This window comes from Arthrobacter sp. P1_C12_2, from assembly GCF_056406415.1.
In genome coordinates this window covers 115,344-169,437 of record NZ_JBFUAF010000007.1, presented here as the reverse complement: position 1 = coordinate 169,437, position 54,094 = coordinate 115,344, and the positions used below count along the sequence as shown (strand labels likewise).

The following is a 54,094-nucleotide window of genomic DNA, read 5'->3' as shown; positions in this document are numbered from 1 at the left end:
GGGTAGTCCTGGCCCCGGTAGGTGTCGACGGAAATCTGCACCCCGAAGGTGTCCATGGGGCAGGCAGGGCAGCTGCCGGAGCCCTAGCGGGCTCCGGGCCAGCCGGTGTAGGCCTCCGCGAGGTAGGCGCGGCCGTGGCGGGAGGACACCACGGACTGCAGCTCGCCAAGCTGGCGGGCGCGGGAGAAGTCATCGGCGTCGGCCGGGGTGTGCAGCATGGAGGTCATCCAGTAGGAGAACTGCTGGGCCTTCCACACCCTGTTCAGGGCGCGGTCGCTGTAGGCATCCAGGAGCGCGGCGGAGCCGGTGGAGTAGAAGCTGTCGAATCCCTCGAAGAGGACCTTGACGTCGTGCAGCGCCAGGTTCAGGCCCTTGGCCCCGGTGGGCGGCACCGTGTGCGCGGCGTCTCCGGCGAGGAACAGGTTGCCGTGCCGCATGGGGGCGTGGACAAAGCTGCGGAACTTCAGGACCGTCTTGTCGATCACGGGCCCTTCCTTGACCTCGAAGCCGTTGCCGTTGACGCGGCTGCGGAAGGCGTCCCAGATGCGGTCCTCATCCCAGTTGTTGACGTCCTCGTTGGGGTCGCACTGGAAGTACATCCGCTGGACCGTCTCGGTGCGTTGGCTGATCAGGGCGAAGCCGTTCTCCGAGTTGGCGTAGATCAGCTCGTCGGAGCTGCGTGGCGCCTCGGCCAGGATGCCGAACCAGGCGAAGGGGTATTCGTGGAAGTACCACTTGCGCTGCGCCTCGGGAATCTGGAAGCGGCAGTGGCTGCGCGAACCGTCCGCGCCGGCGATGAAGTCGGCCTGGAGTTCGTATTCGACGCCGTCCGCATCCGTAAACCAGACCTTGGGCCTGGCCTCGATGTCGTGGATGGTGGTGTCCGTGAGGCTGTACCGGACGTCTCCGCCGTCGGCCTTCCGGCGTGCGGAAAGGTCCAGGAACACGTCAGTCTGTGGGTAGAGCCAGACCGATTCCCCGACGAGGTCCTGGAAGTCGATCCGGTGGCTTTCGCCGTTGAAGCGCAGTTCGATTCCGTCATGGCGGTCGCCGTCGCGCAGCACGCGGTCGGAGACGCCGCTGTCGACCAGCATGTTGACCGAGCCGTGCTCCAGGATGCCGGCGCGGACCGTCTCGGAGATCTCCTGGTGGCTGCGGATCTCGAGGACGGTGGATTCGATGCCGGCCTTGGCCAGCAGGTGGGACAGCATGAGCCCGGCCGGGCCGGCACCCATGATCGCTACCTGGGTGGTGATGACTTTTCGCTGTGCCATGTACGTCTCGCTTCGTTGCGGGGTCCGGGCGGTCAGGCCGGGCCGTTTTCGTCTTCCGGCTAACAGTGTGCTCCCCAGCGCGTGACGCGCGTTACATGGATTCCGCTGAATGGAATACGAGGCTTTCGCGGGGCTCGCCGAGCCGCCGTCCGATTCCGCGGGCCGCGGTCTGGAGGGCGGGAACGAGCGCCTGCAGGCGCACTTCGCGAAGGGGGACGACGACGCCGAGGGCCGCCACGGCGTGCTTCCGGCGGTCCAGCACGGGCACGGCGATCCCCCAGGTGTCCGGGTCCACGACGCCGGCCAGCTGCGCATAGCCCTCATGGGCGGCCTCGGCAAGGAGGGCGCGGAGGTCCTCCGGGGCCAGCCGGCCGGTCGGATCGCTGAATCCTTCGAGATACTCGGCCTGGACGGCGCGGGGTTGGTTGGCCATGAGCACCAGTCCGGCGGAGGACACGTGCACGGGCATCCGGCCGGCCACCTGGGCCCGGTTGGCGACGGAGCCGCGGCGGGACAGTCGCTCCACAAAGAGCGCTTCCTCACCGTCCAGCACGGCGAGGTTCACGTTTTGGTGCAGCACCTGCTGGATGTCCTCCATGAACGGCAGGGCGGCCTGGCGGAGCTCGAGCGTGGGGGAATTGCGGTTGGCGAGCTCCCAGAGCCGCAGGCCCAGGCTGACGGAACCGCCGGGGCCGACGTCGAGCAGTCCGTGTCCGGCAAGCTGCCGGACGAGCCTGTGCGCGGTGGTCAGGGGGAGCTCCGCCCTCGCGGCAAGCTCCGAGAGCTGCAGCGCCGTGACACCTTCCGGGAAGGCGGCAATCAACCGCAGGACCCGGTCCACCACCGAGTCGCCGGAGTTCGAATTTGCCACCATACCTCTTCCGTTGAATGGTTTCTAGTGTCCCATGCAACACGGTCCAGTGATAGAACTCTCACAATACAAAGAGGCCCGCCAACACCGGCCGGGCACGGAATCATCTAAACACTAGCGCTGAGGTAACAATGTCAACGTCGTCATTGGACAAGTCGTCATCGGGGGAGAAATCACGGTGGCCCGTGTGGCTCTGCTGGCTGGCCATGGTGCTGGACGGCTTTGACCTGGTGGTGCTCGGCACGGTCATCCCGACCCTCATCAAGTCGGAGGAACTTGGCTTCGACGCGGTCGGGGCGACGTTCGCGGCAACCGTCTCCCTGGTGGGTGTGGGGCTGGGCGCGCTCTTCATCGCCCCGCTCTCGGACCGCCTCGGCCGGCGGAACCTGCTGGTGGCCTGCGTGGCGTGGTTCTCCCTCTTTACGATCGCCGTCGTCTTCGCGCCCAGCGTGGCGTGGTTCAGCACGTTCCGACTGCTGGCCGGCCTCGGCCTGGGCGCCTGCCTCCCCGCCGCGCTGGCGTACATGAACGACTACGCACCCGCCGGAACGGCCGGGAAGTCCACCACCCGGACCATGACCGGCTACCACGTCGGCGCCGTGGCCACCGCGTTCCTGGCCCTCATGGTGATTCCGAGCTGGCGGACCATGTTCGTGGTGGGCGGCCTGGCCGGCTTTGCCCTGGTCCCCTTCCTGTGGTTCAAGCTTCCGGAGACCCTGCCGCCGGTCCACCACATCCCCGCAGTCGCCACCTCCCCGGCCGGCAGCTCTCTGGCCGGACACCCGGCGGCCACCCCGGACAGCTCAGTGGCCGCGGCCGCGCCCGAGGAACAACGCGCCAGCTTCCGCGATTTGGGCCGCAAGCCGTATCCGCTGATCGCAGCCGGCGTGGCCGTGGCGTCCTTCATGGGGCTGCTGCTGGTCTATGGCCTGAACACGTGGCTGCCGCAGCTCATGGCCTCCGCCGGCTACAGCCTGAACGCCGGCCTCGCCTTGCTCCTGGTCCTGAACGTGGGCGCCGTGGTGGGCCTGCTGATCGCCGGGGTCCTGGCGGACCGGCACGGCACCAAGAAGATTGTCCTGCTCTGGTTTGGCCTCTCCGCCGTGTTCCTCGCCGCGCTCAGCATCCAGATCCAGAACGAAGTGGTGCTCTATGCCGCCGTCTTTGTCACGGGCGTGTTCGTCTTCAGCTCCCAGGTGCTGGTCTACGCCTGGGTCAGCCAGCTTTTCCCGGTCCGGCTCCGCGGCACCGCCCTGGGCTTCGCCGCCGGTGTGGGCCGTCTGGGAGCTATTTTGGGCCCGGCCGTCACCGGGGCGCTGGTCGCCGCCGGCATCGCGTACCCGTGGGGTTTCTACGTTTTCGCCGCCGCCGCGGTCCTGGCGGTCCTCGCCCTCGCCTTCGTCCCGCAGACCGTCCCGGCAGTGTCCCGCACCGGCGCAAGCGTCGGGCACCCGTAGGCGTCAGGAACTAGGAGATGCGCCCGGGGGTCCTTGTTTCGCGGCGGCCCCTGAGGCGGCGCCACGCGCCGGGCGCCAGCACGACGGCGATGCCGACGGCGGCGCCGATGACGGTCTCCACGATTCTGTCGCGGAGCAGGAGGCCGGGCGGCACGGGCGCAACGAGAAGCGTGGAGGTCAGGGCCAGCGGAGTGACGAAGACCTGCGCCAGCATGTACTGGCGCGCGATGAACATCTCGGCGCCGAACTGGCACGCGGCAATCACCAGCACCGTCTGCCAAGGCGTCGGCTGCAGGAGCAGGATTCCGGCGAGCAGCACCAGCCCCAGAGCGGTGCCCGCGATGCGTTGCAGGCCGCGGCTGACGCGGTGCCGGGTGGTGTGGCCCACGAGCGGAACGACGGCGGCCACCATCGCCCAGTAATTGTGGCCAATGCCCAGCCATTCGCCAGCCAGGGTACCCAGCGTTCCCGCCACGCCTGCCGCCACGAGGTAACCCCAGCTTTCGTGCCACGCAGTGCGCTTCTCCTCCGGAGTGAGGGCCGCCGGCCTCGGATTCACCCACGGGGTCCGGCGGCTCCGCGCCACCCGAGAGGACTGGCCGAGCAGCAGGGAGAAAGCCACCGTGAGCACCGCAACGAGCATGCACTGCCACAGCGGCGGCTGGTTGGGGATCGACGCGATGGCCGCGAACGCAAAGATATGGAACAGCGAACCGGAGGGACGCAGGCGCCACCACGCGACCACCAGGGAGCAGCCCCACGCGATCACGGTGGTGGCCACCACCAGGACCCAGGTGGTGCCGGCCGCCGACAGCCCGGCCAGGGCGTCCACCCGCGCGGTGAGGGCGGCCAGGAACATCACCAGCAGCATCAGCCCGCCGCCCCGCACCTGCAGGGTCAGCCGCCTGGCGTGCGGCTCATTGCGGCCGTAGATCCCGGTGAAGGCGCCGAAGGAAGCGAAGATTGCCAGATCCAGGCGGTCCAGCAGCACCAGCGTGATCAGCGGAACAAAGACTCCCACGGCGCAGCGGAGGGCAACCTGGTGGTCCTTGTTGCCCGGCGCGATGGTGAACATTTCGGCGAACACTTTCACAGCGCCGGCCTCACAGCGAAGAAGCTTTCATGGGCGGTTCTCACGGGCGTTTGTTCATGGGTTCGGGCGCCTTTCCTTGCAGCCGGAGGATTACGACGGCGGCACTGGCATCCACGACGGAGTTTACGCCGGAACGGCGCGGCGGCGGCATCGGAATCCGTTGATCGGGATCGGCCGGCGCCCCGCGAAGTGGTAGCGTCTATCGGTTGAATCAAGCCAGCAACGCACACCGGAGGTTCCCCATGCTCAAAGGATTCAAGGATTTCATCCTGCGCGGCAACGTGATCGAACTGTCCATTGCCGTCGTGGTCGGCACCGCCTTCACGGCCCTGGTCAGTGCCTTCACCGCAAACGTCGTCAACCCGATCCTGGCTGCCGCCGGCGGGGTCGAGACCCACGGCCTGGGCTTCTACGTCTGGCCGGGCAACGACAAGACCTTCGTGAACATCGGGGCCGTGGTGACGGCCTTCCTGACCTTCCTCATCACCGCCGCGGTGGTGTACTTCATCTTCGTGGCCCCCATGAACCGGATCAACCGAATGGTCAAGAACCGGATCAAGGCAGCCGAGCCCGAGGAGAAACCGATCCCGGCCGACACCGCGCTGCTGGCCGAGATCCGCGACCTGCTGGCCAATCTGGCCGGCCCGGAATCCGATGCCGACCGCGCCGGCGCCGGGGAGCACCCGAACGGGAACGCGCCGTCGGCCGAACCTGCCGGCCTTTCAGGCCGCCGTTAGGCTTCAAATTCTTGGACGCCTTGATCCTCGGGTGGGGTAAAGATGGACTCAATGGGTTGACCGAAAAGCCGGGCGATACGGAACGCCAGGGGCAAGGCGGGGTCGTAGCGGCCTGTTTCCAGGGCGTTTACGGTCTGCCGTGAGACCCCGAGCCGGTCAGCGAGTGCACCCTGGGTCCAGCCGCGGTCCTCCCGCAGTGTCTTGAGCTCGTTTTTCATCGTCTTCCAACGACCGCGCCGGCGATAATCCAACCGAGCATGCCCGCACCGTAGATGATCCACCCGACGCCCGAAATGCTGAGCCCGGCAATCTCCAGGAAGGCCAGCGTCACGGAAGCAATCATGGCGACGGCAAACCCTCCCCCGAGCGCCTGCAGCAGGAGCAGCCGCTGATAGTCGTCAATCCGGCGCACATGGCGCAGAACGGCCCGCACAATCCACAGCGCCGGAACCACCGGCAGGACCGCCCAGAGGAATCGCCACGGACTATCGCCGTCCAGGTCCCCCCACACCAGCACGACGACGAGCACCACCGCGTAGGCGAGTATGCCCGGCCAAAATTCACGTTGATACGCGCGGGACTTCTCGCGGTCGCCCTCGCTACGATCCTTGCTGTCAAGTTTGTTTGTCATGGCTCCATCTTGGAGTCACACGTCCTCCCTGTCAAGGACACTTGTCATTGACATTTGAGCGCTCTATGGCAGCCGCAGGGTCCGGAGTACTTTGATGTAGACGCCCGCCGCCCGGGCCTGGATGCCGAGGAGGAACCCCATGCCGGATGTTCATTGGAACCACGAGCTGGTTGACCAATTGGACTGGCATTTCGCCAATCAGGCCCGCCCGAGGCTGGACGGGTTGACTGACCACGAGTACTTTTGGGAGCCGGTTCCGGGCTGGAATGTCCGCCGCAAGGACGCCGCAACGTCCCCGGCCGCGCCGGGTAAGGGTGATTTCACCATTGATTTCAGCTACCCGGAGCCCGTGCCGGCTCCGGTGACGAGCATTGCTTGGCGGCTGTGCCACATTCTGGTCGGCGTGCTGGGCGCGCGCACAGCATCGCACTTTGGCGGTCCAGCAGTGGATTACCAGAACTTCGCCTACCCAGGCACGGCCGCGCTGGCGCTGGCTCAGCTGGACGAGTATTACGCCCGGTGGATCCAGGGCGTGAAGGGCCTCGACGACGCGGGATTGGGGGCACCGTGCGGTCCGGCCGAAGGCCCGTACGCCGATGCCCCCATGGCGGCACTGGTCCTGCACATCAACCGCGAGATGATCCATCACTTGGCTGAGGTCGCCCTGCTCCGCGACCTCTACGCGCACCGCCACCTGCTGCAACGCGGCTCCGGGGACGGAACGGGCCTGTAGCGAGCCGCTCTCCTCACGGTCTCCGTCTCCGTCTTGTCCCGGTCCCGGTCTCGGTCCGAAACCGTCATCCGGCGGCAACCCGGCCGAAACAGCCGGCCGGAATCATGGGAGCATGACGCGTAACGCTACAGGCAAAACCCCAGGCAAAGCCCAGTCCCCTGCCGCCTCCGAGTTGAGCTGCGAAGTGTGCGGCCGGATGCCTGAACCGACCAAGGCGCGGCTGACCCTGGCCAATGTCGCCGTGATGCTTCCGATCGAGTTGCTGGTGCACGCGGCGGTGGTGGAAACACACCTGCCGTACGTTGCCAAGGTCCTGGTTCTGACCATGACTGCGACCATTCTGGTGATCTGGGTGGCCGAACCCTCGGCGGCCCGGATGCTCAGGGGCTGGCTGCATGCTCCGGCCCTGCGCCACCGCAAGCGGCTTGTTGCCGCGCCTGCCCTGTGGCGGGCGCGGACCGTGCTGAAAGACAAGCCCGGGTCGCTGCAGAATCTGACGCAGGCGCTGGCCGGGCTGAACACGAACATCCTCAGCATTCATGTTCACCCCGTGGGCGGCGGTGTGCTGGACGAGTTCGTGCTCTCGGCACCGGGTGAAGTCCGCGAAGCCCAGTTGTTCCGGGCGCTGCGGGCGGGCGGCGGAGCGGATCCGCACGTCTGGCCGACCACCGCGCTGGCCATGGCCGACGGGCAGACCGGCGCGCTGAGCCTGGCCGCGCGGATCGCCGCCAGCCCGGAGGAGCTGCCGCTGGCCGTCGCGGAACTGCTGCGGGCACGGATCATCCCGGGACCGGACGCCGGGAACGCCGAGGCGCCGGCCCCGGCGGGCGGTGACGGGACGGTCCTGAAAATCCCTACGGCGTGGCACGGGCCCCTTACGTTTGCCCGGCCCGGCGAGCCGTTCACGCCTGCGGAATCCGCCCGCGCGCACCGTTTGGCCGAACTGGCGGAGATCCTGGCGCACCGGCCGGCGGCACTCTAGCCGGCCCGCTAGCCGGCCCCGGCCGGCCCGAGGTCAGATACCTGTCATCCGGATGGTCAGGGCATCCTGCTCGACCGTGACCTTGAGGTGCTTGGCCTTGCCGAGGGGGTCACCGTCGAGCTGGAATTCCTGCTCGTGGGCGAGTTCGATCTCGGCTGACTTTCCGGCGAAATATTCCACCGACGCGTTCTTGGGGTTCCTCCGGCCGAAGACGCCGGAGAGCACATCCAGCCAGCCGAACCGGCCAATGGGGGCCAAAATCACGACGTCCAGGATGCCGTCGTCGACCTTGGCATCGGGGAAGATCTCCACGCCCCCCATGATCTTGCCGCAGTTGCCCACCATCACGCTGCGGATCCGGCGCCGGACGGGGTGCTCGCCGTCGATGCTGATTTTCGCCCTGATGGGCTTGCCCGGCAGGTGCCGGATGCCCGCTTCAACATAGGCCAGCCAGCCCACCCGGTCCTTGAGCTCGTCCACGGTGTTCGCCATGATGGCGGCGTCATAGCCGAGACCGGCCATCACCAGGAAGGTGGACTCCGTCTCGGCATGATCCAGCGTGGCCTTCACGACGTCCACCTTGGTGTCCGTGCCGCTCAGGGCGTCGTAGCTGGCGGCCACGGGGTCGGTGATGTCGATGCCGAGATTGCGGGCCAGCAGGTTGCCGGTCCCCAGAGGCACCAGGCCCATCGGCGTTCCGGTGCCCGCGAGGACCTCCGCCACACAGCGGACCGTTCCGTCCCCGCCCGCGGCGATCACGACGTCGACTCCGGCCTCCAGTGCCTCGCGGGTCTGGCCCAGCCCGGTGTCCTCTTTCGTGGTCTCCAGCCACAGCGGCTCGGCCCAGCCCTGGGTCTCGCACAGGCGGAAGAAGGAGGCACGGAAGCTCTCGCCGGGGGACTTCATGGGGTTGATAACCACGGCGGCGCGCCGGGACGCTGCGTTGTCCGGAGTCTCCGGCGTCGCGGTGTTGTTCTCTGTCATGGCGTCCTTAGGGGCAATTGGGCGAAGAGTACCCGAACTAAAATCCTAGCCGGAGTGCCCGCGTAACCTGCGCAGGGCCAGCGCAAACCGTGGACGTGCGCTCCGCGGCCTCACTAGACTGGACTTCGTGATGTGCCGGAGGCTGCGCTCCGGACGCCGAAAGCAGGGGCAGATGACTGAACCAGAGAATTACTCAGCGACAGCTGAATCATCCAGCATCGATCCCCACGACTGGGGCCGGGCGATGGCACTGGCGCTCACTCGGCTGGCCGAGCAGATCGCGCCCGGAGGCAGCGAAGACATCCATGCCTTGCTGGTGGGCAGGGACCTGCACCTGAAAATCGGTGACGAACCAGGGGGCGTCACGATCACGGTTTCAACAGGGCCCATCCCGGATCCCGCTGCCTGACGGTTCTCTTCCCAGACGTACCGTCTGAGACGCGTTTCACCGCCCCGAGGTCAGGTCCTCGGAGATGATTTCCGCCGTGGCCAACGTCGCCTCACGCACGGCCTTGAGGTAGGCATCGGGATCGGGCTGCGCGGACACCGTCTGGGCCTGCAGCGAGACGTTGATCGCCGCCACTACCTTGGGCCCGTCATGGACGGGCGCCGCAACGGACATCAGCCCCAGCTCCAGCTCCTGGTCCAGCAGGCACCATCCCTGGGTGCGAACGGTATCCAGCTCCGCCAGGAGCGCGGCCCGCGTTCCGATGGCTCCCGGAGTGAGGGGCCGGATCTCGGCGACCGCGAGGTACTCTTCCAGCTTCGCCGGCGGGAGTGCCGCGAGCAGCACCCTGCCCATGGACGTTGCGTAGGCGGGGAAACGGGTTCCCACCGTGATGCCGACCGTCATGATCCGCCGGGTGGACACCCGGGCGATATAGGCGATGTCGGTGCCCTCGAGCACCGCGGCCGACGTCGACTCCCCCAGTTCGAGCGAGAGCTCCTCCAGGTGCGGCTGGGCGAGCTGCGGCAGGGACAGCCCGGACAAGTAGGCGTAGCCGAGCTGCAGTACTTTGGCGGTCAGGGCGAAGATCTTGCCGTCCGTGCGGACATAGCCCAACTCCGCGAGCGTGTGCAGGAACCGCCGGGCCGTGGCCCGGGTCAGCTCGGTCCGGGCCGCCACCTCGGTCAGCGTCATCTTGGGGTGTTCCGTGTCGAAGGCACGGATCACGGCGAGCCCGCGCGCCAGCGACTGCACGTACTGGTCGCTGGCCGCGGGCGCGCCGCCGCTCTTGGCTGGCTCAATCATTTCTCGCCTCTCGGTCCCGCATCACTTTAGCGGTGCCCGGCTTGTCCGGCCGCAGGAGTGTCAGCTTGGGTCCGCCGCCCGGAGCGGGACCGGGACCATGGCCTGGAGTTCCTCGAGCGTGCAGCCGAACGTCTCGCGGACCTGGACGCCGTCGGGTCCGGTCAGAAAAACGGCCTTGTCGGTGTAGACGCGGGTCACGCAGCCGATCCCGGTGAGAGGGTACGTGCAGGTCTCCACGAGTTTGGACACGCCATCGCGGGTCAGGAGCGTCATCATGACGAAGACGTCCTTGGCGCCGGTGGCGAGGTCCATGGCGCCGCCGACGGCGGGGATCGCGTCCGGTGCCCCGGTGTGCCAGTTGGCGAGGTCACCCGTGGCGGACACCTGGAAGGCGCCCAGCACGCAGATGTCCAGATGGCCGCCGCGCATGATCGCGAAGGAGTCCGCGTGGTGGAAGTAGGACGCCCCGGGCAGCTCTGTCACCGGGATCTTGCCGGCGTTGATGAGGTCGCCGTCGATCTGGTCCCCGGCGGCTTCCGGGCCCATGCCGAGCATCCCGTTCTCGGTGTGGAGCGTGATGTTCTGCTCCGGTTCGAGGTAGTTCGAGACCAGGGTGGGTTGTCCGATGCCGAGGTTCACGAAGGATCCGGGCTGGATGTCGCGGGCCACGAGGCGGGCGAGATCGTCACGGCCCAGCGGCGTCTCGGACGCCTGGAGGCCGGTACGGACACTCTGGTCGTTGGTTGGGATGCTCATCTCAGGCCACGCTTTCTGTCTTGCCTGCGGCTGCGGCCACGCGGACGATGCTGTTGACGTAGATTCCGGGGGTCACGATGATTTCCGGGTCCAGGCCGCCCGTGGGGACGATCTCGGAGACCTGGACGATGGTGTGTTTCGCCGCGGCGGCCATGATGGGGCCGAAGTTCCGCGCGGTCTTGCGGTAGACGAGGTTGCCCCTGCCGTCCGCCGTGAGGGCCTTGATCAGGGCGACGTCGGCGTGGATGGGGGTCTCGAACACCTGCCACTTGCCGTCCAGGAAGCGGGTTTCCTTGCCCTCGGCGAGCATGGTGCCGTAGCCGGTGGGCGTGAAGAAGCCGCCGATCCCGGCGCCGGCGGCACGGATCCGTTCGGCGAGGTTCCCCTGCGGGACGAGTTCGAGCTCGACCTCGCCCGCGCGGTACCTGGCGTCGAAATGCCAGGAATCGGACTGCCGCGGGAATGAGCAGATCATCTTCTTCACCCGGCCTTCCTTGATCAGCAGGGCCAGGCCCTGATCGCCCTGGCCGGCGTTGTTGTTCACCACGGTCAGGCCGGTGGCGCCGCACTCCAGCAGCGCGTCGATCAGTTCGAAGGGCTGCCCGGCGTTGCCGAAGCCGCCGATCATCACGGTGGAGCCGTCCTGGATGCCGGCGACGGCCTCGCCGACGGTGTCAATGAAATTCAGCATGGCCTAGCCCTTCACTGGTGTGGCCGACGGTGCGGCGGTGACGTTTTCGAGCACCACAGCGAGGCCCTGGCCGACGCCGATGCAGATCGCGGCGACGCCCCAGCGTTCACCGGAGGCCTGCAGGCTGCGGGCCAGGGTGCCCAGGATGCGTCCGCCGGAGGCGCCGAGCGGGTGGCCCATGGCGATGGCGCCGCCGTGCCGGTTCACGATTGACGCATCGATGCCCCAGGCGTTGATGCACGCCAGGGACTGCGCAGCGAACGCCTCGTTCAGTTCGACGGCGCCCACCTGGTCCCAGCCGATCCCGGCCTTCGCGAGGGCCTTGTTGGCGGCCTCGACCGGGGCGTAGCCGAAGTACTGGGGGTCGTTGGCGTGCGCGCCGCGACCGGCGATGCGGGCCAGCGGGTCCAGGCCCAGGATCCCGGCGGCGGTCTCGCTGCCGAGCCAGGCCGCGGAGGCGCCGTCGGAGAGCGGGGAGGCGTTCCCGGCAGTGACGGTGCCGTTCTCGGTCCGGAACACGGTCTTGAGCCCGGCGAGCTTCTCGGCCGAGGAGCCGGCCCGGATCCCTTCGTCGCGGACAAGGTCCGTGCCAGGGACCGGGGCGACGAGGTTGTCGTAGAAGCCCTCGTCCCAGGCCGCGGCGGCGAGGTTGTGGGAGTTGGCGGAGAATTCGTCCTGCGCCTGGCGGGTCACGCCGTACTTCTCGCGGAGCCGTTCGGTGGCCTCGCCCAGGGAGATGGTCCAGTCCGTGGGCATGGCCTGGTTCACCAGGCGCCAGCCCAGCGTGGTGGAGGCCAGGGTCAGGTCTCCGGCCGGGTAGGGCTTCTCGGTCTTGGGCAGCACCCAGGGCGCCCGGGACATCGATTCGGCGCCGCCGATCAGCATGAGCTCGGCGTCGCCGGTGTTGATCTGCCGGGAGGCGATGATCGCCGCGTCCAGGGAGGAGCCGCAGAGCCGGTTGACCGTGGTGCCGGGGATCGAGACCGGCAGCCCGGCCAGCAGGGTGCCCATCCGGGCGATGTTGCGGTTTTCCTCGCCGGCGCCGTTGGCGTTGCCGAAGACCACCTCATCGATCCGCTCGACGTCGAGGGCCGGGGCGCGCCTGACCATCTCACCGATCACGTGGGCGGCAAGGTCGTCCGGGCGGACCCCGGCGAGGCCGGAACCGAACTTGCCGAACGGGGTCCGGACGGCGTCGTAGATGAAAGCCTGGTTCATGATTCTTTTTCCCTTTCTGCCTCGTCCATGGAATGGAACACTTGCTGGGCGGTCTTGAAGGCGGTGTTGGCGGAGGGGACCCCGCAGTAGATGGCGGTCTGGAGCAGGATTTCCTTGATCTCGTCCCGGCTCAGTCCGTTGGTGAGGGCCGCGCGGATGTGCATGGCCAGTTCTTCCCAGTGCCCGTGGGCCACCATGGCGGTCAGGGTGACGGCGGAGCGCATCTGGCGGCTGATCCCGGGCCGGGTCCAGATGCCGCCCCAGGCGATCCGGGTGATCATGTCCTGGAAGTCCTCGGTGAAGGAATCCTTGTTGGCGTTGGCGCGGTCCACGTGCGCGGTGCCCAGGACCTCGCGGCGGACTTGCATGCCGCCGTCGTAAATTTCCTGGCTGGTCGCGCCGGGCTGGACTACCCCATTGCGTTCGGGGCCGGTCAGTTCGGGGCCGGTCATGCGCCCGCTCCCTGCGTCTCGGTCCAGGTGATGAGGCCCTTCAGCAGTTCGGCGATGTGGCCCGGCGCCTCGAAGGGCGCCAGGTGTGCCACGCCCTCCAGGCTGACGGCCGTGGCTGTGCCGCCGCCGGAGGTGATGCCCGCGGCGACTTCCCCGGCCATCGACGGCGGGGCGACGGCGTCCAGGGCGCCGGCAACAACCTGGGTGGGGACGCGGATGGTGCCGAGCTGGTCCCGCACGTCGAAGCCGGCCAGGGCCTCGCAGCAGAAGGCGTAGCTGAAACGGTCGGCGTCCCGGAGGCCGTGCAGGAGCCGGCTGCTGAGCTCCGGCTGGCTCTCCATGAATCCCGGGGCGAACCAGCGCTGCGCCGAGCCCTGGATCATCACCGCGGTGCCCTGCGTGCGCACGGTTTCGGCGCGTTCCAGCCAGCCCTCGGGAGTGCCGAGCTTCGCGCCGGAGCACTGCACGGAGAGGCTCTTGAGCCGGTCGCCGTGCTTGATGCCGAGCTGCAGTCCGGTGGCGCCGCCCAGGGACACCCCGGCGTAGTGGAAGCGCGCACCGGGGGCGATCGAGTCGACCAGGCCGATCACGGCATCCGCGAGGTCGGCGACCGTGAAGGTCTCCGCCGCCGCGGGCGAGACGCCGTGCCCGGGCAGGTCCCAGGCGATGACGTCGACGTCGGCGCCCAGCAAGGTGCCGGCCTGGCTCCACAGCAGGGAAGATGTTCCGAGCGAGGGTCCGACGATGAGGAGGGGTTTGTCGCCCAGCTCGCGCTGGGGCGAAAGCAGGACTGCTTTGACGGTGGGTCTAGCCACGGGAGGCTCCGTTCTGGAGTTGGTGGGCAATGGCGCCGGCCGGGCCGGCGTATTCCGGATACGCCGCGAGGATCCGGCGGGAGATCTCAACGGCCTGGCCGAGGTAGTTGGCCGGGTTCAAAAGCTCCTCCAGCCGGGCGTCGGTGAGCAGCTCCTCAGGGACAGCCGCGCGGAGCAGTGCCCGGTAGGTGTCCGCCTGCTCCGCGGCCGGGGCCTGGAGTGTTTCGTCCACGACGGCCTGCAGCCGCCGTTTCCCGGTCCGGCCCGCTCCGGTTCCGGCGCCACGCCCGTCCAAAAGAGGAGCGACGGCGGCATTGACGGCTTCGGAGAGCAGCAGCGGGCCGGCGAGCTCGAGGTTGCGGCGCATCGCTCCCGGGAAGACCGTCATCCCTTCGGCCAGTTCGCGGAGCTGCGCCGCGGCGCCGAGGGCCAGGCGCAGCAGCTGGCGCAGGGCCACCCATTCGCTGTGCCAGGCGCCGTCGGGGCGTTCATCGTTGAAATTGGCGGCCGCGAGGTGCAGCTGGGCGGCCAGGGCCGGGGCCTGCAGGGCGGCGCTGCGGACCAGCACGGAGAGCACGGGGTTCTGCTTCTGCGGCATGGCCGAGGACACGCCCCGCCCGGCGACGCGCGGTTCCGCAACCTCGGCCACTTCCGGCCGGCTCAGGAACAGGACGTCGGCGGCCATCTTTCCGGCCGCGTCCGTCACGGCCGCCAGCGCGTCGCCGAGCGAGGTCACTGCCAGCCGGTTGGTGTGCCAGGGGGCAGGAACGGTGGCGAGCCCCAGGCGGGCGGCCAGCCGGTCGGCGAGGTCAAACGGGGACAGCGGCCCGGCAGTCAGCGCCGTGTCATCGTTCAACCCAGCGCCAGCCAATCCAATGCCGTCAGTCAGTACCGTGCCGGAGGCCAGGGTCCCGGCGGCGCCGCCGGTCTGGACGGGCAGTTCGAGGGCCTCGAGCCGGCTGGCCGCGGCGGCCAGCCCGTTGAACCACTGCGCGGCCCGCAGCCCGAAGGTGTAGGGCAGCGAGTGCTGGGTCAGGCTGCGGGCAACACACAGTGTGTGGGCATGGGCTTCGGCGAGGCCGGCGAGGGCGGCCGTTGCCGCCCTCAGCTCGGCGAGCAGTTCCCGGATGGCCCCGGCGGCCAGCACCATCAGGGCCGAGTCGAGTACGTCCTGGCTGGTCAGCGACGTGTGAACGGCCTGTGCCGCGCCGAGTCCCGCGTGGTCGAGGGCCTTGACCTGCTCGCGGAGGTCGGCGAGCAGCGGGATGACGGGGTTGCCGCCGCCCTGGGCGCGGACGGCGATGCCCGCGACGTCGTAGCGCTGCACGTCCGCGGCGGCAGCCACCACCGCGGCGGACCCGGCCGGGGCGAGGCCAGCATCGTCCAGGACCGCCGCCCAGGCAGCCTCGACCTTGAGGATGGCGGCGAGCACGGCCCCGTCCCCGGTCAGCGCCGCCACAAGCGGCGACGCCGACACCGGGCTCAGCAGGCCAACGTCGCCGTGCAGGCCGGCGTCGCCGTCGGCTTCGAAGAAGGTCACTTGGAGGGACCCTCTGCGCCGCTGAAATCCAGGAACACGGTTTCGCCGTCGCCCTGGAGCCGGATGTCCCAGGTCAGTCCGCCGTCGGGATCCCGGCGCGCGATCAAGGTCCGGCGCCGGTCCGGGTCCAGCGAGCTGAGCAGCCGGTCCCCGGCCAGTGCGGCCTCGTCATCGGGCAGGTAGACCCGGGTGAAGAGGCGGTTCATGAGGCCGCGGGCAAACACGGCCACCGCGATGAACGGTGCAGCCCCGGCTTCGGTGGGGCCGGGGTTGACAGTGGTGAACGTGAACGTGCCGGTGTTTCCAACGGCCGTGCGGCCGAAGCCGGTGAACGTGTAGCCGTTCCGGACCAGGGAACCCGGGTGGTGCGGGACGTTGCCGTCCGCGTCCGCCTGCCAGATTTCCAGGATCGCGTCCGGGATGGGGTGGCCGGCGCCGTCATACACGGTGCCCTGGAGCCGGATGGAACCCGGGGAACCGGGGGCCAGGAGCTCGCGGTCCTTGGCGTAGGGCAGGGCGTAGCCGAAGAACGGCCCGACAGTCTGGCCCGGCGTCGGAATTAGTTGGGTGGGCCTATTCATGGCGCTCCTATTCATTTTCGTCGCCTCCTGCGCCCAATGCCTCATTTTCAGTCCAGGTCCGCTTGGACCCGGTCAGGACGATGTCCCAGTTGTAGGCCATGGCCCATTCGGGTTTGGTCTGCTCATGGTTGTAGGTGGCAACGAGCCGGTCGCGGGCGTCCTGGTCCACGATCGACTGGTAGATCGGGTCCAGGGGGAACAGCTGGTCACCGGGGAAGTACATCTGGGTGATGATCCGCTGGGTGAATTCGGAGCCGAACAGGGAGAAATGGATGTGGGCCGGCCGCCAGGCGTTGAGGTGGTTCTTCCACGGGTAGGCGCCGGGTTTGATGGTGGTGAAGCTGTAGGTGCCGTCCGGGCCCGTGATGCAGCGGCCGACGCCGGTGAAGTTGGGGTCGATCGGCGCCGGGTGCTGGTCGCGCTTATGGATATAGCGGCCGGCGGAGTTGGCCTGCCAGATTTCGACGAGCTGGCCGGTGACGGGGCGTCCGTCGCCGTCGAGCACCCGGCCGGAGACCACGATGCGTTCGCCGAGCGGTTCGCCGTTGTGCGCGATGGTGAGGTCCGACTCGAGCGCGTGGACGTCCATGTGCCCGAACGCCGGCGAGTACAGTTCAATGGTTTCCGGGTCCGCGTGGTGCAGGCTCTTTGTGGGGTGGCGCAGGACGCTGCTGCGGTACGGCGCGTAGTCGAGCCGCGGCTGGATCTCGGCCGGGGCCCCGTCTTTGAGGGCCCGCGCGTAGGACTCGCCGATCGCCTTCATCTCGGCGCTGAGGTCCGCCTGGGACTCCGCGGCGGCGTCCAGCGGGTACGTCTTTGGTGCGGCCTCCGTGGTCCCGTTGGCCAAGTCCTCGGTGATCGGGTCGGCGTTGAATATCTCGAGGTTGATTTCTTCAGGCACAGCAGCCTCCTTTCGATGGTGTGATTGTTGTTCGGACGGGGATCAGGGACGGCGGCTCGGCTGGTGCAGGTGGTCGTATTGGACGGCATGCCGCACGGGCGCGTTCGGAGCGCCGTAGCCGTCGTAGTCCCCGCGGCGTTCCACCATTTCGAAAAAGACGCTGCCCACGGTGGCGGTGTAGAAATGCAGGAATTCACCGTCGRCATCACGGTCATAGAGCAGGTTGAGTTCGCGGAGGGTGGCCAGGAACTCCGGCTCCAGCGCGAACCGGGCATCGAGGTCCTCGTAGTAATTCGCCGGGATCTGCAGGAAGTCCAGGCCACGGTCCCGTGCGGCCCGGGCCGTCGCCACCAGGTCATCCACCGCGAACGCCACATGTTCCTGGTAGCCGGGGCGATGGCCGGTGCCGGCGGTCCCTTCGGTGCCGGCTGCGGCGCCTGGGGTGCTCCCTTCCTGCTGGATCAGCGGGGCCAGGTTCAGCACCAGGCGGACGCCGCGGTCCTTCGTCAGCATCACCTGGGACCGGACCAGCCCGGTGGGACTGGCCACCTCGGCGAACGGCTGCGGTTCCAGCGCGAGGGCGCTGGTGTAGAAGAGCACGGCCTCGTCGAAGTGCTGCCACGGCTGCGCCAGGTTCACATGGTCGATCACCGTGCGCGGATGCCCGGCAAGGTCCGCCGCGGCGACGTCCAGGCCGTCGCCGAATTCCCGGGTCCACGCGGCGGTGCCGTCCGGGTTTCCCTGGCAGAGGAAGATTTCGGTGGAATCCGGCGCGGCGAAGCCCTGGAAAATCTCCTCATCGGCCTGGCTCTTGCGCGGCACGGCCGGGGCCTTGAGCTGCTGGGCGCGGGCGGCGGCGATGACGGGAGAGTCGACGTCGAACCCCACGGCAGAAATCGCGGCGGAAACAGCGGGCGCGGCTGTCCCGGCGCTGGCGGCGTCGGACGGTTCCTCGTTGATGATCACGCGGGCATGGCCCATGGTCCACAATTGCACATCCTTGGTGCGATGCCGCCCGTTGAACGCAAACCCCAGCTGGCCCAGCAGGGTTTCCAGCCCGGCGGTGTCCCCTGCCCGGACTTCGGCGAAGTTGAAGCCGGCGGGCTCGGCCACCCGGGGAAGCGTGGCGAGCTCCATGGGGTAGCGGCGCCGGGCGCCGGGCATCTGACCGGCCATCCCGCTGGCCACCCTTTCGGCGTTCGCCGGGTTTGCCTCAAGCCACGCGGCGGTCTGCTCTTCGAGCCAGATCAGCGACCGCATGGCGTCGACGGCGGTGCGTTCGACGTCGGACTGGCGGAAGACGTCGTTGAACACCTCCAATGACACCGGTCCCGTGTAGCCGGCGCGGACCACGTGGCCCATGAACTTGGCGAGCTCGAACTGGCCCTCGCCCGGAAAGACCCGGTAGTGCCGGCTCCAGGACAGCACGTCCATGGACAGTTTGGGGGCATCGGCGACCTGGACGAAGAAGATCTTCTCCGGGTTGAAGGCCTCGATCGGCGCAGTGTCCCAGTCCCGGGAGAGGATGTGGAAAGAGTCCAGGCAGGTGCCCAGGTTGGGGTGGTCCACCATGTCAACCAGCCGGTGGGCGTGCTCGTAGTCGTTGACGTACTTGCCCCAGGCCAGGGCCTCGTAGGCGACCTTGACGCCGTGTTCGCCCGCGAGGTCCGCGAGCCGGGAAAGCTGGGCGGCCCGGAGCTCGTCGTCGTCGATCGTGGCGGTGCCGACGTTGGAGCAGAGCAGCATGGTGTCCATGCCCAGGCGGGACATGAGCCGGAACTTGGCGTCCGCGCGGCGCAGGTTGGCCGCGAGCAAGTCTTCGGGAACGCTGTCGAAGTCGCGGAACGGCTGGTAGAGGTCCAGGTTCAGGCCCAGGTCGGCGGCGAGTTCCCGGACCTCCTCCGGGCTCAGCGGGGACGTCACGAGGTCCTGTTCGAAGATCTCGATCCCGTCGAAGCCGGCCACGGCGCAGGCCTGCATTTTTTCCCGCAGGGTGCCGGCGAGGCAGACGGTGGCGATTCCGGTGCGCATCAGGCAGGCACCTCTTCCGCCGCCACGAGTTCCAGAAAGTGGGAGCGCATGCGGTCGGCGTCGGCCTGGCGTCCGGTGAAGATCCGGAAGGCGTCCGCCGCCTGGCCCACGGCCATCCGGCCGCCGTCCAGCACGTCGCAGCCCTTGGCGCGCGCCTCGCGGACCAGCTCGGTTTCGATCGGCCGGTACACGATGTCGGCCACCCAGTGCCGGGACTCCACGAGTGACATGTCCAGCGGAACGCCCGGGTGGGCGGCCATGCCCACGGGGGTGCAGTGCACCAGACCGTCGGCCTGCGGCATGAGCTGCGGGAGCTCCGCCGTCGTCCGGGCGGTGACGGTCCGGTCCGGGAAGAACCCGGCGAGTTCGGCCGCCCGGGCGGCGCAGCGGGCCGCGTCGGTGTCCACGAGGTCCAGCTCGCGGACCCCCGCGGTGAGCAGGGCGTAGGCGACGGCGGAGCCTGCGCCGCCGGCGCCCAGCTGCACCACCCGGTCCAGCGTGGCGCCGGGGAGCCCGGAGGCCAGCGCCGCCGCGAAGCCGGAAAAGTCGGTGTTGTAGCCGATGAAGCGGCCGTCGCGGATCACCACGGTGTTCACGGCGCCGAGGCGCCGGGCATCGGCGGAGACCTCGTCGAGGTACTCGAGCACGAGCTGCTTGCAGGGGTGCGTGATGTTCAATCCGTTGAACCCGAGGCTCCGGGCGCCGGCGAGCAGCTCCCCCACGGCCCGGCCCGGCAGGCCGAGTTCGGTGAGGTCGATGGGGCGGTAGAGGTACCGGAGGCCCTGCACGTCGCCCTCGCGTTCATGCATGTGGGGCGTGAGGGAGGGCATGACGCCGTCTCCCACCAGTCCCACGAGGAAGGACTCTGCTCGATTGCTCATCCGGTTAGCTCCTTTGACAACGGCACTCGGCGGGCGGCGACGCTTGCGGCGTCTGCGGCGGGCCGGGTGATGCGGATTACATTACAGACTTTGTTCACATGTTGCACTGTTGTTCGAATGGCGAACATATTATTACGGCGGCGGCCTGCTGCGGCGGCGCTTGCCGGCTTCCGCCGGGGCAGCGGCACCGTCACCGCTGGGGCAGCCGGGCCGACAGCTCCGCGGCCGCCGCCTGCAGCAGCGGCACGAGGGCCACGAGGGCCTCCATGCTCAGGCGGAAGACCGGGACCGCCGTGGCCAGCGAGGCGAAGGCGTGGCCCTGGGCGTTGAAAACCGGGACGGCGACGGCGCGCATGCCGAGCTCGTTTTCCTCGTCCATGGTGGCGAAGCCCTGGCGCCGGACCTGCTCGATTTCGGCCCGGAAGGCCTCGCGGTCCGTGATAGAGAGCCCCGTCAGCGGCTCCAGGGGCAGCTCCTCGACGAGCTGGGCGCGGGTGGCGTCATCGGCGAAAGCCACCAGCGCCTTGCCCACCGAGGTGGTGTGCAGTGCCCCGAGATGCCCAGGGTCGCTCGTGACCCGAAACGTCTGCGGCCCGTCCACCTTGTTCACCGTCAGGTGGTGGATGCCGTCGCGGACGGAGAGGATGGTCGCCTCGCCCGTTTCCTCGGTCACGCGTCGCAGGATGGGCAGGGCCGTACCGGCGAAGCCGTGGTGGTTGGAGACGCGCTGGCCAAGCTGGAAGACCCGCAGCCCCAAGTGGTAGCGGCGGCCGTCCGGCTCGTAGTCGACGAAGCCGTCCCGCGTCAGGGAGCCGAGCAGGCGGTAGGTGGTGCTGAAGGGCAGATCCGCGCGGCGGGAGATCTCCGCGGCGCTGGCGCCGCGCGGCTCGTCGCCCAGGAGGACCAGCAGGCCCAGGGCCTTGCCCACCATGTCCGTCCGCGAGTCCTCCCTGGCGGCCTTGGCAGGCTTGAAAGGGGCTTCGGCTGGATACCCGGATTCGGCGGGAACATCTGTGGTTTGATTCACACTCATGCATTGATGTTCCCACATAGTGAGAGCTATTTCTAGATGGTGATTATTTTTGTTGACAAGTGACTGTGCTCACAGTCATGATTGCTACATCGCACAAGTAGCTTCCACCATGTGGCTACCAGTCCGGGTCTTTCCACGGACTTCCGGTTGCACCACACTTGAACAAAGCGGCAGCCGCAACCTTCCTGATCCATCCGCGACAACGTCGTCACACCAAAGGAACACCATGAGCCACACTGTCCCGTCCGCGACGGCGGGTATATCCACAGGAGGGACGCCGAAGAAGGCGGCCCTTGCCAGCTTCCTGGGCAGCGCCGTCGAATATTACGACTTCTTCATCTTCGGCTCCGCAGCGGCGCTGATCTTCCCGCATGTCTTCTTCCCGGACGCGGATACCAACGCAGCCATCATGTCTTTCGCGACCTTCGGCTTCGCCTACATTGCCCGCCCGGTAGGCGCCGTCGTCCTTGGCCACTTCGGCGACAGGATAGGGCGCCGGAAGGTCCTCATGTTCACGCTGCTGCTGATGGGCGCCTCCACCTTTGCCATCGGCTGCCTGCCGGACTTCGAGACTGTCGGCTGGTGGGCTCCTGTCTTGCTGGTGCTGGCGCGGCTCTGCCAGGGCTTTTCCGCGGCCGGGGAGCAGGCCGGCGCCTCTTCCATGACGCTCGAGCACGCCCCGGACAACCGCCGCTCCTTCTTCACCTCCTGGACCCTGACCGGTACCCAGGGCGGTCAGATCCTCGCCGCCCTCGTCTTCATCCCGGTCCTGGCCCTGCCTGACGACATCAAATACACCATCGGCTGGCGCATCCCGTTCTGGCTCAGCGCCGTGGTGGTTCTGGTCGCGTTCTTCATCCGCCGCACCCTGCACGAGCCGCCGGCGTTCGAGGAAGCCCAGAAGACCAAGCAGATCTCCAAGCTCCCCGTCGCCGACCTCCTCAAGGGCCACTGGCGCGACGTCGTGCGCGTCATCGCTTGCGCCTTCATCGCCGCAGTGTCCACCGTGTTCGGCACCCTGGCCATCAGCTACGCCAAGAACGTCGCCGGCGTGGACGGTACCACCACTCTGTGGCTCGTCGTCGGCGCCAACTTCATGGCCCTGGGCACCCAGCCGCTCTTCGGCATGCTCGCGGACAAGATCGGCCGCAAGCCAGTGTTCATCTACGGCGCACTGTCCAGCGCAGTCCTGACCCCGGTGTTTCTGCTGAGCCTCGAGTCCGGCAGCGTTCCGCTGATGTTCCTTGCAGCCATCGGATTCTTCTCGTTCGGCTACGCCGCCGCCAACGCGGTCTGGCCTTCCTTCTACGCCGAGATGTTCACCACCAACGTCCGCTTCTCCGGCCTCGCGATCGGCACCCAGCTGGGCTTCCTGATGGCCGGATTCGCCCCGGCGATCGTGGCGGCCATGGGCGGCATCCAGTCCGGCGGCTGGGTCCAGATCACCATCTTCACCGGCGTTATCTGCCTCATCGCCACCATCGCGGCACTTACGGCCAAGGAAACCTTCAAGGTCCCCACCAAGCAGCTCGGCCAGCACTAGGTTCCGCACCGGCAGCGGATTTCAACACAGCACTTCCGCAGCGCACGACGGCGGCCCGTCCCTTTGGGGCGGGCCGCCGTGGTTAAGGCGTTGAGGCGTTGCCTGAGTTTGGGTCTAGGGGCTAGCGTGGGGCGTCCAGCACCGCGGCAAGGTCGAACTTCACCGGCTCCTCCAGCTGGTCATAGGTGCAGGAGCGCGGATCACGGTCCGGGCGCCAGCGCACGAACTGGGTAGTGTGCCGGAACCGTTCGCCCTCCATGTGGTCATACTTCACTTCCACCACGCGCTCGGGCCGCAGCGGGGTGAAGGACATGTCCTTGCCGCCGCTCCACCGGCTTCCCTCGGCGTTCCGCGGAGTCCGCGCCCCCTCCTCCTGCCGGGCCCAGGCCCAGGGATGGTCGTCGAAACCGGTGACCAGCTCCTGCAATTCGGCAAACAGCTCCGTCCGCCGCGCCATCAGGAACGCTCCCACCACGCCGACGTTCGCCAGCACCCCGGCGTCGTCGTAGAGCCCCAGGAGCAGCGAGCCGATCCGGTCCGGACCGGAGGTGTGCACCCGGTATCCGGCGAGCACGCAGTCCGCGGTGCGTTCGTGCTTGACCTTGACCATCGCGCGCTTGTCCGGCTGGTAGGTCCCCGCCAGCGTCTTGGCCACAATCCCGTCAAGTCCGGCGCCCTCGAACTGCCGGAACCAGCGCTGCGCCGTGTCCCGGTCTGAGGTCGCGGCCGTGAGGTGGACCGGCGCCGCGCTGGCCGCGAGTGCGCGTTCGAGCTCCCGCCGGCGCTCGGCGAAGGGCTTGCCCGTGAGGTCCTCATCGTCCAGGGCCAGCAGGTCGAACGCCACGAAGCGCGCCGGGGTCTGTTCCGCGAGCAGCTTCACCCGGCTGGCAGCCGGATGGATGCGCTGCTGGAGCGCATCGAAGTCCAGCCGGTCCCCGGAGGCCGCCACCAGGATGATCTCGCCGTCCACCACGCAGCGTTCCGGCAGCTCCGACTTCAGCGCCTCGACCAGCTCGGGGAAGTAGCGCGTCATCGGCTTGCCGTTCCGGCTGCCGATCTCCACCTCGTCGCCGTCGCGGAAGATGATAGAGCGGAAACCGTCCCACTTCGGTTCAAAGAGCCAGCCCGTCCCGGCGTCCGGCGACGGCAGGGCGGGGAGTGCTTTGGCCAGCATGGGCGCAATCGGAGGCATCAACGGCAGTCGCATAGCGCCCATTCTTGCGCCGCGGACCCGGCACCGCCACCCCCACGCAGTGGTTCCTCAACGAAGGTTTCCTCGACACGGCCCGGCCCCCACGGTAGACATAGGTGATGGCTACCATCGGGTTCCACGCCTCGCATGAACAGATCAGCCCCGGCCGCCTGCTGAAGGACGTGCAGTTGGCGGAGCAGGCCGGCTTCGACGCCGCCATGTGCTCGGACCATATTGAACCGTGGTCCGCCCGGCAGGGCCACTCCGGGTTCGCCTGGTCCTGGCTCGGGGCAGCGCTGGCCACCACCGGGCTGCGCTTCGGGGTGGTGACGGCGCCTGGGCAGCGCTACCACCCGGCGATCATCGCGCACGCCTCAGCCACCCTGGCGGACATGTTTCCCGGCCGCTTCTGGATGGCCCCGGGCAGCGGCGAGTACATGAACGAGCACGTCACCGGCGAGGCGTGGCCACCGAAGGAGACGCGGCAGCGCCGGTTGGAGGAGTGCGTTGACATCATTCGCCGACTCCACGCCGGCGACGTGGTCACGCACCACGGCCTCGTCACGGTGGAGCAAGCCCGAATCTGGGACGTTCCAGAGACCAAACCGCCGCTCATCGCCCCGGCCGTGAGCGTGGAAACAGCGCGCCGGGCGGCGGCCTGGGCGGACGGACTCGTCACCGTGAACCAGCCGCCCGAAAAGCTGAAGGACATGCTGGCGGCCTACCGGGACGCCGGTGGCCGCGGGAACGCTGCGCTCCAGGTCCACCTGTCCTGGGCGCCGACAGAGGCCGAGGCCGTCGCGATCGCCGTGGACCAGTGGCGCACCAACGTCTTTGCGCCGCCGATTCCCTGGGACCTGCCCACAGCGGCCCATTTCGACGGCGTCAGCCCCGGCGTCCAGGAGGACCAGGTGCGGGCGGCCGTCAACGTCTCCGCCGATGCCGGACAGCACGCCCAATGGCTCGCCTCCTACCTGGACCTCGGATTCGACGAGCTGTACCTGCACTTCGTCGGCCAGGAGCAGGCGCCGTTTATCGATGCCTTCGCCGAACACGTCCTCCCGCAGCTCCGCCCCGCTGGACAAGCCCTGACCGGAACGGACGGTGCACTGTGAGAATCGCCGAGACCTCGGACCTCTGGTGGAAGAACGCGGTGATCTACTGCCTGGACCCGGAGACCTTCTTCGACGGCGACGGCGACGGCACCGGAGACTTCGGCGGGCTGATCCAGCGCGTGGACTATCTCGCCGCGCTCGGCGTCACGTGCATCTGGCTCATGCCTTTCTATCCTTCCCCGGACCGGGACGACGGCTACGACGTCACCGACATGTACGGCGTGGATCCCCGGCTCGGAAGCCTGGGGGACCTGGTGGAATTCATCCGCACCGCCAACGACCGGGGCATCCGGGTGATCGCGGATTTTGTCATCAACCACACCTCCGACCGGCACCCGTGGTTCGTCGAGGCCCGGAAGTCCGTGGACAACCCCTACCGGGACTACTACGTCTGGCGGAAGGACACGCCGCCGGACACCTCGGACCAGGTGGTGTTTCCCGGCGAGGAAACGTCCATCTGGACCCAGGACAAGGCCACCGGTGAGTGGTATCTGCACATGTTCGCCAAACACCAGCCGGACCTGAACGTGATGAATGCCAAGGTGCGGGACGAGATCGCGAAGTCGATGGGATTCTGGCTGCAGCTGGGCCTGGACGGCTTCCGGCTGGACGCGGTGCCCTTCTTCCTGGAGTTGCTCGGCGAACCCAAGGACGAGGCCGCGAAAATCGACCCGCACCAGTACCTGAGCGCCCTGCGCAGCTTCCTCAACCGCCGCCATGGCAGTGCGGTGCTGCTGGGCGAGGTCAACCTTCCCTACAAAGAGCAGCTGAAATACTTCGGCGGCCCGGCTGGCAACGAGCTAAACATGCAGTTTGATTTCCTCTCGATGCAGAACATGTACCTGTCACTGGCCCGGCAGGACGCCCGGCCGTTGTCCCGGACGCTCAGCAGCCGTCCAAAGATCAATCCTGACAACCAATGGGCCATGTTCGTCCGAAACCACGATGAACTCACCCTGGACAAGCTCAGCGACGCCGAACGCGAGGAGGTCTTCGCCGCATTCGGCCCTGATCCAGACATGCAGATGTATGGCCGCGGACTGCGGCGCCGGCTGCCCACCATGCTCGGCGGCGACCCGGCCAGGATCCGCATGGTCTACTCCCTGATGTTCTCGCTGCCGGGCACGCCCGTGCTCTTCTACGGCGAAGAAATCGGGATGGGCGAAGACCTGCGTGCAAAGGGCCGCTCGGCCGTCCGCTCACCCATGCAGTGGGACCACACCGGGAACGGCGGCTTCTCGACCGCCCCGCCCGGGGACCTCGTGGCAAAGCCCGTGGATGGCCCCTTCGGGCCGGCGCACATCAACGCCGCGGCCGCGAAACGGGATCCTGATTCGCTGTGGAACTTCGTTGCGACGCTGATCCAGCGCTACCGGGAATGTCCCGAGCTCGGCTGGGGCAAGTTCGAACTCATCAAGCAGGCCTCACCGGCGGTGCTGCTGCACCGCTGCACGTGGGACGGCTCCACGGTGGTCGTCGCCCACAATTTTGGCGCCGAACCGGCGTCCGTGACGGCCACGATGGCGGCGGCGGCATCGCCGCAGGAGCGCGAGGAAGGCGGGGCCGGGGGTCCGGACGGGAAGGGCGGTGCGGGGCGTTCGTACGCAGGGGCCGTGCTCCGGGACCTGCTCGGCGGCGAGGACATCCCGCTCTCCGACGACGGCGCCTTCGAACTCCCGCTGGACCGCTACGGGTACCGGTGGTTCCGGGTCCAGCGCCCGGGCGAACGCCAACTCCCCTGAGGGCGTCCGCCGGCAGTGCGGCCGCCAGCGTGAAAGGGAGCCGGTATCCGCTGCGCCGCCGGTGTGAGGGGAGCCGATATCCGCAGCGCCGCCGAAATCTAACCGGCCCCTTACCGCGCCGAAACGCGGACGCAACATTGGCGCAGGAGACTGGAAGTGCCGGCAAGAGCAGGCACCAACTCCAGTCCAGGAGGCCCCGCCATGTTGAAGGATGCGAAAGCCCATGTAACCCGCGTCCGCGCCCTCGACCAACTGCACCGCGGCGATGAGATCGAGGCCCGCCTGCGGGTGGGCCCGAGCTACGACGACGTCGTGATCCGCCGCGGCAACGTCCAGGAAACGGCCCCAGGAATCGGCGTCGTCTGGATCATGGACCGCCACACCGGCATGCGCAAAGCCATCAACGCGGACGAATGCAGTATCTGGCGGGTCGCCTGAGGCGTCAGCCTCCCGCCACCGACTGGATGATGAGGACTTCCTGGCCCGGTGCCACGGCAGTCACCAGACCCTGCAGCCGCCGGATTTCATTCCCGTTGACGTATATATTCACGTAACGGCGAACAGTTCCGGTCTCGTCCCGCAACCGCCGCGACAGCGCCGGAAAGTCCCCGGTCACCGTATCCAGCACCCACTCCACCGTCACCGCGGCCTCGGCGGGCGCAGTCAGGATGGACTGCCCGCCGGCGAGTGGTTGGAGGATGCTTGGCAGCACCACACTGATCGCCGAGTCCCCGTGCGTGGAGCCGCCGTTGATCACGCCGCTGTTCATGCGCTTTTACCCCTTCACGGCTGCGCCGGGAACAGGGCCGCGGAGACCACCGCTGCCCGCACGCACAGCACATCCGGCAAGTGCGAGGCGACTTCGGTGAAGTGTTCCCCCTCGTCAGCGCTGGCGTAGACACTGCCGCCCCGCGTCCCGAAGTAGACGCCCGCGGGCTCCGAACCGTCGACGCTGGCCGCATCGCGCAGCACGGCGTTGTACTCGGCCTCCGGCAGTCCGGCATCGAGCCGCTTCCAGCTGGCGCCGGCGTCATCGGTCCGGTGCACGGCCAACTTCCCGTCCGGCGGAATACGTTCGCCGTCGGCCTTCAGCGGGACCACCCAGGCCGTACCGGCCCGGCGCGGATGCGTCAGCATCACAAAACCGAAGTCCGCCGGCAGCCCCTCGGCGATCGAATCCCACGATTCGGCGTCGTCGTCGCTGCGGTACACGCCGTGGTGGTTTTGGGCGTACAGGCGGCCGTCGACGGCGGCGTCGGCCGCGATTTTGTGGACGCACTGGCCGAATTCCGGATTGGGATCCGGCATGAAGTAAGCGGAAATCCCCTTGTTGCGCGGCTCCCAGGACGCGCCGCCGTCGAGCGAGCGGTAGACCCCTCCCGTGCTCATGGCAACGTGGACTTTCTCGCCCGAGGGGTCGACGACGATCGAGTGCGCGGCGGCTCCGCCATAGCCTGCGCCCCATTCGCTGCGGTGCGGATGGTCCCAAAGGCCGCGGTTGAGTTCGAAGTGTTCGCCACCGTCGGTCGATTTCCAGATCGAGATCGGTTCGCAGCCCGCCCACACGACGCCCGGGCGGGAGTCGGCGTCGGGGTAGATCTGCCAGATCCGTTCCAAGGCCGCGTCGGTGCCGGCGGGGAAGGTGATGGCGCCGTTTTCGGGTTCAGTCCAGGTGCCGCCGAGGTCATCCGAGTGGAAAACCGTGGGACCCCAGTGCTCGGAGCGGACCCCCACCAGGATCCGGGTCCTGCCATCGCGGGTATCGATGGCGATGCTGGGCACCTCACTCATCAGAAAATGCGGTCCGGACAGGGACCAGTCCTTCCGGTCCGGGCTGGTCGCCAGCCAAAGGCCCTTCTTGGTCCCGATCGCCAGGACATAACTCTCTGCAGTTGCCATGCGTCCCATGCAACCATCCCTGACGGAAGGCCGCAACGGTTTTGTACCCCCGCCCGCGGTGTCTTTCTACCGGCGCCCGCGGTGTGCGCTACCGCGCCGGTGGCGTCCGCGTCAGTCGACGAACTCCGATTGCGTCTCGATGAAGTCCCAGTCCGCCGCCGACAATCCGGCGGCGCCGCCGGCGGACGGTTCAGCCGGACCGGGCCCGCCGGCGTCGGCGATTCCCCGCTGCACGGCCTCGGGCAGTTCGATGGTCCGGAGGTTTTCCCGAAGCCATTCCTTGCTCGCCAAATCCAGATCCAACCACCACATGTAGATCTCCACGGCGGCCACCTCCTCCTGTGTTCTTCAACCGTAGGCCCCGCCCCCGGGCTGTTCAAGGGATATTCCGGCAAGCGGCACCCGCACCATCCCGGGTTGCGGGCACGGGAAGGAAGCCCCTGTTCAGGGCTGCCCCCCGGGCGCCAGAATGAAGTATGTCTGACGACTCCGCGAACGGCCCGGCGCCTCTCGTGGTGGGCGTGGTTCCGGGACAGCACCCCGAAGTGCTGCAACTGGCGGCATCCCTTGCGAAGTCCCTCGCCGCGCCCTTGATCTGCGCCTACGTGGACGAGGCAAGCTACCTCGTGGAGTGGGATCCGGCGCGGTCCGCACACCGCCTGTCGCTACATCCGGACGCGGACGACGCCCGGATCCGGGCCACCACCCAGGAGCTGCGTTCCGTCGTTGAGGCACGCTGCGCACCCCTGGGGGTCGACTGGACGCTGCGCACCCTGGCCGGTGACCCCGCCCGGGCAATCGGCAGGCTGGCCGCGGACACCAACGCGCGCATGATCGTGGTGGGGACCCCCGAACGCGGCCTCGGCCACCGCATCTCCGCCGCGCTCAACGGCTCTGTGGCGGCATGGCTGGGCCACCATCAGGAACGTCCGGTCCTGATGGTTCCGGCGGTCTCGCCGGCGGGAAGAAAGTAAAGCGAAAGTACTTATTCGGAGCGCTGGTGTTACCCCACTACCGGCGAGTAAGCTCGATCTGTAGGCGGGACGAACCGCCTACCCCAAAGCTGCTCCGGAGTGCGTATCCCCCAATAACGCACTCCGGAGCTCTTTGTTTTGCGCCGTGTTCCACACCGAGCGCCGGACCGGACCAGAGGCTTGCAACATACCCCTAGGGGGTATAGGTTGAGGGCATGAGCGAGTCAGAAGTTTCCGGCCCGGCGCGACTCGACACCGCGCCCCTCGACACGCCGCCCCTCGACATCCCACCCCACGAGCACGGCTACACGTCCAACAAGGACGCCTACCTCCGCCGGCTCAAGCGGATCGAAGGTCAGGTCCGCGGCATCGCCCGCATGGTGGACGAGGACAAATACTGCATCGACATCCTCACCCAGGTCGCAGCCGTCACCAAGGCCCTGCATGCCGTGAGCCTGGGGCTCGTCGAAGAGCACATCGGCCACTGCGTTGTCGGCGCCGCCGCCGAGCCGGATCCGGAACTAAGGGCGGAGGCCATCGATTTCAAAGTCAAGGAGGCCACCGATGCCATCGGACGCCTGCTGCGCTAGGACCTGCACCACCCACCACACCACCGGGCCGGGGAACCACACCCGGCCCAGCGACAAGGAGCACCCCATGGCCACCGTTTCCACCACCGTCAACGTTTCCGGCATGACCTGCGGCCACTGCGTGTCCTCCGTCAGTGAAGAACTTGAGGCGCTCTCCGGCGTCGAAAAGGTCGATGTCGACCTCAAGGCCGGCGGCATCTCCACCGTCACGATCACCTCCAGCGAAACACTGTCGTCCTCCGAAATCGGCGAGGCAGTCGCCGAGGCCGGCTACCTCATGGTCGCCACCGAAGCCTGAGGGACCACCGCGCCAGCGGTCGGCAGAGGCGTCGGCAGACGCCGGGACGCCAGGCAGCGGGACGGCAGACAGCGAATCAACCGCCAAAAAGAAGGGCGCCGTGAGCAGCGAGCAGTTGTTGGACCAGGCCGGGAGCCGCGTCATTGACCTCGATATCGAGGGCATGACTTGCGCCTCCTGCGTCAACCGGGTCGAGCGCAGGCTCGGAAAGCTCGACGGCGTCGAGGCCAGCGTCAATCTGCCCCTCGAGTCCGCCCGTGTCAGCGTCCCGGCGGACATCACCGACGACCAGATCACCGCCACGGTCGCGGCCGCGGGCTACAAGGCCACGGTCCGGCCCGCCAGGCACCCGGGCACGCCGGTGCAGCCCGCAGACCTCCGGGCCGGCAGCGGGTCGCCGGCCAGCACCGAATTGCCGGCCAGCGCCGCACCCTCGCTCCGCCCGCGGCTCGTCGTGGCAGCCGCGCTCACCGTCCCGGTGCTCGCGATCTCGATGATCCCGGCGTTCCAGTTCCCGAACTGGGGCTGGGTGGCCGCTGTCCTGGCCCTGCCGGTGGTCGCTTGGGCGGCGTGGCCGTTCCACCGCGCCGCGGCCATCAACGCGCGGCACCTGGCCTCGACCATGGACACCCTGGTGTCCATCGGCGTGATTGCTGCCTACACGTTCTCGGCCGGGCAACTCCTTGCCGATCCGAGCATGACCGAACATCCGGCAGCGGAGGGCATGAGCTCCGGCGGCCTGTACTTCGAGGTCGCGTCCGTGGTCACCACGTTCCTGCTGCTCGGCCGCTACCTCGAGGCCAACGCCAAACGGAAGGCGGGGGACGCCCTCAAGGCCCTCCTGGACCTGGGGGCAAAAGACGCGACGATCCTGCGCGGCGGCACCGAGCACAAGATCCCGGCCGATCAGCTGGCTCCCGGAGACGTGATCGTGGTCCGCCCCGGCGAGAAGATCGCCACCGATGGCGTCGTCCTCGACGGCTCCTCTGCGGTGGACGCCTCCCTGGTGACCGGCGAATCCGTGCCGGTGGAAGTTGGTCCGGACAGCCGCGTCACCGGGGCCACCATCAACACCTCCGGCCGGCTCCTGGTCCGGGCCACACGCGTCGGGTCCGAAACCACCCTGGCCCAGATGGGCCGGCTCGTTTCCGCGGCGCAGACCGGGAAAGCACCCATCGCCCGGCTCGCAGACCGCATCAGCGCCGTCTTCGTACCCGTCGTCCTGGCCATCGCCGCCCTCACCTTCGGGGCCTGGCTGATGGTGGCCGCGCCGGCTGTTAGCGCGGACGAGGTCCGGACCGCCTTCACCGCCGCCGTCGCCGTGCTGGTCATTGCGTGCCCCTGCGCCCTCGGGCTGGCCACCCCGGTCGGACTGCTCACCGGGACCGGGCGGGGCGCCCAGCTGGGGATCCTGATCAAGGGCCCGCAGGTCCTCGAGGATACCCGGACGGTGGACACGATCCTGCTGGACAAGACCGGCACCGTCACCACCGGCAGCCTTGCCGTGGACGGCGTCCAAAGCTTCGGGCCGCACAGCGAGGCCGAGGTCCTCCGCCTGGCGGGTGCTGTGGAAAACGCCTCCGAGCACCCGATTGCCCGCGCCATTGCCGCTGCGGCCCTGGCCGCGGAGGCGGGGCGCGTGAACAACGACGGCGCCGGCCTTCCCGCCGTCGCCGGCTTCCGTTCCGCACCCGGCGGCGGTGTCCAAGGCACCGTGGAGGGCCGGCCCGTAACCGCGGGGCGCACCGGCTGGCTGCTGGAGTCCGGCATCGCCACGGCCCCGGCTCAGCGCGAGGCGCTGGGCGCGGCCGAAGACTCGGGCGCCACGGCGATCTGGGTTGCCGTGGACGGCGAAACCGCCGGAATCATCAGCCTGCGGGACACCGTCAAGCCCGGCTCCGCGGCCGCGGTCACCCGGTTCCGGGAGCTCGGGCTCCGGCCGATCCTGCTGACCGGCGACAACGCCGCCGTCGCCGCCCAGGTGGCGGCCGCCGTCGGGATCAGTCCGGACGACGTCTTCGCGGGGGTGCTCCCGGCGGGCAAGGTCGAGGCCGTGCGGAAGCTGCAAGCGGCCGGCGCCACTGTGGCCATGGCCGGGGACGGCGTCAACGACGCCGCGGCGCTGGCGCAGGCGGACCTGGGCATCGCCATGGGCTCCGGCACCGACGTCGCCATCGAGGCGGCCGATCTGACGGTGATGGGCAATGACCTCGGGCAGGTGGCACAGGCGATCGAGCTCTCCCGCCGGACGCTCGGCACCATCAAGACGAACCTTTTCTGGGCGTTCTTCTACAACGCGGTGGGCATTCCGGTGGCGGCCCTGGGCCTGCTCAACCCGATGATCGCCGGCGCCGCCATGGCCGCCAGCTCGGTGCTGGTGGTGGTCAACTCGCTGCGGCTGCGCAGCTTCGGCCGCTAAACCGGCCTTCGCCCGGGCGGCCCTGTCTCAGGCCGCGCCAAAGCGGATGGCAGACCGGGCTTTGGCCTTGGCGGCTTCCTCCCCCCGGTCCTTGGACGGGGCGTGGGTCACCAGGGAGTCGAGGAGGTGCTGCGTCGCGTGGGCAATCTCGTGCACGGCCCGGTTGAACGCCTCTTCGTTGGCCTTGGACGGCTTGGTGCTGCCGCTGATCTTGCGCACGTATTGCAGCGCGGCGGCCTCCACCTCCGCGGTGGTGGCGTGGGGCTCAAAATTGTGGAGGGTCCGGATGTTTCGACACATATCTCCATGCTAAATGCCTTCGGGCCAGGGAACGAGGGGGCCCGGGCCCGGACGGACAACCGCCTACGGCACGGGCTCGCAGTCGTTTGCGTGGTCCAGCGCCGCCGCACCGGTGCCGGACGGGGCCCGCAGCTCGTCCAGCCGGACCAGCACCACCCCGCCGACAATCAGCAGCCCGCCCAGGAGCTGGATGGGTCCGGGCAGCTCGCCGAGCAGCAGCCAGGCCCAGATGACGGCGAACAGCACTTCGGTGAGCGAGACAAAGGACGCGACTTTCGAGCCGAGCGCCCGCGCGGCGACGATTCCGGACACGTACGCCACCACCGTGGCCAGGACCACGAGGCCGCCCAGCGCCACCCACCACGGGGTGACCCAGGGTCCCAGGCGGGTGTCGGCGGTGCTGAAGGCCATCGGCAGCAGCCCGGTTGCCGCGGTCAGCCACATGACGATGGCGCCCACCATGAGCCCGCCGGAGGCCAGAAGGATGGGCGGCAGGGTGTCGTTTTCCTTGGCCGTGATGAAGAAATAGATGGCGAGGCACACTGCGGCCGCGATGCCCCACAGCACGCCGATGAGGTCGACCTTGACGGCGCCCGTGAGGTCCAGGACCAGGATCAGCCCGCCGAGGGAGAGGAGAGTGCCGGCAATGGTCAGTGGCCGCGGCCGTTTCCGGCTAACGGCCCACAGCCAGAGCACGATGAGGACCGGCGCGAGGTACTCCAGCAGCAGCGCGACGCCGACCGAAAGCCGGGACACGGCGTTGAAATAGAACAGCTGGCAGGCGGCGACGCCGATGAATCCGAACAGCAGCACGGTCAGCCAGTTGTCCCGGAGCTGGTGCCAGCGCCCGCGCAGGGCGGGAATGGCGAAGACGGCCAGGATCAGGGCCGCACCCGTGAGCCGGGCCGTGACGGCCGCCCCGGGAGTCCATCCCGTTTCCAGGAGCGCCTTGGCGAATGATCCGGAGAGCCCGAACACCGCGGACGAAAACAGTGCGACGCCCAGGCCCGAGGCCATGAAACCGGATGCCGCGCCGGCCCGCTTGGTTTCCTGCCGGGCGCCCTGCGTGCTTTCCTGCACGACGCCCTGCGTGCCCTTCAGTTTGCCGTCCTGTTTGCCCTGCGTGCCTTCCGGTTCGGAGGCAGGCCGCTGGGCGGCAAGGTCTCGGACCGGGGCGGCGACGGGGCGCTGGGGGGCAGACATGGGCATTCTCCTGTCAGGAGTAAAATAGGGTTATGCTCATGACATTACGCCCCGGCAAGGTAAGGAGTCAAGATGGTTTTTGCCCCTGACACGGAAGTTGCCCTGCGTTCTGTGGTCAACCTCATCAACACCGCGGCCAACGGCGAGGAGCATTTAGCCACGGTCAGGGACCTGGACGAGTTCCTGACTGCCGAGGGCTTCACCGGTTCCCGCACCCGGGACGGGGCCGAGCTGGCCAGTGTGCGGCGGCTGCGCGGCGAGCTCGCCGAACTCTGGCAGGCCGAGGAGTCCGCTGCCGCGGCGACCGTGAACCGGCTGCTCCGGGAGGCCCGGGCGCTGCCCCAGCTGGTCAAGCATGATCCGTGGGACTGGCACCTGCACGCCACCACCCCGGACGCGCCGCTGGCCGACCGGATGAGCACGGAGGCGGCCATGGCGATCGTGGACGTGATCCGCAGCAAGGAAATGGACCGCCTGCTGGTGTGCGCCGCGGACGATTGCGACGCCGTCGTGCTGGATCTGAGCCGCAACCGATCGAAGCGCTACTGCGACACGGGAAACTGCGCCAACCGTGCGCACGTGGCCGCGTACCGGGCCCGGAAAGCCGCGTCCTGACGGCCACGCCGCGGCTGCGGCCTACGCTGTAGGCCTACAGCGTAGGCCTACGCTGTTAGCCTGAGCTGTCAGGCCTGCGGCCCGTTGTCACGGGAATCGCCGGGGCCGGCCTCGGGCCGGGGCTGCTCCGACGGGCCGCCATGGCCGGAGGGCGTGCGCTTGGAACTGAGGTTGACGCCGGAGCCCTTGCCCAGGTCCTCGGGGTTGTCCTTGTGGCTCATCGCCAGCATGGCGGCCACCACGAGGATCACAATGAAGGCGATCCCGGCGCCGATAAGCGCCAGATCGAACCGGGGTGAGCGGGCGCTGCCGCCGGAGGCGAAGATCAGGACGCCGAAGAAAACCACCACGGCCCAGAACGCGGAGAACATGAGCGGTCCCTTGACCGAGGTCCGCAGGCTGCGGGGCGCTCCGGGTTTCTGCTGTGCCAAGGTGTTTTCCTCCTGCAGCCCGCGCGGAAAGCGTGGCTGTCTTGTTACCGCAATTGTTCTACGCCGGGTAGAACCTGTCGGTACTAGTTTACGGCCTCCGCGGAATCGCCCTGAGCATCATGGCGCAGGGTCAGTCCGGACAGCATCCACAGGACGCCGCTGATGATGGCCCCGCCGCCGGCAACGCCGAGGAGGGCGTGCGGGCCGAGGCCGATGAAGAACGGCAGCGCAGCCGCAGTGCCCAGCCCGATCACGCCGGATGCGATCCAGTCACGGGCCAGCACGGACCGGCCGCGGCCAAGAATGCCCGCGGACAACTCCGCGGCACCGGCCACGCCCAGGCCCAGGGCTGCGATGATACCGAAGACGAGTGGGGCGGGGATCAGGGCCACGGCCGCGCCGGCTCCGGCCAGGGCTGCCCCGCCGGCGGAAAGGGCCCTGCCGGCGCCTTCCCGCGGGCGGAATCCGGTCTTGGGCACGCTCCAGATCATCACCACACCGGTGGCCAGCAGGTAGAGGCCGCCGGCCCAGCCCATGCCGGCCTCGGACGGCGCGGCCCAGAACACGGTGACCGCACCAAACACGAGCGCGACGGCCGCCCTGACAAGCACGGGCTTCCAGAGGTCGGCCGCGGCGCGGATGGCAGGGGTCGCGTCAGGCGCTGCGGGAAGAGTCACCCGTCCAGTTTAGTGCGAAGCCGCCGGTGCGCGCGCCTGTCGGCCGGGCCGGCCCAGCGCACGCTCGGCGCGCACTCACCGCGCGCCGAGGACCATCCACCGGTCCGTCCGGGCCCGGAGGCCCAGCGTCAGCGCCCGCGCCCCCATGTAGCCGAGTGAGAAGGCGGCCCACAGCCAAAGCAATCCCGCACCGGCGCCCGCGCCGGAATACCGCACGGCCAGCAGCAGCGGCAGATAGGCGGCGAGATTGACGACGCCGGCGATCGCCAGGTAGCGGGCGTCGCCCGCGCCGATGAGGACGCCGTCGAGGACGAAGACGTAACCGGCCAGCGGCTGCCCGGCGGCGAGGACCCAAAGGGCGAGCGTCAGCGCGGCCCGGACGTCGGCGTCGGACGTGAAGAGGGCGCCCGCCCACGGTGCCGCTGCAGCCAGAAGGATCCCGGTCAGGACGCCGAAGCCGAGCCCCCACCGCGTCATGGTGCGCGTCAGCGCGCGAGCCGCCACCGGCCGGGCCGCGCCCAGTTCCTTGCCGATCAAGGCCTGGGCCGCGATCGCGAGGGCGTCCAGGGCGAAGGCGAAGAACGTGAAGATGGTCATGGCCAGCTGGTGCGCGGCAAGATTGACGGGACCCTGGGCGGTGACCACCACCACCGTGGCCAGAATCGCTATCCGCAGGCTGAGCGTGCGCAACATCAGCCAGGAACCCACCCTGGTCAGGGCCCGGATGCCACGCCAGTCCGGGCGCAGGGACACCCGGTTGGCGCGGGCGTTGCGCCGGACGATCAGCACATAGACGGCCGCCATGGCCCACTGCGCGATGCTCGTGCCCACGGCCGAGCCGGTCACTGACCAGCCCAAGCCGTAGACGAGGACCAGGTTCAGCGCAATGTTCAGCGTGAAACCTGCGGCGGCGACGATCAGCGGGGTCCGGGTGTCCTGGAGTCCGCGCAGCACTCCGGTGCCCGCGAAGATGAGCAGCATCGCCATGAGGCCAGGCATGGACCCGCGCAGGTAGTCCACGGCAAACCCATGCACTTCGCCGCGGGCCCCCATCAGGTCCAGGAGCGGGCCCGCGGCCAGGAATCCGGCGACCGCCAGGACGAGTCCGAGCAGGAGCGCCAGCCAGATGCCGTCGCGTCCGGCGGCGAGGGCCTTGGCCAGCTGGCCGTTGCCGATGGCCCGCGCCACTGCCGGCGTCGTGGAGTACGCGAGGAACACCATGAGTCCGACTGCCGTGTGCAGGACCGCCGATGCCAGCCCGACGCCGGCCAGTTCTGCCACGCCGAGATGGCCCACAATGGCCGAATCCGCGAGCAGGAACAGCGGCTCGGCGATCAGCGCGCCGAAGGCCGGCACCGCAAGGCGCAGGATCTCCCGGCGCTGCCCGGTGGACGGCGGCAGGGCGGTGGACAGCGGCGAGGAAGGTTGCACGGCTTAACCCTAGCCGGGCCACTGGATCGACTCCGTAGGACATTTAGTTGACTTTTCAAGTAAATGTCGGGAAGACTTGATCTTGAACGCAACCGAAGCCGCGGCGGCAGAGAGCCGCGACGCCTCCTACTTACGAAACGGTATTTCACATGAACCAGCCCGCCCTGACCACCTCCGCCCGAACCATCCTGCGCGTCATCGCCGGCTTCCTGTTCGCCGCCCACGGCTGGCAGAAGTTCAACGAATTTACGATCGCCGGCACCCAGGCCGCCTTCACCCAGATGGGGGTTCCGGCAGCCCAGGCGGTGGCCCCCGTCGTCGCCACCCTCGAACTCGTCGGCGGCGTCGCGCTGATCCTGGGCGTGCTCACCCGCGTTTTTGCGGCCCTCCTCGCACTGGACATGCTCGGCGCCCTGCTCATGGTCCACGCCTCCGCCGGCGTCTTCGTCGCAACCGGCGGCTACGAACTCGTCCTGATCCTTGCCGCCGCCGCCCTGGCCGTGGCCCTCGTCGGCGCGGGCAAGCTCTCCGCCGACCGCGCCCTCTTCGGCCGCAGCGACTCGAAGCTCCGCGTCCTGGCCTAAGGCATTCCCGGCATCTGGCCCGGCACCTTGCGCGCGACGGCGGGCGGTCACCTTCTGGTGGCCGCCCGCCGTCGTTTGTCTCTGGGTTATGGCGTGCCAGACAGCGATTGTGTCGCCAGCCGGCGGCGGGTGCCGGGCCAATCAGTAAACTCACAGCATGAGCGAGAACGCGCCCAATTCCGTGACCCTGCGCTTCCTGGCGGCCCCCACCGACGTCGGCCACAGCGGCTCGGTCGACGCCGGCACCGTGCTTGAGTGGGTGGACAAGGCGGCCTATGCCGCGGCCGTCGGCTGGGCAAAGTCCTACTGCGTGACGGCCTATGTGGGGAACATTCATTTCGCGGACCCGGTCAACAGCGGCGACATGGTGGAGGTCGAGGCCACGATCGTCTACACCGGGCGGTCCTCGATGCATATCCGCACCGTGGTGTCCTCGGGCGATCCGAAGGGCGGCCCCGCCACCATGCGCAGCCAGTGCATCGTGATCTTTGTGGCCGTGGGCGCGGACGGCAAGCCCATCCCGGTGCCGCAGTTTGAACCGGTGACGCCGGAAGAAACCGGACAGCGGGACGACGCCCTGGCCCGGATCAAGGTCCGCGAAGACATCGTCCAGGCCATGGGCGGGCAGGAATATACCGACGCCGGCACGGCCGAGCGCGTGGTCCTGCGGTTCATGGCGGCGCCCACGGACGTGAACTGGGGCGGCAAGGTCCACGGCGGCATCGTCATGAAGTGGATCGACGAGGCCGCCTACGTCTGCGCCTCCCGCTACTGCGGGAAAGACACCGTGGCGGTCTTCTCCGGCGGCGTGCGGTTCTACCGCCCACTGCTGATCGGCCACGTCGTGGAGGTGGAGGCCCGGCTGGTCTACACCGGCACCAAGGGCATGCATATCGCCGTCCATGTCCGGTCCGGAGACCCCAAGGGGCGCGAACTGAGCCTCACCACGTACTGCCTGACGGTCATGGTGGCCCGCGACGAGACCGGCACCTCGGTCCCCATTCCGCAGTGGGTGCCGGTCTCCGCGGAAGACATCCGTCTCCACGCCCACGCCCGCGAACTGCTGGAAATCCGCGGCCGGGCCCCGGGGAACCGGCTGCCCAACCACCTGCTCACAGCGCGCGAGGGCTAGCGCCGCGCCCCGGCGGGGCTAGAAGCCGCCGCCACCGCCGGCGTCGGCCGCCATGTTGGCAAACCGCGAGTAGTGGCCCTGGAAGGCCACCACAATGTCCTTTGTGGGACCGTTACGGTGCTTGGCGATCAGGATGTCCGCCTCGCCGGCGCGCGGGGACTCCTTGTCATAGACGTCTTCGCGGTGCAGCAGGATCACCATGTCGGCATCCTGCTCAATGGAGCCGGATTCGCGCAGGTCCGAGACCATGGGGCGCTTGTCCTGGCGCTGCTCGGAGCCACGGTTCAGCTGCGACAGCGCGATCACGGGCACCTGGAGTTCCTTGGCCAGGAGCTTCAGGGCGCGGGAGAACTCGGAGACTTCCTGCTGGCGGGATTCGACCTTCTTGCCCGAGCTCATGAGCTGCAGGTAGTCCAGGATCACCAGCTTGAGGTCATGCTGCTGCTTCAGGCGCCGGCATTTGGCCCGGATTTCCATCAGCGACATGTTGGGGCTGTCATCGATGAACAGCGGGGCATCGTTCATGCGGCCCATGGTGGTGGCGATCTTGGACCACTGCTCGTCCTTGATGGTGCCCTTGCGGAGGTCCTGGAGACCGATCGTGGCCTCGGCGGACAGCAGGCGCATGGCGATCTCGTTGCGGCCCATTTCGAGGGAAAACATGACGGTCGCGAGGTTGTTCTTGATGGCGGCCGAGCGGGCGAAGTCCAGCGCGAACGTGGACTTGCCGACGGCCGGGCGGGCGGCGATGACGATCATCTGGCCGGGGTGCAGGCCGTGGGTGAGTTCATCGAGCTCGTAGAAGCCGGTGGGGACGCCCACCATGCCCTCGCCGCGGTGGCCCGAGGCCTCGATCTCGTCCACGGTGGATTCCATGACGTCCTTGAGGACCACATAGTCCTCGGCGGTCCGGCGTTCGGCGACGGCGTAGACCTCGGCTTGGGCCTGGTTGACCAGGTCTTCGACCTCGCCGTCCTGTCCGTAGCCGAGCTGGACGATCTTGGTGCCGGCGTTGACCAGGCGGCGCAGCACGGCGCGTTCGCCCACGATTTCGGCGTAGTAACCGGCGTTGGCGGCCGTGGGGACGGTCTGGATGAGTTCGTGCAGGTAGGCGGGGCCGCCGATCCTGTTGATTTCGCCGCGCTTGGTCAGCTCGTCCGAGACGGTCACGGCGTCCGCGGGTTCGCCGCGGCCGTAGAGGTCGATGATGGCCTCGTAGATGGTTTCGTGCGCCGGACGGTAGAAGTCCTGGCCACGAAGGATCTCGACGACGTCGGCGATGGCGTCCTTGGACAGCATCATGCCGCCCAGGACTGACTGCTCCGCGGGGATGTCCTGCGGAGGCTTGCGGCTGCCCTCGGCTCCCCGCGTACCCTCGACTGAGTCCAGATGCGTAACTGACAAAACTGCCGTCCTTCATTGTGTGCCGTGGCGGATATCCGTTCGCCGCGGCGCGTAAGCACTGCGCCTTATGCCCAATGCCCTAATGCCCAGCGCCCTAAACCCGGCACATGCCGGCCGCCTAATTCTTATCAGTCAGCTCCGACAGTTCGCGCCGGTCCGGCGCACCGCCGTTATCCACAGCGTTGGTGCGGCCGTGTGCCACCGGAATCCGGGGGTCCGTGTCCTGGCTGGCACCACCCGGCGGCCCGCAGGTTTCCGCTTCCCACGCCCGATATCCTGCAACGTTATCCGCCGATCGGGCAGGCACCAACCCGGCCAGCCCGCTCCCCTGTGGATAAGCTGTGCACTAGTGCCTGATGCTTGTGCACAGTCTGTGGATTGGGCTGTGGATAGAAAAAAAGTTAAGCCCGTGATCACTACGTGACCTGCGGAAACATTGGATTCATCTTGTGGACACAAAACAATTTCCGCCAAGCTTCATCCACAGCCTGCACCTTGCGGCTGGGGATAGACTGCGGCATATCAGGCCACATTTGCGGCCTGATATGCACATTTTGTGACCGGATTCATCCCACCGCGCCGAATTGACGCTGGACGCGGCGCACTGTACGCGAAGGCGCGGAACATGCTGTGGATAACCGCAATCTGGCATAAGCTCTAGACATGGGCGATGTACTGATAGTCATGCTGCCTGCCATCATCCTGGCGACGGTGCTCTGGGCGGCGGTCACGGCCCTGAAGCCGCGGAACACCGGCATCTCCGAGGCCGAGCGCTACCAGCAGGAACTGGCAGTAAAGTCCCTGGCCCACTACGCGGCGCAGGTCCAAGCTGCCGAGGCCTCCCGCGCCCGGATTGAAGCGACCACGCGTCCAAGCCAGAACTCCCAGCAGCAGTCGCAGCAGGCCGATCACGCCCGCGCCGCCCTGCTGGGCCGGGGCGGCTCCGGCCACGGGGACGCGCTGTTCGCCATCGGACACCTGAGTCCCCAGCTCCTCCTGCAGCTCCAATCGCTGGCCCGCGACGGCCAGAAGACGAAGGCCGCCCGGCTGCTGCGGCAGGCAACCCACTCGGATCTGAAGACCGCAAAGAATTACGTAGATCGGCTTTAGCACATGGACTCCCTGCTCATTCCCGTACTGATCCTGGTGCTCGTGGCCGCCGCCGTGCTGATGGCGGTCCGGGCCTGGAGCCGCCGCGGTGAACGCTCCAGGCCGGCACCCATGCCACAGGCCGCCCCCGACTCCGCGGAGCTGGCCCGCACGGCGGCCGCCAGGCTCACCCAGGAGCAGCACCGGCGGCTCTACGCGCTGATCGCGCAGGGGCAGGCCATGGCCGCCATCAAGGTGTACCTCGAGGCCACGGGCGACGGCCTCCGGGCGTCCCGCGACGCCGTCGCTGCACTGGCGGCCCACCCGCAGCCGTTCGTCGCCCCGGAGCCCGCGCCGGAGGCCATTCCGGACGAGGACGACGTGCCGCAGCGGTTCGCGTACCGCTACCGCGCGATCGCCAGCAAAGGCGACGTCACCCGCGAGGTGAGCAGCAACATGCTCAATGATGAGATCTACGGGAGGATCCGCACCCTGGCCAAGAGCGGCGACACCGAGGCCGCAGCGACAGCCCTGACCCGCCACTCGGATATTTCCATGAAACAGGCCAGGGAATTCATCGCACTGCTCGGCGACTGAAGAACGCAGAGACCGGGCCCTAATCGTGCCAGTCCCTCCCCCACCCGCGGGGCCGGGTAATCCGCAGGGCTAGAAGTCGAACAGGTCCCCCAGCCAGCCTTCCTTCTTCTTAGGACGGCGGCGGTCATCGTAACGCGGCTGCTCATACCTCGATTGATCAGGGCGCGGACGGTCGCGGCGCTCATCGTAGCGGCGGTCGTCATAGCGGCGGTCATCCGGACGCCGGTCGTCCCGGCGCGGGTCGAGGTTGTACAGCGGCGGCGGAATGTGGCCGGGCGTCGTCGGCGGGAACGGCGTCGGCGCCAGCGGTGCTGCCGGGGCGGCTGCTGCCGGTCCCAGGGATTCCGCCGCACGGTCGATGATCTTGTCCAGCTCTCCCCGGTCTAGCCACACCCCGCGGCATTGGGGGCAGTAGTCGATCTCCACTCCGCTGCGTTCACTCATGATCAGGTCAATTGAATCCACGGGACACTTCATGTCCCGGACAACGAGCGGGCGGCCGAAAAGGTTCGGACGGCGCTGCAGGTTCGGAAGGCGCGGAAGCCCCTACCGCTGGCCGGAGATTCCGGCGAGCAGTTGCTCAAATGGCAGCGACTCCAGCGCGGCTGGCTTCTGCTGCGGCCCTGAGTCCTGCACCAGGGCGACAAACTCCCCCGCCGCCCGGTCCACGCGAACCGAGAGCGGCGAGCCGCCGTCGTCGTCGTTGTTTCCCCAGTCCTGCGGGCCGGCGAAGACCGCGGTGGCGGCGATCCGCGTGCGCAGGTAGGTGAAGAGCGGCCGCATCGCGAAGTCCAGCACCATCTGGTGCCGGTCCGTGCCGGCGGTGGCCCCGAGCAAAACGGCCTTGCCTTCGAGCGCCTTGGGGTCGAGCACGTCGATGAAGGACTTGAATAGCCCGCTGTAGGACGCGCTGAACACGGGGCTGACAGCGATCAAGCCGTCAGAGGCCTCGACGCCGGCGATCACTTCGGCCAGCCGCGGAGCCGCATAACCGGTCACGAAGTTGTTGGCGATGTCCACGGCGAGGTCCCGCAGCTCCACGACCTCGACCTCCACGGCGTAGCCGGTCGCGGCAAGCTGCCGTTCGGCCGAGCCCGCCAGCTGGTCCGCCAGCAGGCGGCTCGAGGAGGGGACGCCGAGTCCGGCGGAGATAACGGTGATACGGCGGGTTTCCACGGAGTGCTCCTAAGTTGAATCCTGGTCAGCAACGCCATTACATGCGTTTGCATCTACCTTTAGAAGCGGCGGGTGCGTGGATTTATTCCCGGGCACACGCCTTGCCTGACAGGAGTGCCGCTCTCTGCCAGACTGCCCTCATGGCTGAAAACAAGACGCAGGCAACCGGTGCGTCGGTGGAGGAGTTCCTGGCCGCCGTCGAGCATCCAGTCCGGCGCGGCGACGGGTTCCGTCTGCTGGCGCTGATGTCCGAGATCACGGGGGAGCCGGCGCAAATGTGGGGCCCGACGATTGTGGGGTTCGGCCGTTACCACTACAAATACGCAAGCGGTCGGGAGGGCGATGCCGCGGCGGTCGGCTTCTCCCCCCGGAAATCCAGCCTGTCGCTCTATGGCCTCACCTACGGGCCGGAGGCCGCCGAACTGCTCGGCAGGCTGGGCAGGCACAAGCTCGGCGCCGGCTGCCTGTACGTCACCAGGCTCGACGACGTCGACGAGGCCGTGCTGGCGGAACTGGTCCGGCTCGGCTACCGACATGTCACCACGGTGCTGCACCACGGCTAAGTGACCCCGTGTTGGGTGAGTGGCGGTTATTGGCCCGGTCAGGGCGGGTTTAAAGCGGAAGGCCCCCGCCTTCGGTCCCTCAGAGGGGTCCGGAGGCGGGGGCCTTCCAGCAGTTCAGGACTGCAGCCGGTGAGGGCTACTTGCCTGCGACTACGTCGAGTTCGATCACAGCGGAAACATCGTCGTGCAGACGGACGTTTGCCTGGTAGGAACCGGTCGACTTGATGTGTGCCGGCAGTTCAACCTTGCGCTTGTCGATGCGGCCCAGGCCAGCGGCCTCAACAGCGTCGGCGACGTCGCCCTGCTTGACGGTGCCGAACAGGCGACCGGTTGCGCCAGCCTTGACGATCAGCTTGACCGGCTTGGCGGAGAGTGCAGCGGCCTGCTTCTGAGCGTCTTCCAGGGAAGCGTGCTCGCGGGCAACGCGAGCAGCCTTGATGGACTCAACCTGCTTCTCGCCACCCTTGGACCAGGTCAGGGCGAAGTTGCGGGGCAGCAGGTAGTTACGTGCGTAACCGTCCTTGACCTCGACAACATCGCCAGCAGCACCGAGACCGGTTACTTCGTGGGTCAGAATGAGCTTTGCCATGTTAGTTAATCCCTTCCTTAGCCGCGGCCAGCGCCGGAGTAAGGCAGCAGAGCAACTTCGCGGGCGTTCTTGATTGCCTGGGCGATCTTGCGCTGTTCCTGCACCGTGACGCCAGTGACGCGACGGGCGCGGATCTTTCCGCGGTCGGAGATGAACTTGCGCAGCAATGCTACGTCCTTGTAGTCGATGACAGTGATGTCAGCGGCCTTCAAGGGGTTGGACTTTGGTTTGGGCTTACGGAGTTCAGCCTTAGCCATCGTGGAGCTCCTATTCGATGGAGCCCGTGGATATTGATCCACGGGATGGTGGTGATCCGGCGCGGTCTGCACCCGGCCGCCTTGCGGCGTCCAGGCGGTTTTCGTTGCCGGACCTTAGATGTTGTTTAGAAGGGAGGTTCGGAATCCGGGCCGTTGCCCCAGCCGCCGCCCGCATTGCTGACCCCGGGCGTGGCCCACGGGTCTTCCTGCGCGGCGGGCTGGTTGCCGCCCCATGTTCCACCGGTGTTGCCGCCCTGGTTTGCACCCTGGCCGCCACCGAAGCCACCGCCGCTGTTGCCGCCGCCGAAGCCACCCTGTCCACCCTGACCGCCGGAGCGCTGGGTGCGGTTGACCTTGGCGTTGGCATAGCGCAGGCTCGGGCCGATTTCATCGACCTCGAGCTCGATAACGGTGCGCTTCTCGCCTTCTTTTGTTTCGTAGGAACGGCTCTTCAGGCGGCCGGAGACGATCACGCGCATGCCCTTGGTCAGGGATTCGGCGACGTTTTCGGCTGCTTCGCGCCAGACCGACGCGCGGAGGAACAGGGTTTCCCCGTCCTTCCACTCATTGGACTGCCGGTCGAAGGTACGGGGAGTAGAAGCGATGGTGAAATTCGCTACGGCCGAACCGGACGGTGTGAACCTGAGTTCGGGGTCATTGGTGAGGTTACCGATAACCGTGATAGTGGTTTCGCCTGCCATCTACTGCCTCCTTGTGCGTTCCTGCGGGGATGAAGATTGAAGGTTGGCCGCTGAATTACTCAGCAACAACTTTCTGCTCTTCGGGGCGGGTGATCTTGGTGCGCATGATGGTCTCGTTGAGACTCAGCTGGCGGTCAAGTTCCTTGGCGGTAGCCGGCTCAGAGGTGAAATTCACCACGGCGTAGATACCTTCGGACTTCTTCTGGATTTCGTAAGCCAGGCGACGACGGCCCCAGATGTCAACCTTTTCGATGGTTCCACCATCGTTGGTGATGACGTTCAGGAACTTCTGAAGCGACGGCTCAACGGCACGCTCTTCGACCTCGGGGTCGATGATTACCATCAATTCGTAAGGACGCATATGTGAACCCACCTCCTTTGGGCTAAGCGGTTACGGCATTTCCGTAACAGGAGGTTCATTTGCGGTGTCATGCAATGCCCCACCGCCGGAACGGAGGCAGGGCGCAGCACAGACTTCAATATCTTAGTGCATCGGGGCTGGTTTCGGCGATTCCTGATGAGGCCACGCTAGCCCCGGCCGCCCCGCGGCGGAACCGGGCAGGACGCTCATGTGGAAAACCGCCGCCCGGACCGCAGCGGGGTGCGCTGCCGGGACATGGTCTGTGCCATGATCTGAAAATGGACACCGACACCGATTCCACCGCCGTGCCCCCACCGGTCCGCCGCAGCCGGCTGCGCTTTGCGGTCATGATGCTGGTCGGCGTGCTCGCCGCGACGGTCACCGGGCTGGCAGGGTTCTGGGTGGAGGCGCCGGCGGTCGGTTGGTCCTGCGCCGCGGCATGCTACGTGGTCTGGGTCTGGCTGGTGATCGGCCGGCTGGACCCCACCGAAACCATGGCTCACGCCACGGCGGAGGACCCGTCCCGCAGCGTCACCGACCTGCTGATCCTGGCCACCAATACGGCGAGCCTCGTCGCGGTGGCCGCCGTCATCATCGATTCGCACAGCGCCGACACCTGGGCGCGCTTCGGCGGCGGGCTGTTGGTGCTGTCCTCGGTGGCGCTGTCCTGGCTGCTGGTCCAGACCCTGTTCACGGTCCGTTATGCCGAGCTGTACTACAGCACCGACGCCCATGCGGGGGCGGCGGTTGGCGGGATCAACTTCAACCAGGCCGGCCCCCCGCAGTACACGGATTTCGCCTACCTCGCCACGAGCCTGGGAATGACCTACCAGGTCTCGGATACCGCCCTGGAAAACCACGGCGTGCGGGCCGAGGCGCTCAAGCACAGCCTGTTGTCGTATGTTTTCGGGACCGTCATCCTGGCTGCCACGCTCAACCTCGTGGTCGGGCTGACCGTCTAGGCCGTTTAGGGCCGGCTATGGCGCCCGGGGACCCTACGCCGCCGTCCGGAAAAAGGTCCGGGTCACCGTGGCCAGCCGGTGCGGGTCCTCGACGCCGCAGAGCTCGCGCGCCGAGTGCATCGACAGCAGGGCCACCCCGACGTCGACCGTCCGGATTCCCAGCCGGGTGGCGGTCAGCGGGCCGATCGTCGAGCCGCAGGGCATGACGTTGTTGGAGACGAATTCCTGGTACGGAATACCGGCGTCGGTGCACAGCCGCGCCCAAAGGGCGGCCCCGGTGGCGTCGGTCGCGTAGCGCTGGTTGGCGTTGATCTTCAGCAGCGGGCCGCCGTTGAGGACCGGCCGGTTGGCGGGATCGTGCCGCTCGGGATAGTTCGGGTGCACGGCGTGGCCCGCGTCCGCGGAGACGCAGAACGACGCCGCGAAGGCCTGCCGCCGCTGGCTTGCCGAGGCTCCGAGCCCGTCGGAGATCCGCACGAGGACATCTTCGAGGATGGGCCCGCACGCCCCGGACCGGGACGCCGAGCCGATTTCCTCGTGGTCGAAGGCGGCCATCACGGCGATCGGCGCGCCGTCCGGCAGCGGCGTGGCGGCGTGCGCGACCAGCGCCGTGAGCCCGGCATGGGTCGCGGAGAGGTTGTCGAGCCGGCCGGAGGCGAAGAATTCGCCCCTGGCGCCGAACACCGCCGGGGCTTGGGTGTCCGCGATGACGACGTCGTAGCCGCCGATCTGCGCCGGATCCACCGCGGCATCGGGAACTCGGTCCGCGAGGAGTCCGAGCAGGTCCTCGCCGGCAGGATCGCCCAGGCCAAAGACGGGATTCATGTGCTGCTGCTTGTCCAGGGCCAGGCCTTCATTGACGGCCCGGTCCAGGTGGATGGCGAGCTGCGGGAAGCGCAGCAGCGGGCCTGTGGCCGTGAGGTGCTGGGTGCCGTCGCGCATGACGAGCCGGCCGGCGAGCTGGAGTTCGCGGTCCAGCCAGGAGTTCAGGAGGGGCCCGCCGTAGACCTCGACGCCGGCCTGCAGCCAGCCGAACTTGCCCGTGGTGGGCTTCGGCTTGAGTTTGAAGGACGGCGAGTCCGTGTGCGCGCCGAGGATGTTGAAGCCCGTGGTCGGCGCGGCACCTGCCGGCACCACCCAGGCGATGAGGGCGCCGTCGCGGATCACGTAGAACTTGCCGGCAGTGGCGGCCGCTGGCTCCGGCCAGGCCTGCAGTTCGTCCAGGCCCGTGAAGCCCGCCGCGTCCAGCCGGCGCGCAGCTTCGTGGACGGCGTGGAAGCTCGACGGTGAGGCGCTGACGTACGCGCCGAGGTCCTGGATGTGCTCTGCGGCAGTGCTCGGTGTTGGCATGGCTCCGAGTCTAGCCCGGCACGCACGGGCCCTGGGTTGGGCCCGGCGGGTCCTCGCCTAGACGGTGACGTTGAGCCCGGCGGCGTAACCCGCGGCTACCGAGCCGGTCATGGTGGCCAGCTGGTAGATTCCGCCGTCGTTGCCGAAGACGTTGTCGGATTTGAGCGTGGTGCGGGGAAAATTCTGCGCACTGAACTCGTAGCCGGCCGACGCGTAGACCTCTTTGCACGCCGCCTCGGTCAGCGCGATCTGGGACACCGCCAGGACCTGGCCGGCCGCCGTCGCATTGTTCATGGACTCGAACACTTCGAAGTGGATGTGCGGCCAGCGGCCGTTGTAGGCGCCCGGGTAGATGGTCGTGAACGTGACCTGCCCGTTGGCGTCGGCCTCCTGGACGCCGCGGAGGTAGTTCTCGCTTTGTAGCCCGGAATCGTACATGGAGTATCTGCCCTCGCGGTCACAGTGCCAGGCGTAGACCGCAGCACCGGCCAGCGGCGTGCAGCCGTTGGCGTTGTCGAGCAGGGTCAGCGTGACGGTCAGCGGCACGCCCTGCGCCGTGCTGGTGGAGGTCCCGAAGCTGGACGTGATGTCCTGGCGGACCACGCCGGAAGCCTCGAGGACGTTGGGCCCGTTGGAACCGTCACCGGGGTAGGGGCCTGCGGTTTCCTGCGGAATTTCGACGCCACACTCGGCGATCGCACGGGTCAGTGTCGGAATGGCCGATGCCGTTGCCGAGGCAGCCGTTGCCGGGGCTGCCGTTGCCGAAGTCGCCGGGGCCGCGGCGGCCGGGGCCGACGTCGTACTTCCGCTGTTTCCGCCCGGGCTGCAGGCCGCGAGGGCCGCGGCAGTTCCCGCGCCGAGGAACATGCCCAGCGAGCGGCGGCTCAGGAGGGTGGAGAGATCGAATTCCAGGCCGCGGTCATGATGGGGGTGCGGTTCGTGCGGGGGCTGGGGCATTTTTGTCATGACCCCATCGAACCCGGCAGCGCTATGGGCTGGCTAGTCCCTTCCTGTGATGCGGCTGTGCTCCGGCCGGACATGCCCTCCCCTCCGCCCGGGGAATGGACATGTCCCCCGGCAGGCACTCGGACATGCCCGCGCATAGGCCCAGGCAATGGACATGTCCTGCGGCAGGCATGGGCATGCCCTCCTCTCGCGCCGAGCAGTGGACATAACGGTGCTATGTCCACTGGTGGGAGCAGGGGGAGGGCATGTCCGGTGGTGCGGGACCGCCGCGGGGGGCGTTCTGGCGGCTACGACACCGGCCCGGCGCCCACTGTGGCGTCCTCGGCAGCAGCCTCGGAGTCAACCACCGTGGCGTCCCCGGCAGGAGCCTTGGCGGCATCTGTTGCGGGAACGGTGGCCTTGGAGCCGTTCCTGCGGTAGCGGAAGACCCCGATCCCCACCACGACGGCGGCGAGAGCCAGCGAGAGCAGCAGCGATTCCCGGGTGGATTCCAGGATCACCATGCCGATCAGCAGGGCCACGATGCTGACGATCGACACCCAGGTCAGGTACGGGAAGAGCCACATTTTCAGCTGGAGGTCCTTGGCGGCGGCGCCCATGCGGCGGCGCAGGATCAGCTGGGAGCCGGCAATGACGAGCCACACGAACAGGGCGATGGCGCCGGAGGTGTTGACCAGGAACAGGAAGACCGTGTCCGGGGCGATGTAGTTCAGGCCGACGGTGACGAAGCCGACCACCGTGGAGGCCAGTACCGCGGCGGCAGGCACGCCGCGCTTGGAGATCCGCATCCATGACTTGGGGGCGTCGCCGCGGCGGGACAGCGAGAACAGCATGCGGCTGGCGGTGTAGAGGCCGGAGTTCAGGCAGGAGAGCACCGAGGTCAGCACCACGATGTCCATGATGGTTCCGGCGCCGGGGATGCCGAACAGCTCGATGACCGCAACGTAGGGGCTCTTGGCGACGGAGGCGGAGTTCCAGGGCAGCAGGGTGACCACAATGGCGATGGAGCCGATGTAGAAGACGAGGATGCGCCAGACGGTGGACTTCACGGCCTTCTTGACGGCATCGACCGGGTTCTCGGATTCGCCGGCGGCGATGGTGGCAATTTCGGCGCCGAAGAAGGAGAACACGACCACGAGGATGCCGGCCAGGACGGCGCCGGGGCCGTTGGGCATGAAGCCGCCGTTGCCGATCAGGTTGTCCAGGCCGGGCGCCGGAACGCCGGGGATGAGGCCCAGGATCGCGGCAGCACCGAAGAGCAGGAAGAGCACGATTGCCGCCACCTTGATGGACGCGAACCAGAACTCGAACTCGCCGTACGACTTCACGGACCCGAGGTTGGTCAGCGTCAGCAGAACCATCAGGACAAGCGCCCACACCCACTGGTCAATGCCGGGGACCCAGCGGTGCATGATCGCTGCCCCGGCCGTGGCCTCGATGCCGAGGACAATGATCCAGAACCATGCGTAGAGCCAGCCGATGCTGAACCCTGCCCAGCGGCCCAGGGCCTTGTCGGCGTAGGTGGAGAATGAGCCGGTTTCCGGGTTGGCCGCAGCCATCTCGCCCAGCATCCGCATGACGAGGATGACGACGAGTCCCGCCGCGGCGTAGGCAACCAGGATGCCAGGGCCGGCCTGCTGGATCGCCGCACCCGAACCGACAAACAGTCCGGCGCCGATCACGCCGGCGATGGCGATCATGGACAGATGCCTGGGTTTCAGGGATTTTGAGAGCTGCTGGTCAGCGGGCATGGAAGCGCCGTCCTTCGTGGGGGGTTCAGGCCCGCTCTTTGCCGGCACGGAATCGAATCCATGCTGTGCGGCGGACCACAATGTCGTTTCACACTAGACCGCGCGGCACACGGTCCGTCTTGTGCAGTCCCACATATGACGGCGGGCGAAACCGGGCCATCCCCCAACAAGGAGGCCCCAATGGCAACTAAAGTTGTCTCCTGGGCAATTAGGCAATGTGCCTGAAACCACTGCTTCAGGCACTACCCGCCGGTAGCCGGCTCGCATGGCCGCCGGCGGCGTCCGTCAGTAGTCCGCGTTGCTCGGCACCACGAGCCCGGTCTCGTACGCGTACACCACGGCCTGGACGCGGTCGCGGAGGTGGAGCTTGGTCAGGATCCGGCGCACATGCGTCTTGACCGTGGCCTCGGACAGGAAGTATCGGTGCGCGATTTCGGCATTGGAGAGCCCCTCGGCCATCGCCCCGAGCATCTCGTTTTCGCGCGGTGTCAGGTCCTCCAGCAACGGATCCCGCGCGGGGCGTGCGGGGCTGCCGGCCGGCTGGCCGCCACCGTCCGCAGCCGCGCCCTCCGCAACAGCGGCCTGGCCGCCGTCTGTCCCCGCAGGATCCATGCCGCCGGCGCCGCGGACATAGGTCTCCAGCAGCCGCTGCGTAACCCGCGGTGCCACAACGGCGTCGCCGCTGGCCACCACCCGCACCGCGCTGATCAGTTCCGCCGGCGCCACGTCCTTGAGCAGAAAGGCCGAGGCCCCGGCCCGCAGCCCGGCAAAGGCGTATTCATCGAGGTCAAAAGTGGTCAGGATGATGATCTTGGCGTCCGAACCCGAGGCGGCGATGGCCCGGGTGGCCTCGATCCCGTCCAGCACCGGCATCCGCACATCCATCAGGACGACGTCGGGTGCGAGCTCCCGGACGTGGCGGACCGCTTCGGCGCCATTGGACGCCTCGCCCACGATGCACAAATCGTCTTCACCCTCCAGGATGAGCCGGAAGCCCATCCGAAGCAGCGGCTGGTCATCCACCAGCAGGACGCGTACCGGTCCTTTGTCGAGCATTGTTCCCCCTTGGTTCCGTGGCATTCTCGCCGTTGCAGTTCAGTTCCGCGTGCACCCGCCAGCCGCGCTCACCGGTGCGCCCGGCGTACACGGTGCCTGCGTAGATCCTGGCCCGCTCCCGCATCCCGGCGATTCCATGCCCGGTGCCGAAGGAGTCCAGTGAGTCGGGCTTCGCCTGCGCGCCGGTGCCGGGACTGCCGGAGTCAACGGTGCCCCTGCCGTCGTCGAGCACTTCAATGGTGACGCGGGAACCGTTCCGGACAATGCTGACGTCCACCCGGCTGAGCGCGCGGCCGTAGCGCAGCACGTTGGTCAGCGACTCCTGCACAATCCGGTAAACGGTCAGCTGGAACGCCGCATCGGAGGGCACGGACGGGCCGGTGTGCGTGTAATGCAGCGGCAGTCCCGCGGCGCGGAAGCCCTCGAGCAGTTTGGCCAGGCTGCCTCCGTCCACCAGCGGCTCGCGCGGGGCATGTCCCGTGGCGGCATCCTCGCGCAGCACACCAAGGACGCGCCGCATGTCCGCCAGCGCGGTGCGTCCGGTCCGGGAGAGTTCGGCCAGGACGCCGGCGGCGCGCGCCGGATCCTTCTTGACCACGACGGCGGCGCCGTCCGACAGGCTGATCATGACCGTCAGCGAGTGCGCCACGACGTCGTGCATTTCGCGCGCGATCCGGTTCCGTTCCGTGACCGAGCCCAGCTGCTGGGCCCGGGCCGCCCAGGCAGCAATCTCCTGCTCGTGCTCGCGCCGCTGCCGCACGGAAATCCCGATCCCCGTGGCGATCACGTTCGAGAGCGTGATGCCGATGCCCGCCGCGATGCCCGTGAGCAGCTGGAAATTCTCCGGCGTGCGGACCGCCATGTCCGGGAGCCGGCCGTCCAGCGGACCGACGGCCAGCAGGAAGTACAGGAGCAGAAGCGGGGCCGTCGTCAGGGCCAGGGCGGCAAAGGCGAACCGCCGCGTGCGGACGACGGCGACGGCGTACAGCGAAAACCAGAGCCCGGCGGAGACGTTCGACCCCCAGGGATGCAGGAAGGTGACCGCCAGCTCCAGGGCCCCCACCACCGCCGCCACCCGCACAGGATGGGTCCGCCGGAAGAGCAGGACGGGCGCGGCCGCGGCGAGCAACACGGCCACCGGCCAGTCGCCGTGGATGATCGACTCGACGGCCGTCGGCGTGACCAGGACCAGGTAGCAGAGCACCACCAGGACATCCATGACCCGAGGATTGGCCAGCAGGTAGCGCCGGAGACGGCCGCGGCGGCGGGCCGTGAGTTCGGCGAGGGACGCGTCGGCCGGACCGGCCGACGCGTCCCTCACAGGTAATGCATCGATCATGCTCTGAGCCTAGACTCCTGGGCCTGTGGCGCCGGCCTAGACGTCGCGCCTCTTGAGCAGGACGGCGGCCAGGAGCACCGGGATCACAACCCAGGCGCCCAGCACCAGGCCGGCCTGCCAGGCTTCGAGGGTGTCCGGGATGTGCTCCACGGCGGTCAGCGGCTCCACGGTGTTGCCGGGCAGGTACTTGCGGGCCTCCACGAAGAAGTCGCCCGGAATGAGCTGGAAGGCGATGGGCGCCACGAAGAACAGGCCGACCAGGCTCATGATGCCGCCCGCCGAATTGCGGATCAGTGTGCCCAGGGACATGCCGATTGCCGCGACCGCTGCCACGTAGATGCTGTTGACCATGAGCAGCTTGACCGACTGGGCGCTGCCCAGGTCGAGGCCGAGTCCGTAGTTATCCAGGATCGGCACGGACACGAACCCGGCGGCCAGGGTGGAGGCGGCGGTGATGACGAAGGAGGTCACCACGACCACCACGAGCTTGGCCGCGAACGCGGGAATGCGTTTGGGCACGGCCGCGAACGTGGACCGGGCCATGCCCGTGGTGAACTCGGAGCTCATCAGCAGCACGCCGAGGGAGCCCAGGATCAGCTGGGCAAACGCGATGCCGGAGGTGGGTACGCTGACGGCGATGTCGCCGCCCTGCGCCGCGAGCCTGGCAGCGACCTCAGGGTCCTGGGCCGCGGCCTCGGAGAACTGCCCCGTCCCCCAGGCCGAAAGCGCCCCGAACCCCACCATGACCACCACTGTGGAGCCGAGCAGGATCAGCGTGGAGAGCAGGGTGCGGAACTTGATGAATTCGGAGTTCAGGACCCGCAGGAAGCTGGGACCGGGGCCGGAACTGCTGCCGTTTCCGGTCCGCTGCGCGC

Annotated in this window: 60 protein-coding genes (1 of these 60 running past the window's edge); 20 read left to right on the top strand and 40 right to left on the bottom strand. The window is 68.1% G+C overall.

The features are described from left to right. Positions 1–83: 83 nt before the first annotated feature. Both AC1DZQ_RS09985 and AC1DZQ_RS09980 read right to left on the bottom strand, forming a co-directional pair. The gene (locus AC1DZQ_RS09985) at positions 84–1,274 is read right to left on the bottom strand and encodes a 4-hydroxybenzoate 3-monooxygenase (protein WP_476963371.1); all 1,191 of its coding nucleotides are present in this window, start codon (positions 1,272–1,274) and stop codon (positions 84–86) included. Between the two features lie 91 nt (positions 1,275–1,365). Continuing rightward, the gene (locus AC1DZQ_RS09980) at positions 1,366–2,145 is read right to left on the bottom strand and encodes an IclR family transcriptional regulator (protein ID WP_476963428.1); all 780 of its coding nucleotides are present in this window, start codon (positions 2,143–2,145) and stop codon (positions 1,366–1,368) included. A 131-nt stretch (positions 2,146–2,276) separates the two neighbouring features. Between AC1DZQ_RS09980 and AC1DZQ_RS09975 the strand changes: the two genes are divergently transcribed. Beyond that, positions 2,277–3,602, top strand: coding sequence for an MFS transporter (locus AC1DZQ_RS09975; protein WP_476963370.1), 1,326 nt, complete (start codon positions 2,277–2,279; stop codon positions 3,600–3,602). Between the two features lie 10 nt (positions 3,603–3,612). On the opposite strand, the gene AC1DZQ_RS09970 is transcribed toward AC1DZQ_RS09975, so the two are convergent. Then, positions 3,613–4,695, bottom strand: a complete 1,083-nt coding sequence (locus AC1DZQ_RS09970) for an FUSC family protein (protein ID WP_476963369.1) — start codon at positions 4,693–4,695, stop codon at positions 3,613–3,615. Between the two features lie 242 nt (positions 4,696–4,937). On the opposite strand from AC1DZQ_RS09970, the gene mscL reads away from it, so the two are divergent. Beyond that, positions 4,938–5,432, top strand: a complete 495-nt coding sequence (gene mscL, locus AC1DZQ_RS09965; RefSeq protein ID WP_476963368.1) for a large conductance mechanosensitive channel protein MscL — start codon at positions 4,938–4,940, stop codon at positions 5,430–5,432. On the opposite strand, the gene AC1DZQ_RS09960 is transcribed toward mscL, so the two are convergent. Both AC1DZQ_RS09960 and AC1DZQ_RS09955 read right to left on the bottom strand, forming a co-directional pair. After that, positions 5,429–5,650, bottom strand: a complete 222-nt coding sequence (locus AC1DZQ_RS09960; RefSeq protein WP_476963367.1) for a helix-turn-helix transcriptional regulator — start codon at positions 5,648–5,650, stop codon at positions 5,429–5,431. The two genes, mscL and AC1DZQ_RS09960, sit on opposite strands and share 4 nt — an antisense overlap. Next, the gene (locus tag AC1DZQ_RS09955; protein ID WP_476963366.1) at positions 5,647–6,063 is read right to left on the bottom strand and encodes a hypothetical protein; all 417 of its coding nucleotides are present in this window, start codon (positions 6,061–6,063) and stop codon (positions 5,647–5,649) included. Before AC1DZQ_RS09955 ends, AC1DZQ_RS09960 begins: the two co-directional genes overlap by 4 nt. 139 nt (positions 6,064–6,202) lie before the next feature. Between AC1DZQ_RS09955 and AC1DZQ_RS09950 the strand changes: the two genes are divergently transcribed. Both AC1DZQ_RS09950 and AC1DZQ_RS09945 read left to right on the top strand, forming a co-directional pair. Continuing rightward, complete coding sequence (locus AC1DZQ_RS09950; protein ID WP_476963365.1) at positions 6,203–6,796, top strand: DinB family protein; 594 nt, start codon at positions 6,203–6,205, stop codon at positions 6,794–6,796. Positions 6,797–6,908: 112 nt separating this feature from the next. Next, complete coding sequence (locus AC1DZQ_RS09945) at positions 6,909–7,778, top strand: amino acid-binding protein (protein WP_476963364.1); 870 nt, start codon at positions 6,909–6,911, stop codon at positions 7,776–7,778. Positions 7,779–7,811: 33 nt separating this feature from the next. On the opposite strand, the gene AC1DZQ_RS09940 is transcribed toward AC1DZQ_RS09945, so the two are convergent. Continuing rightward, positions 7,812–8,762 carry a diacylglycerol/lipid kinase family protein gene (locus AC1DZQ_RS09940; RefSeq protein WP_476963363.1) on the bottom strand — a complete coding sequence of 317 codons (951 nt, stop codon included), beginning with the start codon at positions 8,760–8,762 and terminating at the stop codon, positions 7,812–7,814. Between the two features lie 172 nt (positions 8,763–8,934). Between AC1DZQ_RS09940 and AC1DZQ_RS09935 the strand changes: the two genes are divergently transcribed. Next, positions 8,935–9,171 (top strand): hypothetical protein, encoded by a 237-nt coding sequence (locus AC1DZQ_RS09935; protein WP_476963362.1) that lies wholly within the window; start codon positions 8,935–8,937, stop codon positions 9,169–9,171. A gap of 36 nt (positions 9,172–9,207) precedes the next feature. Here the strand turns inward: AC1DZQ_RS09935 and AC1DZQ_RS09930 are convergent, their stop codons facing one another. The 12 genes from AC1DZQ_RS09930 to AC1DZQ_RS09875 form a co-directional block, all read right to left on the bottom strand. After that, positions 9,208–10,014, bottom strand: coding sequence for an IclR family transcriptional regulator domain-containing protein (locus AC1DZQ_RS09930; RefSeq protein ID WP_476963361.1), 807 nt, complete (start codon positions 10,012–10,014; stop codon positions 9,208–9,210). Positions 10,015–10,074: 60 nt separating this feature from the next. Then, complete coding sequence (locus AC1DZQ_RS09925; protein ID WP_476963360.1) at positions 10,075–10,770, bottom strand: 3-oxoacid CoA-transferase subunit B; 696 nt, start codon at positions 10,768–10,770, stop codon at positions 10,075–10,077. A gap of 1 nt (position 10,771) precedes the next feature. Further along, on the bottom strand, positions 10,772–11,461 hold the full coding sequence (locus AC1DZQ_RS09920) for a 3-oxoacid CoA-transferase subunit A (protein WP_476963359.1): 690 nt from the start codon (positions 11,459–11,461) through the stop codon (positions 10,772–10,774). 3 nt (positions 11,462–11,464) lie between these two features. Then, positions 11,465–12,679, bottom strand: a complete 1,215-nt coding sequence (locus AC1DZQ_RS09915; RefSeq protein WP_476963358.1) for a thiolase family protein — start codon at positions 12,677–12,679, stop codon at positions 11,465–11,467. Next, positions 12,676–13,131, bottom strand: coding sequence for a 4-carboxymuconolactone decarboxylase (gene pcaC, locus AC1DZQ_RS09910; RefSeq protein ID WP_476963357.1), 456 nt, complete (start codon positions 13,129–13,131; stop codon positions 12,676–12,678). Before pcaC ends, AC1DZQ_RS09915 begins: the two co-directional genes overlap by 4 nt. Continuing rightward, positions 13,128–13,946, bottom strand: coding sequence for an alpha/beta fold hydrolase (locus AC1DZQ_RS09905; protein WP_476963356.1), 819 nt, complete (start codon positions 13,944–13,946; stop codon positions 13,128–13,130). Before AC1DZQ_RS09905 ends, pcaC begins: the two co-directional genes overlap by 4 nt. Beyond that, complete coding sequence (locus AC1DZQ_RS09900; RefSeq protein WP_476963355.1) at positions 13,939–15,486, bottom strand: lyase family protein; 1,548 nt, start codon at positions 15,484–15,486, stop codon at positions 13,939–13,941. Before AC1DZQ_RS09900 ends, AC1DZQ_RS09905 begins: the two co-directional genes overlap by 8 nt. Continuing rightward, on the bottom strand, positions 15,483–16,067 hold the full coding sequence (gene pcaG / locus AC1DZQ_RS09895; RefSeq protein ID WP_476963354.1) for a protocatechuate 3,4-dioxygenase subunit alpha: 585 nt from the start codon (positions 16,065–16,067) through the stop codon (positions 15,483–15,485). The genes AC1DZQ_RS09900 and pcaG overlap by 4 nt, the downstream gene beginning before the upstream one ends. Before the next feature lie 7 nt (positions 16,068–16,074). Further along, positions 16,075–16,968 carry a protocatechuate 3,4-dioxygenase subunit beta gene (gene pcaH, locus AC1DZQ_RS09890; protein WP_476963353.1) on the bottom strand — a complete coding sequence of 298 codons (894 nt, stop codon included), beginning with the start codon at positions 16,966–16,968 and terminating at the stop codon, positions 16,075–16,077. 42 nt (positions 16,969–17,010) lie between these two features. Beyond that, positions 17,011–18,999, bottom strand: coding sequence for a bifunctional sugar phosphate isomerase/epimerase/4-hydroxyphenylpyruvate dioxygenase family protein (locus AC1DZQ_RS09885; protein ID WP_476963352.1), 1,989 nt, complete (start codon positions 18,997–18,999; stop codon positions 17,011–17,013). Continuing rightward, positions 18,999–19,880: a shikimate dehydrogenase gene (locus tag AC1DZQ_RS09880; protein WP_476963351.1), complete on the bottom strand. Its 882-nt coding sequence runs from the start codon at positions 19,878–19,880 to the stop codon at positions 18,999–19,001. The genes AC1DZQ_RS09885 and AC1DZQ_RS09880 overlap by 1 nt, the downstream gene beginning before the upstream one ends. Before the next feature lie 190 nt (positions 19,881–20,070). Next, entirely contained in the window at positions 20,071–20,913 is an 843-nt protein-coding gene (locus AC1DZQ_RS09875; protein WP_476963350.1) for an IclR family transcriptional regulator, read from the bottom strand. Positions 20,914–21,139: 226 nt separating this feature from the next. Between AC1DZQ_RS09875 and AC1DZQ_RS09870 the strand changes: the two genes are divergently transcribed. Continuing rightward, positions 21,140–22,456: an MFS transporter gene (locus AC1DZQ_RS09870; RefSeq protein ID WP_476963349.1), complete on the top strand. Its 1,317-nt coding sequence runs from the start codon at positions 21,140–21,142 to the stop codon at positions 22,454–22,456. Between the two features lie 121 nt (positions 22,457–22,577). Here the strand turns inward: AC1DZQ_RS09870 and AC1DZQ_RS09865 are convergent, their stop codons facing one another. Then, positions 22,578–23,663 carry an ATP-dependent DNA ligase gene (locus AC1DZQ_RS09865; RefSeq protein ID WP_476963348.1) on the bottom strand — a complete coding sequence of 362 codons (1,086 nt, stop codon included), beginning with the start codon at positions 23,661–23,663 and terminating at the stop codon, positions 22,578–22,580. Positions 23,664–23,767: 104 nt separating this feature from the next. Between AC1DZQ_RS09865 and AC1DZQ_RS09860 the strand changes: the two genes are divergently transcribed. The 3 genes from AC1DZQ_RS09860 to AC1DZQ_RS09850 all read left to right on the top strand — a co-directional run bounded on the left by AC1DZQ_RS09860 (position 23,768) and on the right by AC1DZQ_RS09850 (position 26,943). Beyond that, on the top strand, positions 23,768–24,763 hold the full coding sequence (locus AC1DZQ_RS09860; RefSeq protein ID WP_476963347.1) for a TIGR03885 family FMN-dependent LLM class oxidoreductase: 996 nt from the start codon (positions 23,768–23,770) through the stop codon (positions 24,761–24,763). Beyond that, positions 24,760–26,505: an alpha-amylase family protein gene (locus AC1DZQ_RS09855; RefSeq protein ID WP_476963346.1), complete on the top strand. Its 1,746-nt coding sequence runs from the start codon at positions 24,760–24,762 to the stop codon at positions 26,503–26,505. Before AC1DZQ_RS09860 ends, AC1DZQ_RS09855 begins: the two co-directional genes overlap by 4 nt. Before the next feature lie 201 nt (positions 26,506–26,706). Continuing rightward, on the top strand, positions 26,707–26,943 hold the full coding sequence (locus AC1DZQ_RS09850; protein ID WP_476963345.1) for a hypothetical protein: 237 nt from the start codon (positions 26,707–26,709) through the stop codon (positions 26,941–26,943). A 4-nt stretch (positions 26,944–26,947) separates the two neighbouring features. On the opposite strand, the gene AC1DZQ_RS09845 is transcribed toward AC1DZQ_RS09850, so the two are convergent. From AC1DZQ_RS09845 to AC1DZQ_RS09835, 3 genes are all read right to left on the bottom strand, one after another. Beyond that, the gene (locus AC1DZQ_RS09845) at positions 26,948–27,274 is read right to left on the bottom strand and encodes a MoaD/ThiS family protein (RefSeq protein WP_476963344.1); all 327 of its coding nucleotides are present in this window, start codon (positions 27,272–27,274) and stop codon (positions 26,948–26,950) included. A gap of 14 nt (positions 27,275–27,288) precedes the next feature. Beyond that, positions 27,289–28,413: a WD40/YVTN/BNR-like repeat-containing protein gene (locus tag AC1DZQ_RS09840; protein WP_476963343.1), complete on the bottom strand. Its 1,125-nt coding sequence runs from the start codon at positions 28,411–28,413 to the stop codon at positions 27,289–27,291. A gap of 102 nt (positions 28,414–28,515) precedes the next feature. Beyond that, the gene (locus AC1DZQ_RS09835) at positions 28,516–28,728 is read right to left on the bottom strand and encodes a hypothetical protein (protein ID WP_476963342.1); all 213 of its coding nucleotides are present in this window, start codon (positions 28,726–28,728) and stop codon (positions 28,516–28,518) included. A 152-nt stretch (positions 28,729–28,880) separates the two neighbouring features. Between AC1DZQ_RS09835 and AC1DZQ_RS09830 the strand changes: the two genes are divergently transcribed. From AC1DZQ_RS09830 to AC1DZQ_RS09815, 4 genes are all read left to right on the top strand, one after another. After that, complete coding sequence (locus AC1DZQ_RS09830; protein ID WP_476963341.1) at positions 28,881–29,378, top strand: universal stress protein; 498 nt, start codon at positions 28,881–28,883, stop codon at positions 29,376–29,378. Positions 29,379–29,593: 215 nt separating this feature from the next. Continuing rightward, positions 29,594–29,968, top strand: a complete 375-nt coding sequence (locus AC1DZQ_RS09825) for a metal-sensitive transcriptional regulator (RefSeq protein ID WP_476963340.1) — start codon at positions 29,594–29,596, stop codon at positions 29,966–29,968. A gap of 67 nt (positions 29,969–30,035) precedes the next feature. Continuing rightward, a complete protein-coding gene (locus AC1DZQ_RS09820; RefSeq protein WP_476963339.1) occupies positions 30,036–30,266 on the top strand; it encodes a cation transporter in 231 nt (76 codons plus the stop codon). 100 nt (positions 30,267–30,366) lie between these two features. Next, positions 30,367–32,685, top strand: coding sequence for a heavy metal translocating P-type ATPase (locus AC1DZQ_RS09815; protein ID WP_476963338.1), 2,319 nt, complete (start codon positions 30,367–30,369; stop codon positions 32,683–32,685). Positions 32,686–32,712: 27 nt separating this feature from the next. On the opposite strand, the gene AC1DZQ_RS09810 is transcribed toward AC1DZQ_RS09815, so the two are convergent. Beyond that, the gene (locus AC1DZQ_RS09810) at positions 32,713–32,985 is read right to left on the bottom strand and encodes a DUF2277 domain-containing protein (RefSeq protein WP_476963337.1); all 273 of its coding nucleotides are present in this window, start codon (positions 32,983–32,985) and stop codon (positions 32,713–32,715) included. A 63-nt stretch (positions 32,986–33,048) separates the two neighbouring features. Next, entirely contained in the window at positions 33,049–34,002 is a 954-nt protein-coding gene (locus AC1DZQ_RS09805) for an EamA family transporter (protein WP_476963427.1), read from the bottom strand. 258 nt (positions 34,003–34,260) lie between these two features. Here AC1DZQ_RS09805 and AC1DZQ_RS09800 point away from each other — a divergent pair, with 258 nt between their 5' ends. Next, entirely contained in the window at positions 34,261–34,803 is a 543-nt protein-coding gene (locus tag AC1DZQ_RS09800) for a CGNR zinc finger domain-containing protein (protein ID WP_476963336.1), read from the top strand. 68 nt (positions 34,804–34,871) lie between these two features. Here AC1DZQ_RS09800 and AC1DZQ_RS09795 read toward each other — a convergent pair whose 3' ends face one another. The 3 genes from AC1DZQ_RS09795 to AC1DZQ_RS09785 form a co-directional block, all read right to left on the bottom strand. Further along, positions 34,872–35,234, bottom strand: a complete 363-nt coding sequence (locus AC1DZQ_RS09795; RefSeq protein WP_476963335.1) for a hypothetical protein — start codon at positions 35,232–35,234, stop codon at positions 34,872–34,874. Positions 35,235–35,317: 83 nt separating this feature from the next. Then, complete coding sequence (locus AC1DZQ_RS09790; RefSeq protein ID WP_476963334.1) at positions 35,318–35,911, bottom strand: hypothetical protein; 594 nt, start codon at positions 35,909–35,911, stop codon at positions 35,318–35,320. Between the two features lie 75 nt (positions 35,912–35,986). Then, entirely contained in the window at positions 35,987–37,342 is a 1,356-nt protein-coding gene (locus AC1DZQ_RS09785) for an MATE family efflux transporter (protein WP_476963333.1), read from the bottom strand. Between the two features lie 149 nt (positions 37,343–37,491). Here AC1DZQ_RS09785 and AC1DZQ_RS09780 point away from each other — a divergent pair, with 149 nt between their 5' ends. Together AC1DZQ_RS09780 and AC1DZQ_RS09775 are read left to right on the top strand one after the other, a co-directional pair. Next, positions 37,492–37,926, top strand: a complete 435-nt coding sequence (locus AC1DZQ_RS09780) for a DoxX family protein (protein ID WP_476963332.1) — start codon at positions 37,492–37,494, stop codon at positions 37,924–37,926. Positions 37,927–38,083: 157 nt separating this feature from the next. Further along, complete coding sequence (locus AC1DZQ_RS09775) at positions 38,084–39,058, top strand: acyl-CoA thioesterase (RefSeq protein ID WP_476963331.1); 975 nt, start codon at positions 38,084–38,086, stop codon at positions 39,056–39,058. A gap of 18 nt (positions 39,059–39,076) precedes the next feature. Here AC1DZQ_RS09775 and dnaB read toward each other — a convergent pair whose 3' ends face one another. After that, entirely contained in the window at positions 39,077–40,462 is a 1,386-nt protein-coding gene (dnaB, locus tag AC1DZQ_RS09770) for a replicative DNA helicase (protein ID WP_018775337.1), read from the bottom strand. Positions 40,463–41,125: 663 nt separating this feature from the next. On the opposite strand from dnaB, the gene AC1DZQ_RS09765 reads away from it, so the two are divergent. Together AC1DZQ_RS09765 and AC1DZQ_RS09760 are read left to right on the top strand one after the other, a co-directional pair. Next, complete coding sequence (locus tag AC1DZQ_RS09765; RefSeq protein WP_476963330.1) at positions 41,126–41,572, top strand: hypothetical protein; 447 nt, start codon at positions 41,126–41,128, stop codon at positions 41,570–41,572. 3 nt (positions 41,573–41,575) lie between these two features. Then, on the top strand, positions 41,576–42,148 hold the full coding sequence (locus AC1DZQ_RS09760) for a hypothetical protein (protein ID WP_476963329.1): 573 nt from the start codon (positions 41,576–41,578) through the stop codon (positions 42,146–42,148). Positions 42,149–42,217: 69 nt separating this feature from the next. Here the strand turns inward: AC1DZQ_RS09760 and AC1DZQ_RS09755 are convergent, their stop codons facing one another. After that, the gene (locus tag AC1DZQ_RS09755) at positions 42,218–42,625 is read right to left on the bottom strand and encodes a TFIIB-type zinc ribbon-containing protein (RefSeq protein ID WP_476963328.1); all 408 of its coding nucleotides are present in this window, start codon (positions 42,623–42,625) and stop codon (positions 42,218–42,220) included. Between the two features lie 69 nt (positions 42,626–42,694). Next, positions 42,695–43,324: an FMN reductase gene (locus tag AC1DZQ_RS09750; RefSeq protein WP_476963327.1), complete on the bottom strand. Its 630-nt coding sequence runs from the start codon at positions 43,322–43,324 to the stop codon at positions 42,695–42,697. 140 nt (positions 43,325–43,464) lie between these two features. Here AC1DZQ_RS09750 and AC1DZQ_RS09745 point away from each other — a divergent pair, with 140 nt between their 5' ends. Beyond that, positions 43,465–43,887 (top strand): DUF1801 domain-containing protein, encoded by a 423-nt coding sequence (locus AC1DZQ_RS09745; protein WP_476963326.1) that lies wholly within the window; start codon positions 43,465–43,467, stop codon positions 43,885–43,887. A gap of 136 nt (positions 43,888–44,023) precedes the next feature. On the opposite strand, the gene rplI is transcribed toward AC1DZQ_RS09745, so the two are convergent. The 4 genes from rplI to rpsF form a co-directional block, all read right to left on the bottom strand. Next, complete coding sequence (rplI, locus tag AC1DZQ_RS09740) at positions 44,024–44,476, bottom strand: 50S ribosomal protein L9 (RefSeq protein WP_091560672.1); 453 nt, start codon at positions 44,474–44,476, stop codon at positions 44,024–44,026. 17 nt (positions 44,477–44,493) lie between these two features. Beyond that, complete coding sequence (gene rpsR / locus AC1DZQ_RS09735) at positions 44,494–44,733, bottom strand: 30S ribosomal protein S18 (protein WP_003800144.1); 240 nt, start codon at positions 44,731–44,733, stop codon at positions 44,494–44,496. Between the two features lie 125 nt (positions 44,734–44,858). Beyond that, positions 44,859–45,434 carry a single-stranded DNA-binding protein gene (locus AC1DZQ_RS09730; RefSeq protein WP_018775330.1) on the bottom strand — a complete coding sequence of 192 codons (576 nt, stop codon included), beginning with the start codon at positions 45,432–45,434 and terminating at the stop codon, positions 44,859–44,861. 55 nt (positions 45,435–45,489) lie between these two features. Then, positions 45,490–45,795, bottom strand: coding sequence for a 30S ribosomal protein S6 (gene rpsF, locus AC1DZQ_RS09725; protein WP_090582123.1), 306 nt, complete (start codon positions 45,793–45,795; stop codon positions 45,490–45,492). 278 nt (positions 45,796–46,073) lie between these two features. Here rpsF and AC1DZQ_RS09720 point away from each other — a divergent pair, with 278 nt between their 5' ends. Continuing rightward, positions 46,074–46,757 carry a DUF1345 domain-containing protein gene (locus AC1DZQ_RS09720; RefSeq protein WP_476963325.1) on the top strand — a complete coding sequence of 228 codons (684 nt, stop codon included), beginning with the start codon at positions 46,074–46,076 and terminating at the stop codon, positions 46,755–46,757. A 33-nt stretch (positions 46,758–46,790) separates the two neighbouring features. Here the strand turns inward: AC1DZQ_RS09720 and AC1DZQ_RS09715 are convergent, their stop codons facing one another. The 6 genes from AC1DZQ_RS09715 to AC1DZQ_RS09690 all read right to left on the bottom strand — a co-directional run. Continuing rightward, positions 46,791–48,107 (bottom strand): M18 family aminopeptidase, encoded by a 1,317-nt coding sequence (locus tag AC1DZQ_RS09715; RefSeq protein WP_476963324.1) that lies wholly within the window; start codon positions 48,105–48,107, stop codon positions 46,791–46,793. A gap of 57 nt (positions 48,108–48,164) precedes the next feature. Next, complete coding sequence (locus AC1DZQ_RS09710) at positions 48,165–49,064, bottom strand: intradiol ring-cleavage dioxygenase (protein WP_476963426.1); 900 nt, start codon at positions 49,062–49,064, stop codon at positions 48,165–48,167. A gap of 296 nt (positions 49,065–49,360) precedes the next feature. Further along, positions 49,361–50,824 carry an amino acid permease gene (locus tag AC1DZQ_RS09705; protein ID WP_476963323.1) on the bottom strand — a complete coding sequence of 488 codons (1,464 nt, stop codon included), beginning with the start codon at positions 50,822–50,824 and terminating at the stop codon, positions 49,361–49,363. A gap of 285 nt (positions 50,825–51,109) precedes the next feature. Further along, entirely contained in the window at positions 51,110–51,880 is a 771-nt protein-coding gene (locus AC1DZQ_RS09700; protein ID WP_476963322.1) for a response regulator, read from the bottom strand. Next, positions 51,840–53,219: a sensor histidine kinase gene (locus tag AC1DZQ_RS09695; protein WP_476963321.1), complete on the bottom strand. Its 1,380-nt coding sequence runs from the start codon at positions 53,217–53,219 to the stop codon at positions 51,840–51,842. The genes AC1DZQ_RS09700 and AC1DZQ_RS09695 overlap by 41 nt, the downstream gene beginning before the upstream one ends. A 36-nt stretch (positions 53,220–53,255) precedes the next feature. Continuing rightward, on the bottom strand, positions 53,256–54,094 hold the 3' portion of the coding sequence (locus AC1DZQ_RS09690; RefSeq protein WP_476963320.1) for an ABC transporter permease. It continues 52 nt past the right edge of the window; only the last 839 of its 891 coding nucleotides appear in the window; its start codon lies off the right edge, out of view; the stop codon is at positions 53,256–53,258.

Coding starts and splice junctions, on each gene's coding strand:
- AC1DZQ_RS09985 (WP_476963371.1), bottom strand. CDS start 1,274: ATGGCACAGCGAAAAGTCATCACCACCCAGGTAGCGATCATGGGTGCC.
- AC1DZQ_RS09975 (WP_476963370.1), top strand. CDS start 2,277: ATGTCAACGTCGTCATTGGACAAGTCGTCATCGGGGGAGAAATCACGG.
- mscL (WP_476963368.1), top strand. CDS start 4,938: ATGCTCAAAGGATTCAAGGATTTCATCCTGCGCGGCAACGTGATCGAA.
- AC1DZQ_RS09960 (WP_476963367.1), bottom strand. CDS start 5,650: ATGAAAAACGAGCTCAAGACACTGCGGGAGGACCGCGGCTGGACCCAG.
- AC1DZQ_RS09955 (WP_476963366.1), bottom strand. CDS start 6,063: ATGACAAACAAACTTGACAGCAAGGATCGTAGCGAGGGCGACCGCGAG.
- AC1DZQ_RS09950 (WP_476963365.1), top strand. CDS start 6,203: ATGCCGGATGTTCATTGGAACCACGAGCTGGTTGACCAATTGGACTGG.
- AC1DZQ_RS09945 (WP_476963364.1), top strand. CDS start 6,909: ATGACGCGTAACGCTACAGGCAAAACCCCAGGCAAAGCCCAGTCCCCT.
- AC1DZQ_RS09940 (WP_476963363.1), bottom strand. CDS start 8,762: ATGACAGAGAACAACACCGCGACGCCGGAGACTCCGGACAACGCAGCG.
- AC1DZQ_RS09935 (WP_476963362.1), top strand. CDS start 8,935: ATGACTGAACCAGAGAATTACTCAGCGACAGCTGAATCATCCAGCATC.
- AC1DZQ_RS09930 (WP_476963361.1), bottom strand. CDS start 10,014: ATGATTGAGCCAGCCAAGAGCGGCGGCGCGCCCGCGGCCAGCGACCAG.
- AC1DZQ_RS09925 (WP_476963360.1), bottom strand. CDS start 10,770: ATGAGCATCCCAACCAACGACCAGAGTGTCCGTACCGGCCTCCAGGCG.
- AC1DZQ_RS09920 (WP_476963359.1), bottom strand. CDS start 11,461: ATGCTGAATTTCATTGACACCGTCGGCGAGGCCGTCGCCGGCATCCAG.
- AC1DZQ_RS09915 (WP_476963358.1), bottom strand. CDS start 12,679: ATGAACCAGGCTTTCATCTACGACGCCGTCCGGACCCCGTTCGGCAAG.
- pcaC (WP_476963357.1), bottom strand. CDS start 13,131: ATGACCGGCCCCGAACTGACCGGCCCCGAACGCAATGGGGTAGTCCAG.
- pcaG (WP_476963354.1), bottom strand. CDS start 16,067: ATGAATAGGCCCACCCAACTAATTCCGACGCCGGGCCAGACTGTCGGG.
- AC1DZQ_RS09880 (WP_476963351.1), bottom strand. CDS start 19,880: ATGAGCAATCGAGCAGAGTCCTTCCTCGTGGGACTGGTGGGAGACGGC.
- AC1DZQ_RS09875 (WP_476963350.1), bottom strand. CDS start 20,913: ATGAGTGTGAATCAAACCACAGATGTTCCCGCCGAATCCGGGTATCCA.
- AC1DZQ_RS09870 (WP_476963349.1), top strand. CDS start 21,140: ATGAGCCACACTGTCCCGTCCGCGACGGCGGGTATATCCACAGGAGGG.
- AC1DZQ_RS09865 (WP_476963348.1), bottom strand. CDS start 23,663: ATGCGACTGCCGTTGATGCCTCCGATTGCGCCCATGCTGGCCAAAGCA.
- AC1DZQ_RS09860 (WP_476963347.1), top strand. CDS start 23,768: ATGGCTACCATCGGGTTCCACGCCTCGCATGAACAGATCAGCCCCGGC.
- AC1DZQ_RS09850 (WP_476963345.1), top strand. CDS start 26,707: ATGTTGAAGGATGCGAAAGCCCATGTAACCCGCGTCCGCGCCCTCGAC.
- AC1DZQ_RS09845 (WP_476963344.1), bottom strand. CDS start 27,274: ATGAACAGCGGCGTGATCAACGGCGGCTCCACGCACGGGGACTCGGCG.
- AC1DZQ_RS09840 (WP_476963343.1), bottom strand. CDS start 28,413: ATGGGACGCATGGCAACTGCAGAGAGTTATGTCCTGGCGATCGGGACC.
- AC1DZQ_RS09830 (WP_476963341.1), top strand. CDS start 28,881: ATGTCTGACGACTCCGCGAACGGCCCGGCGCCTCTCGTGGTGGGCGTG.
- AC1DZQ_RS09825 (WP_476963340.1), top strand. CDS start 29,594: ATGAGCGAGTCAGAAGTTTCCGGCCCGGCGCGACTCGACACCGCGCCC.
- AC1DZQ_RS09820 (WP_476963339.1), top strand. CDS start 30,036: ATGGCCACCGTTTCCACCACCGTCAACGTTTCCGGCATGACCTGCGGC.
- AC1DZQ_RS09810 (WP_476963337.1), bottom strand. CDS start 32,985: ATGTGTCGAAACATCCGGACCCTCCACAATTTTGAGCCCCACGCCACC.
- AC1DZQ_RS09805 (WP_476963427.1), bottom strand. CDS start 34,002: ATGGCCTCGGGCCTGGGCGTCGCACTGTTTTCGTCCGCGGTGTTCGGG.
- AC1DZQ_RS09800 (WP_476963336.1), top strand. CDS start 34,261: ATGGTTTTTGCCCCTGACACGGAAGTTGCCCTGCGTTCTGTGGTCAAC.
- AC1DZQ_RS09780 (WP_476963332.1), top strand. CDS start 37,492: ATGAACCAGCCCGCCCTGACCACCTCCGCCCGAACCATCCTGCGCGTC.
- AC1DZQ_RS09775 (WP_476963331.1), top strand. CDS start 38,084: ATGAGCGAGAACGCGCCCAATTCCGTGACCCTGCGCTTCCTGGCGGCC.
- AC1DZQ_RS09765 (WP_476963330.1), top strand. CDS start 41,126: ATGGGCGATGTACTGATAGTCATGCTGCCTGCCATCATCCTGGCGACG.
- AC1DZQ_RS09760 (WP_476963329.1), top strand. CDS start 41,576: ATGGACTCCCTGCTCATTCCCGTACTGATCCTGGTGCTCGTGGCCGCC.
- AC1DZQ_RS09755 (WP_476963328.1), bottom strand. CDS start 42,625: ATGAAGTGTCCCGTGGATTCAATTGACCTGATCATGAGTGAACGCAGC.
- AC1DZQ_RS09745 (WP_476963326.1), top strand. CDS start 43,465: ATGGCTGAAAACAAGACGCAGGCAACCGGTGCGTCGGTGGAGGAGTTC.
- rplI (WP_091560672.1), bottom strand. CDS start 44,476: ATGGCAAAGCTCATTCTGACCCACGAAGTAACCGGTCTCGGTGCTGCT.
- rpsR (WP_003800144.1), bottom strand. CDS start 44,733: ATGGCTAAGGCTGAACTCCGTAAGCCCAAACCAAAGTCCAACCCCTTG.
- AC1DZQ_RS09730 (WP_018775330.1), bottom strand. CDS start 45,434: ATGGCAGGCGAAACCACTATCACGGTTATCGGTAACCTCACCAATGAC.
- rpsF (WP_090582123.1), bottom strand. CDS start 45,795: ATGCGTCCTTACGAATTGATGGTAATCATCGACCCCGAGGTCGAAGAG.
- AC1DZQ_RS09720 (WP_476963325.1), top strand. CDS start 46,074: ATGGACACCGACACCGATTCCACCGCCGTGCCCCCACCGGTCCGCCGC.
- AC1DZQ_RS09715 (WP_476963324.1), bottom strand. CDS start 48,107: ATGCCAACACCGAGCACTGCCGCAGAGCACATCCAGGACCTCGGCGCG.
- AC1DZQ_RS09710 (WP_476963426.1), bottom strand. CDS start 49,064: ATGCCCCAGCCCCCGCACGAACCGCACCCCCATCATGACCGCGGCCTG.
- AC1DZQ_RS09705 (WP_476963323.1), bottom strand. CDS start 50,824: ATGCCCGCTGACCAGCAGCTCTCAAAATCCCTGAAACCCAGGCATCTG.
- AC1DZQ_RS09700 (WP_476963322.1), bottom strand. CDS start 51,880: ATGCTCGACAAAGGACCGGTACGCGTCCTGCTGGTGGATGACCAGCCG.
- AC1DZQ_RS09695 (WP_476963321.1), bottom strand. CDS start 53,219: ATGATCGATGCATTACCTGTGAGGGACGCGTCGGCCGGTCCGGCCGAC.